The 57,671-nt window shown below is 68.0% G+C and carries 46 protein-coding genes and 1 pseudogene (1 of these 47 running past the window's edge); 21 read left to right on the forward strand and 26 right to left on the reverse strand.

Annotation, left to right across the window (positions count from 1 at the left end; genetic code table 11):
• Positions 1-267: 267 nt before the first annotated feature.
• The gene (ggt, locus tag Amac_RS39425) at positions 268-2,076 is read right to left on the reverse strand and encodes a gamma-glutamyltransferase (RefSeq protein WP_155359532.1); all 1,809 of its coding nucleotides are present in this window, start codon (positions 2,074-2,076) and stop codon (positions 268-270) included.
• Positions 2,077-2,190: 114 nt separating this feature from the next.
• On the opposite strand from ggt, the gene Amac_RS39430 reads away from it, so the two are divergent.
• Both Amac_RS39430 and Amac_RS39435 read left to right on the forward strand, forming a co-directional pair.
• The gene (locus tag Amac_RS39430) at positions 2,191-3,051 is read left to right on the forward strand and encodes a sulfite exporter TauE/SafE family protein (protein ID WP_155359533.1); all 861 of its coding nucleotides are present in this window, start codon (positions 2,191-2,193) and stop codon (positions 3,049-3,051) included.
• Between the two features lie 67 nt (positions 3,052-3,118).
• Positions 3,119-4,519: a tetratricopeptide repeat protein gene (locus tag Amac_RS39435; protein WP_155359534.1), complete on the forward strand. Its 1,401-nt coding sequence runs from the start codon at positions 3,119-3,121 to the stop codon at positions 4,517-4,519.
• Here Amac_RS39435 and ald read toward each other — a convergent pair.
• A complete protein-coding gene (gene ald, locus Amac_RS39440) occupies positions 4,516-5,631 on the reverse strand; it encodes an alanine dehydrogenase (RefSeq protein ID WP_155359535.1) in 1,116 nt (371 codons plus the stop codon). The genes Amac_RS39435 and ald overlap by 4 nt on opposite strands.
• A gap of 59 nt (positions 5,632-5,690) precedes the next feature.
• Complete coding sequence (locus tag Amac_RS39445; protein WP_155359536.1) at positions 5,691-7,070, reverse strand: aspartate aminotransferase family protein; 1,380 nt, start codon at positions 7,068-7,070, stop codon at positions 5,691-5,693.
• A 221-nt stretch (positions 7,071-7,291) separates the two neighbouring features.
• Here Amac_RS39445 and Amac_RS39450 point away from each other — a divergent pair, with 221 nt between their 5' ends.
• Together Amac_RS39450 and Amac_RS39455 are read left to right on the forward strand one after the other, a co-directional pair.
• Positions 7,292-8,632, forward strand: coding sequence for a M20/M25/M40 family metallo-hydrolase (locus tag Amac_RS39450; RefSeq protein WP_155359537.1), 1,341 nt, complete (start codon positions 7,292-7,294; stop codon positions 8,630-8,632).
• Between the two features lie 69 nt (positions 8,633-8,701).
• Positions 8,702-10,432: a substrate-binding and VWA domain-containing protein gene (locus tag Amac_RS39455; protein WP_246269008.1), complete on the forward strand. Its 1,731-nt coding sequence runs from the start codon at positions 8,702-8,704 to the stop codon at positions 10,430-10,432.
• Here the strand turns inward: Amac_RS39455 and Amac_RS39460 are convergent.
• Positions 10,429-11,373 (reverse strand): threonine ammonia-lyase, encoded by a 945-nt coding sequence (locus tag Amac_RS39460; protein ID WP_155359539.1) that lies wholly within the window; start codon positions 11,371-11,373, stop codon positions 10,429-10,431. The two genes, Amac_RS39455 and Amac_RS39460, sit on opposite strands and share 4 nt — an antisense overlap.
• Positions 11,374-11,447: 74 nt before the next feature.
• Complete coding sequence (locus Amac_RS39465; RefSeq protein ID WP_170322891.1) at positions 11,448-14,435, reverse strand: CHAT domain-containing tetratricopeptide repeat protein; 2,988 nt, start codon at positions 14,433-14,435, stop codon at positions 11,448-11,450.
• Positions 14,436-14,514: 79 nt separating this feature from the next.
• Between Amac_RS39465 and Amac_RS39470 the strand changes: the two genes are divergently transcribed.
• On the forward strand, positions 14,515-15,147 hold the full coding sequence (locus Amac_RS39470; RefSeq protein WP_155359541.1) for a LysE family translocator: 633 nt from the start codon (positions 14,515-14,517) through the stop codon (positions 15,145-15,147).
• A 3-nt stretch (positions 15,148-15,150) separates the two neighbouring features.
• Here the strand turns inward: Amac_RS39470 and Amac_RS39475 are convergent, their stop codons facing one another.
• From Amac_RS39475 to Amac_RS39495, 5 genes are all read right to left on the reverse strand, one after another.
• A complete protein-coding gene (locus tag Amac_RS39475) occupies positions 15,151-16,734 on the reverse strand; it encodes an acyl-CoA synthetase (RefSeq protein ID WP_155359542.1) in 1,584 nt (527 codons plus the stop codon).
• A 9-nt stretch (positions 16,735-16,743) separates the two neighbouring features.
• Positions 16,744-17,892, reverse strand: coding sequence for a thiolase family protein (locus Amac_RS39480; protein WP_155348015.1), 1,149 nt, complete (start codon positions 17,890-17,892; stop codon positions 16,744-16,746).
• Positions 17,892-18,893 (reverse strand): thiolase family protein, encoded by a 1,002-nt coding sequence (locus Amac_RS39485; protein WP_155359543.1) that lies wholly within the window; start codon positions 18,891-18,893, stop codon positions 17,892-17,894. The genes Amac_RS39480 and Amac_RS39485 overlap by 1 nt, the downstream gene beginning before the upstream one ends.
• The gene (locus Amac_RS39490) at positions 18,893-19,798 is read right to left on the reverse strand and encodes a Zn-ribbon domain-containing OB-fold protein (RefSeq protein WP_155359544.1); all 906 of its coding nucleotides are present in this window, start codon (positions 19,796-19,798) and stop codon (positions 18,893-18,895) included. Before Amac_RS39490 ends, Amac_RS39485 begins: the two co-directional genes overlap by 1 nt.
• 116 nt (positions 19,799-19,914) lie before the next feature.
• Positions 19,915-21,459, reverse strand: a complete 1,545-nt coding sequence (locus Amac_RS39495) for an acyl-CoA synthetase (RefSeq protein ID WP_155359545.1) — start codon at positions 21,457-21,459, stop codon at positions 19,915-19,917.
• 310 nt (positions 21,460-21,769) lie between these two features.
• Between Amac_RS39495 and Amac_RS39500 the strand changes: the two genes are divergently transcribed.
• Positions 21,770-22,579, forward strand: coding sequence for a crotonase/enoyl-CoA hydratase family protein (locus Amac_RS39500; RefSeq protein ID WP_155359546.1), 810 nt, complete (start codon positions 21,770-21,772; stop codon positions 22,577-22,579).
• Here Amac_RS39500 and Amac_RS39505 read toward each other — a convergent pair.
• From Amac_RS39505 to Amac_RS39520, 5 genes are all read right to left on the reverse strand, one after another.
• Positions 22,576-23,781 carry a type II toxin-antitoxin system HipA family toxin gene (locus Amac_RS39505; protein WP_155359547.1) on the reverse strand — a complete coding sequence of 402 codons (1,206 nt, stop codon included), beginning with the start codon at positions 23,779-23,781 and terminating at the stop codon, positions 22,576-22,578. The genes Amac_RS39500 and Amac_RS39505 overlap by 4 nt on opposite strands.
• A 49-nt stretch (positions 23,782-23,830) precedes the next feature.
• Complete coding sequence (locus Amac_RS55565; RefSeq protein WP_218041569.1) at positions 23,831-24,001, reverse strand: hypothetical protein; 171 nt, start codon at positions 23,999-24,001, stop codon at positions 23,831-23,833.
• A 78-nt stretch (positions 24,002-24,079) separates the two neighbouring features.
• The gene (locus Amac_RS39510) at positions 24,080-25,192 is read right to left on the reverse strand and encodes an NAD(P)H-dependent flavin oxidoreductase (protein WP_155359548.1); all 1,113 of its coding nucleotides are present in this window, start codon (positions 25,190-25,192) and stop codon (positions 24,080-24,082) included.
• Between the two features lie 61 nt (positions 25,193-25,253).
• Complete coding sequence (locus Amac_RS39515) at positions 25,254-27,449, reverse strand: acyl-CoA dehydrogenase family protein (RefSeq protein WP_155359549.1); 2,196 nt, start codon at positions 27,447-27,449, stop codon at positions 25,254-25,256.
• 180 nt (positions 27,450-27,629) lie between these two features.
• The gene (locus tag Amac_RS39520; RefSeq protein WP_155359550.1) at positions 27,630-28,484 is read right to left on the reverse strand and encodes a hypothetical protein; all 855 of its coding nucleotides are present in this window, start codon (positions 28,482-28,484) and stop codon (positions 27,630-27,632) included.
• Positions 28,485-28,588: 104 nt separating this feature from the next.
• On the opposite strand from Amac_RS39520, the gene Amac_RS39525 reads away from it, so the two are divergent.
• Positions 28,589-29,698, forward strand: coding sequence for a S1C family serine protease (locus Amac_RS39525; RefSeq protein ID WP_155359551.1), 1,110 nt, complete (start codon positions 28,589-28,591; stop codon positions 29,696-29,698).
• A 54-nt stretch (positions 29,699-29,752) separates the two neighbouring features.
• Positions 29,753-30,793, forward strand: coding sequence for an adenosine deaminase (locus tag Amac_RS39530; RefSeq protein WP_155359552.1), 1,041 nt, complete (start codon positions 29,753-29,755; stop codon positions 30,791-30,793).
• A 348-nt stretch (positions 30,794-31,141) separates the two neighbouring features.
• Here Amac_RS39530 and Amac_RS39535 read toward each other — a convergent pair whose 3' ends face one another.
• On the reverse strand, positions 31,142-32,245 hold the full coding sequence (locus Amac_RS39535; RefSeq protein WP_155359553.1) for a DNA glycosylase AlkZ-like family protein: 1,104 nt from the start codon (positions 32,243-32,245) through the stop codon (positions 31,142-31,144).
• 227 nt (positions 32,246-32,472) lie between these two features.
• Here Amac_RS39535 and Amac_RS39540 point away from each other — a divergent pair, with 227 nt between their 5' ends.
• Both Amac_RS39540 and Amac_RS39545 read left to right on the forward strand, forming a co-directional pair.
• Entirely contained in the window at positions 32,473-32,898 is a 426-nt protein-coding gene (locus Amac_RS39540) for a Clp protease N-terminal domain-containing protein (protein WP_170322892.1), read from the forward strand.
• Between the two features lie 81 nt (positions 32,899-32,979).
• Positions 32,980-33,852 carry a pentapeptide repeat-containing protein gene (locus tag Amac_RS39545; protein ID WP_155359555.1) on the forward strand — a complete coding sequence of 291 codons (873 nt, stop codon included), beginning with the start codon at positions 32,980-32,982 and terminating at the stop codon, positions 33,850-33,852.
• Positions 33,853-33,864: 12 nt separating this feature from the next.
• On the opposite strand, the gene Amac_RS39550 is transcribed toward Amac_RS39545, so the two are convergent.
• Positions 33,865-34,164, reverse strand: coding sequence for a hypothetical protein (locus tag Amac_RS39550; RefSeq protein WP_174900280.1), 300 nt, complete (start codon positions 34,162-34,164; stop codon positions 33,865-33,867).
• 317 nt (positions 34,165-34,481) lie between these two features.
• On the opposite strand from Amac_RS39550, the pseudogene Amac_RS56755 reads away from it, so the two are divergent.
• The 3 genes and pseudogenes from Amac_RS56755 to Amac_RS39565 form a co-directional block, all read left to right on the forward strand.
• Positions 34,482-34,913, forward strand: a pseudogene (locus Amac_RS56755) (response regulator transcription factor); the annotation flags it as partial.
• The gene (locus Amac_RS56760) at positions 34,902-35,939 is read left to right on the forward strand and encodes a TetR family transcriptional regulator (protein ID WP_246269013.1); all 1,038 of its coding nucleotides are present in this window, start codon (positions 34,902-34,904) and stop codon (positions 35,937-35,939) included. The pseudogene Amac_RS56755 and the gene Amac_RS56760, both read left to right, overlap by 12 nt.
• A gap of 93 nt (positions 35,940-36,032) precedes the next feature.
• Complete coding sequence (locus Amac_RS39565) at positions 36,033-37,055, forward strand: medium chain dehydrogenase/reductase family protein (RefSeq protein WP_155359556.1); 1,023 nt, start codon at positions 36,033-36,035, stop codon at positions 37,053-37,055.
• Positions 37,056-37,061: 6 nt separating this feature from the next.
• Here Amac_RS39565 and Amac_RS39570 read toward each other — a convergent pair whose 3' ends face one another.
• Positions 37,062-38,975 (reverse strand): amino acid transporter, encoded by a 1,914-nt coding sequence (locus Amac_RS39570; protein ID WP_246269010.1) that lies wholly within the window; start codon positions 38,973-38,975, stop codon positions 37,062-37,064.
• A gap of 205 nt (positions 38,976-39,180) precedes the next feature.
• Complete coding sequence (locus Amac_RS39575; RefSeq protein ID WP_155359558.1) at positions 39,181-39,966, reverse strand: AAC(3) family N-acetyltransferase; 786 nt, start codon at positions 39,964-39,966, stop codon at positions 39,181-39,183.
• Positions 39,967-40,110: 144 nt separating this feature from the next.
• Here Amac_RS39575 and Amac_RS39580 point away from each other — a divergent pair, with 144 nt between their 5' ends.
• The 4 genes from Amac_RS39580 (at position 40,111) to Amac_RS39595 (ending at position 43,569) form a co-directional block, all read left to right on the forward strand.
• Positions 40,111-41,190, forward strand: a complete 1,080-nt coding sequence (locus Amac_RS39580; protein ID WP_155359559.1) for a hypothetical protein — start codon at positions 40,111-40,113, stop codon at positions 41,188-41,190.
• A 10-nt stretch (positions 41,191-41,200) separates the two neighbouring features.
• Positions 41,201-41,494 carry a hypothetical protein gene (locus Amac_RS39585; RefSeq protein ID WP_155359560.1) on the forward strand — a complete coding sequence of 98 codons (294 nt, stop codon included), beginning with the start codon at positions 41,201-41,203 and terminating at the stop codon, positions 41,492-41,494.
• Entirely contained in the window at positions 41,491-41,736 is a 246-nt protein-coding gene (locus Amac_RS39590) for a hypothetical protein (protein ID WP_155359561.1), read from the forward strand. Before Amac_RS39585 ends, Amac_RS39590 begins: the two co-directional genes overlap by 4 nt.
• Positions 41,737-41,844: 108 nt before the next feature.
• Positions 41,845-43,569 (forward strand): S8 family serine peptidase, encoded by a 1,725-nt coding sequence (locus tag Amac_RS39595; RefSeq protein ID WP_170322893.1) that lies wholly within the window; start codon positions 41,845-41,847, stop codon positions 43,567-43,569.
• Positions 43,570-43,572: 3 nt separating this feature from the next.
• Here the strand turns inward: Amac_RS39595 and Amac_RS39600 are convergent, their stop codons facing one another.
• Entirely contained in the window at positions 43,573-44,568 is a 996-nt protein-coding gene (locus Amac_RS39600) for a bile acid:sodium symporter family protein (protein ID WP_344447911.1), read from the reverse strand.
• Positions 44,569-44,606: 38 nt separating this feature from the next.
• On the opposite strand from Amac_RS39600, the gene Amac_RS39605 reads away from it, so the two are divergent.
• From Amac_RS39605 to Amac_RS39615, 3 genes are read left to right on the forward strand one after another with little or no spacing between them, the layout of a single operon-like run.
• A complete protein-coding gene (locus Amac_RS39605) occupies positions 44,607-46,490 on the forward strand; it encodes a serine/threonine protein kinase (RefSeq protein ID WP_155359564.1) in 1,884 nt (627 codons plus the stop codon).
• Positions 46,491-46,496: 6 nt separating this feature from the next.
• Positions 46,497-48,392 (forward strand): protein kinase family protein, encoded by a 1,896-nt coding sequence (locus Amac_RS39610; RefSeq protein ID WP_155359565.1) that lies wholly within the window; start codon positions 46,497-46,499, stop codon positions 48,390-48,392.
• A 5-nt stretch (positions 48,393-48,397) separates the two neighbouring features.
• Positions 48,398-50,206, forward strand: a complete 1,809-nt coding sequence (locus Amac_RS39615) for a serine/threonine protein kinase (protein WP_155359566.1) — start codon at positions 48,398-48,400, stop codon at positions 50,204-50,206.
• Here Amac_RS39615 and Amac_RS39620 read toward each other — a convergent pair.
• The 4 genes from Amac_RS39620 to Amac_RS39635 all read right to left on the reverse strand — a co-directional run bounded on the left by Amac_RS39620 (position 50,203) and on the right by Amac_RS39635 (position 55,253).
• Positions 50,203-51,597 carry a lanthionine synthetase LanC family protein gene (locus tag Amac_RS39620; RefSeq protein WP_155359567.1) on the reverse strand — a complete coding sequence of 465 codons (1,395 nt, stop codon included), beginning with the start codon at positions 51,595-51,597 and terminating at the stop codon, positions 50,203-50,205. The genes Amac_RS39615 and Amac_RS39620 overlap by 4 nt on opposite strands.
• A complete protein-coding gene (locus Amac_RS56765) occupies positions 51,594-52,508 on the reverse strand; it encodes a T3SS effector HopA1 family protein (protein WP_307729819.1) in 915 nt (304 codons plus the stop codon). The genes Amac_RS39620 and Amac_RS56765 overlap by 4 nt, the downstream gene beginning before the upstream one ends.
• Positions 52,509-52,665: 157 nt before the next feature.
• Positions 52,666-53,598, reverse strand: a complete 933-nt coding sequence (locus Amac_RS39630) for an aminoglycoside phosphotransferase/kinase family protein (RefSeq protein WP_155359569.1) — start codon at positions 53,596-53,598, stop codon at positions 52,666-52,668.
• Between the two features lie 5 nt (positions 53,599-53,603).
• Positions 53,604-55,253 (reverse strand): S8 family serine peptidase, encoded by a 1,650-nt coding sequence (locus tag Amac_RS39635; RefSeq protein WP_155359570.1) that lies wholly within the window; start codon positions 55,251-55,253, stop codon positions 53,604-53,606.
• A gap of 311 nt (positions 55,254-55,564) precedes the next feature.
• On the opposite strand from Amac_RS39635, the gene Amac_RS39640 reads away from it, so the two are divergent.
• The gene (locus Amac_RS39640) at positions 55,565-56,404 is read left to right on the forward strand and encodes an aldo/keto reductase (RefSeq protein ID WP_246269011.1); all 840 of its coding nucleotides are present in this window, start codon (positions 55,565-55,567) and stop codon (positions 56,402-56,404) included.
• 72 nt (positions 56,405-56,476) lie between these two features.
• Here Amac_RS39640 and Amac_RS39645 read toward each other — a convergent pair whose 3' ends face one another.
• Positions 56,477-56,956 carry a hypothetical protein gene (locus tag Amac_RS39645; RefSeq protein WP_155359571.1) on the reverse strand — a complete coding sequence of 160 codons (480 nt, stop codon included), beginning with the start codon at positions 56,954-56,956 and terminating at the stop codon, positions 56,477-56,479.
• 572 nt (positions 56,957-57,528) lie between these two features.
• Positions 57,529-57,671 carry the 3' portion of a hypothetical protein gene (locus Amac_RS39650; protein WP_155359572.1) on the reverse strand. Its footprint extends 124 nt past the window's final position, so the window shows 143 of its 267 coding nt (coding positions 125-267); its start codon lies off the right edge, out of view — the gene reads right to left on this strand; it ends in the stop codon at positions 57,529-57,531.

Consider the following 57,671-nt stretch of genomic DNA (forward strand, 5'->3'; position numbering starts at 1 on the left):
CCACCCACCCATCCCGTTGTTTACCCTCGGGCCTCGCCCGCCCCCGCCATCCCCGTGAGCACGGAAACATGGCCATAGGCACCCATGACCATGCAAATCACCACAGGCTCCGCCCACCCCCGCTGCCCCCAAGGGCGCGGGAAGCAACGCCACGAACTCGCGGGCAGTTAAGGTCGTGCCGCCGTCCCCCTAAACGCGGGGAACAACGGCACGAACTCGCGTGGCAATCGAGGATGTGCGGCCATCCTCATGAGCCCCAGGGCCAGATCAACCGTTCCTGATGACCAGGGCGCTCCCACCACCTCTGCGTACTGGCTCGGCGACAGCCTGGACCTTGCCTCGGCTCAGGAATTCCAGGCCGGTTGCCGCTCCGATTTCCGGCGTCGATGCGAACACGTGTCCGCGTGCCTCCAGGTCAGCGCCGTACTGGGCGATGAAGGCCGGTTCCGCCTGGGTGGCGGCGATGTTGCGCTGGGACGCGCGGGGCGCGGCGAGGGCCTCTGGTAGGGGCATGCCGAAGTCGAAGCGGTTGACGAGGATCTGCAGGACCGTGGTGATGATGGTCGCGCCGCCGGGTGAACCCACGGCCAGGAGTGGCTTGCCGTTCTTGAGGACGATCGTTGGCGCCATTGATGAGCGGGGGCGTTTGCCGGGGGCGGGCAGGTTGGGGTCGCCGGGGGCGGGGCCGAAGGTGAAGTCAGTCAGTTCGTTGTTGAGGAGGATGCCTCGGCCGGGGACGACGATCCCGCTGCCGCCGGTCTGCTCGATCGTGATGTTGTACGCGGCGACGTTGCCCCACTGGTCGGACACCACCAGATGGGTGGTTTCCGGGCCTTCCGGCTGCTGTTTGGGGTCGGTGGCGGTGGCCGGCGGCGGGCAGGGGCCGTACGAGCCGTCGGGGGAGCCGGGGGCGGCCGGATGCGGGAGGGCGGTGTCGGTGAGCAGGCAGGCGCGTTCCTTGCCGAACTGGGCGGACAGCAGCTCGTTGAGCGGGACGTTCACGAATGCGGGGTCGCCCACGTAGGCGTTGCGGTCGGCGAAGGCGAGGCGGGAGGCGTCGAGGTACTCGTGCAGGCCGACGTGGCCGGCGGCGGAGAGGATGTTGAGGGCTTCGCCGACCGTGGAGCCGCCGGAGGAGGGTGGGGCCATGCCGTACACGTCGAGGCCGTGGTAGCTGACGTGGGTGGGGGCGGGGGTGAGGGCGCGGTAGGCGCGCAGGTCGGCGAGTTCCATCAGGCCGGGGCGGACGACTCGGGGCGAACCGGGGGTGACGGGAGGGTTCTTGACGGTGGCGACGATGTCCTGGCCGAGCTTGCCGCCGTACAGCCAGGAGGGACCGCGGTCGCCGAGTTCGCGGTAGGTGCGGGCCAGGTCGGGGTTGCGGAAGGTCGAGCCGACGGCGGGCGGCTGGCCGCCGGGCAGGTAGAGGGCGGCGGTGGAGGTGAAATCGGCGAATCTGGCCGCGTTGGCGGCGGTCTGGTCGACGAAGGTCTGGTCGACGACGAAGCCCTTGGTGGCCACGTCGATCGCGGGTTTCAGCGCCTGCCGCAGGGATAACGTGCCGTAGCGGCGCAGGGCGAGGTCCCATTGGGCGACGCTGCCGGGCACGCCCACGGACAGGCCGCTGGTGACGGCGTCCGCGAACGGGATGCCTTCGAAGGTGGCGGCGGTCATCGCGGCGGGTGCGGTCTCGCGGCCGTCGATTGTCACGACCCGCCCGCGTTTGGCCTCGTAGTAGACGAGGAAACCGCCACCGGCGAGCCCGGCGGAATAGGGTTCGGTCACACCGAGGGTGGCCGCGCCCGCGACGGCCGCGTCCATGGCGTTTCCGCCCTGTTTGAGCACGTTGAGCGCGGCCTTGCTGGCGTCCAGGTCTACGGTGGCGACCGCTCCACCGTAGCCCTCCGCCACGGGTTTCTTAGCCTGACCGGCATGCGGAGGGGTCGCGACCAAACCCGCAGCCAGATCGGCATACGCGAGAGTCGCGGGTTTCTTGGTCTGATCGGCGTGCACGGGAGTCGCGACCAAGCCCGCGGTCACGATGGTGCCGAGCAGGGTTCCGGAGATTCGCCCCATTTGCCACCTCCACCACATAGACGATCACCAAGCATGACTCAGCCAGTCAAGCACGTCTAGCCGACAGCAAATTGTTACTGGCAGACGCAGGGTGACCACGTTACGTTACTCACGATGACCGTGGGTGCGCTGTTCCTCAGTGGTCTGGCCGCCGGGCTGGTGGCCGGGACGGCATCGTGCACGGCCGTGCAGGGCGGCTTTCTCACCGGACTTGAGCGGACTTCGGTGGGCATGTTCCTGGTCGGGCGATTGATCTGCCACATCATCGTCGGAGCGGCCCTCGGACTGGTCGGCTCCGCAATCCAGCTCGGACCGCAAGCACGCACGATCCTGCTGATCACCGCCGGTCTCATCCTGGTATTTTTCGGGATCCGCCAGCTGAAACGCGCCCCACCCTGTCACACCACGAAACGCGGCGGCCTGCTCCTCGGCCTGGCGACCGTGCTCGTACCCTGCGGAGTGACCCTGAGCATGGAAGTCCTCGCCGTATCCACCGGATCGGCGATAGGAGGCGCTGCGGTCATGGCGGGCTTCGTAGTGGGTTCCGCACCCGGATTCGTGGTGCTCGGCCTGCTGATACGCAGGTTAGCCACCAAACTGGTAGCCATCATCGCCATAGCCGCAGGCATCTTCACGACCTTCTCCGGGTTACGCCTCGGCGGCTGGCTGCCCGATTTCGGCACCCCCGCCGTCGCCGCCACCCCCGGCCCACACGGCACCCAGACACTGACCGTCTGGGCCACCCCCAACGGCTTCCGCCCCGGCATCGCCACCGCCAAGCCACACCACCCCATCGACATCACATTCCGCACAGAAGCCAACCAAGGCTGCACCCGCACCCTCTCCATCAACGGCCACGACCTGGCCCTACCGGAAACCGGCCAGGTCAGCGTCCACGTCCCGCCCCAGCAAGAAGGAACCCTCCACTACACCTGCGCCACGGGAATGTACGCCGGATTCATCCGCATTCACTGACCCCCTCCGCGTAAGGAACTGGCAATTACGTTCCGTAACAACGCGATCACATGCCACCCTGTCCGGCATGACAATCTGGCCAGAGGTGGCGACCGCACCGCCGCCACCCATCCCCCGGCAGCACCGCGCCGGGGCGGGCGAGGCCGACCTGCTCGCCGACGCGCAAGCGGGGGACGCCCTGGCTGCCCACCGGCTCGGCCGCCTCTACGCGCAGCGCGGCGACCGCGCCGCCGCCCGCCACTGGTGGGAGCGCGCGGCCGGAGCCGGCAACGTGGACAGCGCGTTCAACCTCGGCATGTGGCACGAGAAACACGGCACCCTGGACGAGGCGATCAGCTGGTACGAGCTCGCCGCCGGCACCGGGGACGCCGAAGCCGCGGTCAACCTGGCCACCCTGCTGCTGGAGCAGAAGGGCGACGCGCCGGGCGCCCGGCGGTGGTACGAGACGGCCGCCACCGCCGGCTCCCGCCGCGCCGCCCGCCGCCTGGCGCTGCTCTGCGAGGACGCGGGCGAACTCGGCAAAGCCCGCGACTGGCACCGCCGCGCCGCCCTCGACGGCGACCTCGCCTCCGCCCACGACCTGGGCTTCCTCGGGTACGCGGCGGGCGAGGAAGGCGAGGCCAGGCACTGGTGGGAGTTCGCCGCGCGCGGCGGCCACGCCGAGGCCGCCCACCATCTGGGCCTGCTGATGCACGCGCTCCGCGACCCGCAGAGCGCCGAGGTGCTCTACCGGCTGGCCGCCCAGCACGACCATCCGGGTTCGGCGTCCCAGCTGGGCGGGATCGCGCTGGCCCGCCGCGACCTGCGGACGGCCAGGGCCTGGTTCGAGCGGGCGGCCCGGGCCGGGCGGGTGGACGACCAGCGGATGGCCGGGTTCGTCTGCGTCGAGCTGGAGGATTCGGCCGCGGCCAGCCACTGGTTCGGGCGGGCGGCGGCGAGTGGGGACGCCGAGTCGGCGTACAACTTCGGGCTGCTGCTGATCGCCGAGCACGCCGATCTGAACGGCGGTGAGCACTGGTTCCGGCAGGCCGCGGCGGCCGGGCACTACCGGGCGGCGCTGGAGCTGGGCACGCTGCTGTCGGTCACCGGCAAGCCCGCCGAGGCCGAGCAGTGGCTGTCGGCCCCGCCGAAACCCTGCTGGGACCGGAGCGCGGAACCGGAACTGGCGGCCAGGGCGGAGCTGGCGGTGGCCGCGTCCGGGCGGAGGGGCGGCAGCACGCTCACCGTGCCGGAACTGACCGAGATCCTCGGCACGTGGGACGTGCTTACCCGACGCCTGCGCGAACCGCTCGATCCGGTCACGTGGCTCACCGAGAAAAGCGGGATGCACGCCTCCGCGGTGGAGCACCTGAGCTCGGTGCGGGCCACGCTGATCCGGCCGGGCACGGCCCCCTGGCCGACCCCGACCGAGATCGAACGTGTCCTGGCCACCGCCCGCGACCTGCGCAAACGGCTCGGCCTTAGCTAGGCGGCGAGCAGCTTGGCAACCGGCGTGTACGGCAGTGCGTGCGCCACCGCCACCGGCTCGTAGGTGAGCTTGCCCTCATGCGCGTTGAGCCCGAGCGCGAGCCCGGCGTCCCCGAGCAGGGCGGCCTGCCAGCCGAGGTTGGCCAGCTTGACCACGTACGGCAGGGTGGCGTTGGTCAGCGCGTAGGTGGAGGTGTTGGCCACCGAGCCCGGCATGTTCGCGACGCAGTAGAAGATCGAGTTGTGCACCGGGAAGGTCGGCTCCGCGTGCGTGGTCGGCCGCGAGTCCTCGAAGCAGCCGCCCTGGTCGATGGCGATGTCCACCAGCACGGAACCCGGCTTCATCCGGGAGACGAGCTCGTTGGAGACCAGGGTGGGGGCCTTCGCGCCGGGGATCAGCACCGCGCCGATGACCAGGTCGGCGTCGAGCACGGCCTGCTCGATCGCGTACGCGGTGGAGACCAGCGTCTTCAGCCGCCCCTGGTAGATGGCGTCGATGAACCGCAGCCGGTCGATGTTGACGTCCAGGATCGTCACCTCGGCGCCCATGCCGACCGCGATCTGCGCCGCGTGCAGCCCGGAGACGCCGCCGCCGATCACCACGATCTTCGCGGGCGCCACCCCGGGCACGCCGCCGGGCAGCACCCCGCGCCCGCCGTTGAACCGCATCAGGTTGTACGCCCCGACCTGCGGCGCGAGCCGTCCGGCCACCTCCGACATGGGGGCGAGCAGCGGCAGCGTGTTGCCCACCTGCACGGTCTCGTACGCGATGGCGGTGGTTCCGCTGTCCAGCAGCGCGTCCGTGCACGGCCGGGACGCGGCCAGGTGCAGGTAGGTGAACAGGATCTGGCCCTTGCGGAGCCGGTGGTATTCCTCCGCGATGGGCTCCTTGACCTTGAGCACCATCTCGGATTCGCCCCAGACCTCGTCCGCGGTGTCCAGGATCTTCGCCCCCGCCGCGAGATACTCCTCGTCGCCGATGTGCGAGCCAAGCCCCGCCCCGCGCTGAACGTGCACGTCATGACCATGCTTGACCAGTTCGTGCACACCCGACGGGGTGGCTGCGACGCGGTACTCGTGGTTCTTGACCTCGGCAGGCACGCCGATCTTCATTAGTTGGGTCCTTTGCTGTGATATGGCCGGGCGCCTTCATCCAGCCAGTGTGATTTGGGCTAGAGCCGAGTCCACGCCTCGGTCAGGACGGAACGCAGGATCGACTCGATCTCGTCGAACTCCTTGGGCCCGGCAATCAGCGGGGGGGCGAGCTGGATGACGGGGTCGCCGCGGTCGTCGGCACGGCAGTAGAGACCGGCATCGAACAGGGCCTTGGAGAGGAAGCCGCGGAGCAGCCGCTCGGACTCGTCCGCCGAGAACGTCTCCTTGGTGTTCTTATCCTTGACCAGTTCAATGCCCCAAAAGTACCCGGACCCGCGCACATCTCCAACTATGGGCAGGTCAAGGAGGCGTTCGAGGGTGCCGCGGAAGACCGATTCGTTGCGGGTCACGTGGCCCAGCAGGTCTTCCCGCTCGAACAAATCGAGGTTGGCCAGCGCCACCGCCGACGACACGGGATGCCCGCCGAAGGTAAAACCATGGCCGAACATCTCGGTTCCGGTGGCGAACGGCTCGAACAGCCTGTCGCTGCAGATCATCGCGCCGAGTGGGGAATATCCGCTGGTCAGGCCCTTGGCCGAGGTGATGATGTCGGGCACGTAGCCGAACTTCTGGCCGCCGAACATGGTGCCGAGCCGGCCGTACGCGCAGATGACCTCGTCGGAGACGAGGAGCACGTCGTAGCGGTCGCAGATCTCGCGCAGGCGCTGGAAGTAGCCGGGCGGCGGCGGGAAGCAGCCGCCGGCGTTCTGCACCGGCTCGACGAAGACGGCGGCCACCGTGTCGGGGCCCTCCATCTCGATGGCGGCGGCGACCCGGTCGGCGGCCCACCGGCCGTACTGCTCGGGGGTCAGGCCGGGGAAGCCGCTGATCTCCTCGGCGCGGTAGTAGTTGGTGTTGGGGACCCGGACCGAGCCGGGCACGAGCGGCTCGAAGGCCTGCTTGAACGGCGGGATGCCGGTGATCGAGAGGGCGCCGTGCGGGGTGCCGTGGTAGGCGATCTGGCGGCTGATCACCTTGTGCTTGAGGGGCTTGCCGACCAGCTTGAAGTACTGCTTGGCCAGCTTCCACGCGGTTTCGACGGCCTCGCCGCCGCCGGTGGTGAAGAAGACCCGGTTCAGGTCGCCGGGGGCGGCTTCGGCCAGCCGCGCGGCCAGCTCGACGGCTTTGGGATGCGCGTACGACCAGAGGGGGAAGAACGCGAGCTCCTGCGCCTGCTTCGCGGCGGCTTCGGCCAGCTCGGACCGGCCGTGCCCGACCTGCACCACGAACAGCCCGGCGAGGCCGTCCAGGTAGCGTTTGCCGTGGATGTCGTAGATGTAGGCGCCTTCGCCCCGAACGATCATCGGCACTTCGCCGCCGGCGTAGGAGCCGTGCCGGGTGAAGTGCATCCAGAGGTGGTCCTGGGCGGCCTTCTGCAGGTCTTCGGCGTTGGTCATCTCATACTTCCCTCGGGTGGCCTGAGTTCTCCACAGTGTGCATCGCCCGTTCGGCATTTGCCAAGCGATTGCGTGGCGACAATCTGTCAAGGCTTCGGATTCCGTGACATCGACTTGTAACAGCAACGAAATCCGTCAGGAGATTCTTGGGCATCCCCGACCCCCGGCGCGCGTTGTGATGCAATGGGCGGACCGAATGTTGAGATAGTGAGGGATTTGACGTGGCACCAGAGGAAATCGAGAACGCCGTTCGCGCGGGCATGCCGCAGGCGGTAGAGGACCTCAAACGGCTCGTATCCATCCCGTCCGTGGCGTTTCCCGGACATCCCGAGGAGCCCGTGCGCGCGGCCGCCGCGCTCGCGGAGGAGCTGCTGCGCTCGGCCGGGCTCCCCCACGTGCGGCAGATCCCGGTGGCGGGCAGCTTCCCCGCCGTCTACGCCGAAGCCCCCGCGCCGCCCGGCGCCCCCACCGTCCTGCTGTACGCGCACTACGACGTGCAGCCCCCCGGCGCCCCGGCGCTGTGGCGCACCCCCGCCTTCGAGCCGACCGAGATCGACGGCGCGCTCTACGGGCGCGGCGCCGCCGACGACAAGTCCGGCATCATCCTCCACGTCGCCGCGCTGCGCGCCTTCAACGGCCGCTTCCCGGTGGGCATCCGCGTCATCCTGGAGGGCCAGGAGGAGTACGCGGGCGAGCGCCTCGAAGCGTTCGTCGAGCACAACCCCGACCTGATCAGGGCGGACGCGATCGTGGTCGCCGACGCCGGCAACCCGCGCGTGGGCGACCCCGCGCTGACCACCACGCTGCGCGGCATGGGGGCGTTCACCATCGAGGTGCGCACGCTCCGCGAGGCCGTGCACAGCGGCTCCTTCGGCGGGGCCGCGCCGGACGCGCTGGCCGCGCTGATGCGCATGCTCACCGCGCTGCACGACGACAGCGGCGACCTGCGGGTGCCCGGGATGCCGCGCGGGGCCTTCCGCGGGCAGGCCTCCTCGGAGGAGGAGTTCCGGGTCACCGCCGGGGTGCTGGACGGCGTGTCGCTGGTGGGTTCCGGCTCGCTGGCCGACCGGCTGTGGGCGTCGTACGCGGTGACGGTGACCGGGCTCGACGTGCCGACCGTGTCCGGGGCGATCAACGCGGTGCAGGCGGTGGCGCGGGCCCGGGTGACGATCCGTACCCCTCCGACGGGGGATCCGAAGACGGCGCTCAACGATGTCATGGACTACCTGCGGCAGGTCGCGCCGTGGGGGGCGCAGGTGTCGTTCTCCGATTACGTGATGGGGTCCGGGTATCTGGCCGAATCCGGCGGGCGGGCGCGGGCCGCGCTGAACGGGGCCATGGAGCGCGCCTTCGGGCGGGCGCCCAGGGAGGTCGGGCAGGGCGGGTCGATCCCGCTCGTCTCGACGCTGGCCCGGCAGTTCCCGGCCGCCGAGATCCTGCTGTACGGCGCGGAGGACGACAACGCCTCGATTCACGCGCCGAACGAGCGGGTGGATCTGGAGGAGCTGCGCCGGGCGGCCACAGCCGAGGCGCTGTTCCTGGCCGCGTACGGGGAGCTGTGATCTGCAACTAACGCAGGTCCTTATTCGTCGGAAATCTCAGAGGCAAGGCTGAGATTTCCGGGAGGCCTGTTGAACCAGCAGCGGCGTCGGCGGGGGTTCGCTCCGGTCATCGTGGCGGTCATTCTCGTGGGCGCGGTCGTGGTGGTTGTCCGTACCGTGTTCGGGGCTTGTGACGCGACGAAGCTCGTGGTGGCGGCGTCCAGCGAGAAGGCCGAGTTGCTGCGCCAGATCGCGGCCGGGTATCGCGGGTCCTGTGTCGAGGTCGTGGTGCAGGCCAAGGCGTCCGGGGGTACGATGCAGGCGCTCGCGCGGGGGTGGGACGAGCGGGTGGACGGGCCGCGGCCGGATGTGTGGTCGCCCGCGGGGTCGGGGTGGATCACGCTGCTGGAGCAGCGGGTCAAGGGGCGCGGGCCGGTGGGGAAGGACAATCCTTCGATCGCCAGCACGCCGCTGGTGATCGCCATGCCGGAGCCGATGGCGGCGGCGATGGGGTGGCCGCGGAAGAAGCTGGGCTGGTCGGACATCCTGGAGCTCGGGGCGGATCCGGAGGGATGGGCGAGGTACGGCCATCCGGAGTGGGGCGCGTTCCGGCTCGGCAAGACGAATCCCAATTTTTCCACATCTGGGTTGAATGCGACGATTGGGGCGTATTTCGCGGCTACCGGGTTGTCGGGGGATCTGGTGAAGGCGAATGTGACCGATGGGAAGACGCGGGAGTTCGTGCGGGGGGTGGAGCGGTCGATCGTGCACTACGGGGATACGACTCTGACCTTCCTGTCGAACCTCCAGCGGGCGGATGATGCGGGCGCGGCGATGTCGTATATATCCGCTGTCACGGTCGAGGAGAAGTCGGTCTGGGACTACAACCAGGGCAACCCGACGGGGGACCCGAAGACGCTGGGGCAGCATCGCAAGCCGAAGGTTCCGCTGGTGGCGATCTATCCGAAGGAGGGCACGCTCTTCTCCGACAATCCCTACGCGGTGCTCTCCTGGGCCGACGACACCAAGCGCGCCGCCGCGGCCGATTTCCTGAAATATCTCCATGAGGACGCCCAGCAGGCCGAGTTCGCGTCCTTCGCCTTCCGGTCCTACCAGGGCAAGCCCGGGAAACTGATCACCGCGGCCAACGGCCTGGATCCGAAGCAACCCAAGACCCGGCTGAACGTGCCGCTCCCCGGCGTGCTCGACCAGATCCTGACCAGCTGGGCCACCCTCCGCAAACCCGCCAACGTCCTCCTGGTCATGGACGTCTCCGGCTCGATGTCCGCCGAGGTCAGCGGCACCGGCAAGACCAAACTCGAACTCGCCAAGCAGGCCGCCATCAACGCCCTCCCCCAGTTCGGCCCCAACGACCGCGTCGGCCTCTGGATCTTCTCCACCAAGCAGCGGGGCACCCGCGACTATCGCGAACTCGTCCCCATGGACCGCGGCACCGCACCCGACCTCAAGGCCCGCATCAAATCCCTGATCCCCAACGGCGGCACCGGCCTGTACGACACCGCCCTCGCCTCCTACCGCCACGTCCTCACCCACCACACCGACGACGCGATCAACGCCGTCGTCTTCCTCACCGACGGCAGAAACGAGGACCAGGCCTCCATCGCCCTCGACGACCTCCTCCCCGATCTCCGCAAGGAGCCCGGCCAGGAAACCGTCCGCATGTTCACCATCGCCTACGGCGAGGACGCCGACCTCACCGTCCTCCAGCAAATCTCCCAATCCACCAACGCCGCAGCCTACGACTCCCGCGAATCCAACAGCATCGACCAGATCTTCACCGCGGTCATCTCCAACTTCTAGCCACGCCCCAATTGCGCGATCTCGGCTGGGCCGGCGTTGCCGCCGGTGCAGACTATGGCGACCTTCTTGCCCGCGAAATCGGCGGGGCGGGCGAGCAGCACGGCCAGGGCGGCGGCTCCGGCGCCCTCCGCGAGAGTGTGCACGTCATTGGCCAGTACGCGCTGGGCGGCGCGGCAGGCGTCATCGGAGATCAGGACGAAGTCGGTCAATCCGCCACGCATGATGCGCTGTGGCAATTCGAACGCCGATCCTGTGGCCAGGCCGTCGACGGTAGTCTTCATCGGTCGGCGGACGAGTTCTCCCAGACGCCAGGAATCGTGGGCTGCCGGAGCTTGGGCGGACTGCACCGCGATCACCTGGCAGCGTGGCGCCAACGCTCGCGCGACCACGCAGGCTGCGGCGGCCCCCGTGCCGCTCCCCACGGGGACGACGATGACGTCCAGATCAGGTTGCCGGGTGAGCATCTCGTAGTAGAGCGTCCCCACACCCGCGATGATGTCCGGTTCATCCGCCGGACTCACCAGCCGCCGCCCTTCCTCCTCGGCCAGCGTCCGCGCGTTCTCCCCCGCCTCGACCATCGTGGCACCCGCCACCACGACGCTCGCCCCAAGCGCCTCGACGGCGGCGACTTTGGCCGGATTCGGGTTCTCCGGCATCACGATCGAACACGGCACCCCGAACACCCGCGCCGCATAAGCCACCGACTGCGCATGATTCCCCGTCGAGTACGCCACCACCCCGCGCTCCCGATCGGCCATCCCCGCCAGCAGCGTGATCCCACCCCGGACCTTGAAAGCCCCGGTCGGCTGCACGTTCTCATGCTTGACATGCACCTCGGCACCGACAAGGCCGTTCAGCACCGGGTAGGACCACATGGGCGTCTCAGGCAGATACCCAGCCAGGACTTGCCGAGCCTTGAGCACCTCTCGCATTTCCGTCATATGCACACCCTGGTGCCCACACCGCCCGTCCGACAAGGTGCACGCCAGCGGTGCTGGGGCGAAGGCTCCGTGTCCTATATTCCAGCGTGAATGTGCGCGGCCCACAGGTCAGGACTGTCGGTTGAGTCCTCGCGGAGCTGGCGAGTGGCGTGATGGAGCGCCCGCGCGGCACGTTCGGTGCGGGGTGCGGCCTGTCCCTCCTCGGTGAGGTAAGTGTAGAAGTCGGCGGCGATCCTGACGGCGGCGGCGTCATTGATGGGCCACAGAGTGCCGATGACGTGCTGGTATCCGGCGAGCTGGAATGCGGCGGTGATATGCATGGCTTCGTCGGCCAGACGCTGGTTGCCCGCGGTCGTACTGCACGCGGACAGGTAGGCCAGGACGGCGTGGCTGAGGCGGATCCGGGAGATGGCGGCGACCGTGAACGGGTTCGTGGCGTGGTCGTGCAGCAACAACCGGCTGGCGGCGGGGGTGACCCAGTCGCTGAGCGCGTGACAGGCCAGATGCACGATCGAGTGCTCCGGCAGCATGGCCTCGACAGCATCACGGGTCGCCTGCGCGCCGGTGACGGTGCGCGCGCCGGGGAGCAGCCGAGCCAGGAGTGTCGCTTCAGTGTGAGCGCCGGGAAGCGCAGGAGCAAAGGGGGTGTCGGGCAGCGCGACGATCAGGGCCTGGGTAGGGCTGCTGTCGGATGCGTGGTCCCGCGCGTAACGCAGGGCGCGAATCGTAGGAGTGTAGGAGGAGATGACCCGATCCAGCACCGTCTGCGGCCTGTGGGAGTGGTGGCCAGCGGCGTGCAACGGGAGAAACGTCATCTCCCCTACCGGGCACCACCACAGCCGTGGCCAGCTCTGACCCTGTTCCGGCGGACCGGTGAGTCCGAGATCCTGCAGGATTGGCGCCGCGACTTCATCCCATAGCCAGCCCAGAACGGCGTGAATCTCCTGCTGATTCGCCCGGCGCTGCCGAAGTGGCCCGCTGCCGGCGGCGTTGGTGGCGACGACAAAACGATTCGCCTGCTCGATGACGGAGTCATACGTGATGCCGCGTAACTCGACGACCCGTACGGCGGTGCCGGTCGCGAGAATGAGGGCGTCACACCGGAATCTGCTGACATTCACGACCACCACCGGGCCGTCGGCCGCCTGCCGCCGAAGCTCCTCGATCGGTGGCGGCAGCAAGAACCCGGAGAAGCCGGGGCGAAGGCGTATCTCCCCCAGCAGGCTTTCCCATTCCCGCGCCAACCGCCGGCGATCCTCTGCTATCCGCTGGGCGGCCGGACCCGTACCGACGATCCGCGTTTCCGCTGGCTTACCCCAGACGTTCGAATGATCGGCTGCCTCCATCTCATCGCGCAGGCGGACGAATCTCGCCGCCAGCCCAGGCTCGCGAGTATGGAGTTCGCGCAGATCGCCTCGCGCATCCATCGCCTCGGCCAGGAGCACGCCCCGAACCTGTTCCAACAACTCCACCGCACGTTCCGGCCGCCCCGCCTGAACAGCGGCCGATGCGGCCTTGGCGCCCAGCCCGGCGACCTCCCCGAGGTTGTGTTCACGGTCCGGACGAGACAGGCGGCGCGACGTCGACCTCCCCATCAGCGCGATCGTGTCCTCGAAGGCGGACAGTGCCGCCTCGGCGTCACCCCCGGTCAGAGCCGCCTTTCCGAGCTCCTCGCCGGCGGTGATCCGTACCAGAGTCCGCGCTTCGACCGAGGCCGCCGCCTCGGCGAGGGCCGCTCTCGCCTCGGCCAGGGCGTGCGTGTCGGCGGTCTGCTCGTACAGCGTGGTCAGCGCGATACCCAGGGTGACCAGCGTATTGGCACGTGCGGGATGGCCGGCCGGGATAACCCGGGTCGCGTCCCGACCGGCTCGGACCGCCTCGGCCAGGACATCCAGGTCGTTGTTTCGCCCGAACAACTCCCAGAGGGTGCTGCTGAGGTTCGACAGATACCTCGCGCTGTCGGGGTGGCCGATGGGGACGGTCGTGACCGCCTCGCGGCTGACCTGGACCGCCTCCGCCAGAATGTCCGCGTCGCCGGTCTCCTGGCCCTGCGTCCGCAAAGCCGACGCGAGATCGTGCAGGTGTCCGGCGCGGCGCGGATGGTCGGGGGGAACGGCCATGACAGCGTCCCGGCCGGTATCTATCGCCTTAGCCAGCAGGGTGGGATCTTGGGTGCGCATGAACATCTGAAGGAGAGCCGGGGCGAGGACACCGAGATCGATGTCGCGCTCGGGATGATCGGCCGGAGTGCGGAGGACCGCGTCCTGGGTGACCTGGATCGCCTCCGCCAGGAAGTCCGCGTCCGTGGTCCGCTCGTACAATCGCAGTAAGGCCATGCCGAGATTGGCCAGGTACTTGGCGTGCCAGGGATGACCGGCCGGAGTGACGGCGAGCGCGTCACGGGTGACCTGGACCGCCTCCGCCAGGGTGTCCTCGTCGCCGGTCCTCTCTCCCGAGGCCCGAAGCGCCAGCCCGAGATTGGACAGGTACAGGCCGCGCTCAGGGTGGTCGGCGGGGCTGACCTGGACCGCCTCGCGGCTGACCTGCACGGCCTCCGCCAGGATGTCCTCGCCCGAGCCCGCGATGTGCTCGTACGACATCCGGAGAACCAGGCCAAGGCTGGTCAGACTCGCGCCAAGGTCCGGGTCATCGGGCAGGGTTGCGGCGCACGCCTCCCGGCAAACCTGGACCGCCTCAGCCAGCTGTTCGGGGTCTCCGGTCGTTTCGAACATCGCCAGCAGAGCACCGCCGAGAATGGTCAGCGCGGAAGCGTGGATCTCACCGCCGGCAAGGGCCGCAGCGGCTTCACGACTGACCTGGATGCGTTCGACCAGCAGCGACGGCTCTCCAGAACGGTCGGACAGACGCTTCAGGTTGATACCTGTGAGAAACAGGAAGGCACCGCGATCAGGATGATCGGGCGGAACCGAGGCGATCAGCTCCCGGCCCACCTGGACCGCCTCGATCAGCGCCGTCATATCCCCGGTCTGCTCGAACGACGCCATGCGAGCGACCAGCCGCTTCCGTTTGGCCCTGGCCTTGAACAAGTCCGTGAGCAGCATCTTCCGCAACCTCACACGCTCCTTGCCCATACGGTAAATCAGATGCTCGTGGGGCGTCCTTATTCGTATCGTCTGGGGTATGCCGGATATCACCGCTCTTGCCGTTTTCGCTGGGGCCACCTTGGCCTTGCTTGTCGTTCCGGGGCCCGCTGTGGTCTATATCGTGACGCGAAGCGTGGCGCAAGGTCGTGCCGCGGGGCTGGTGTCTGTGCTTGGGGTGCACGCGGGGTCCGTCGTGCATGTGGTGGCGGCGGCGCTTGGGCTCAGCGCGCTGCTGGCGACGTCGGCCACGGCGTTCATGGTGGTCAAGTACCTCGGCGCGGCCTATCTGATCTGGCTCGGCGTGCGTAAGTTGCTGAGCCGGCCCGGACCCGAGGCGGCAGAGCCCGATGTGGTGTCCTCGTCGCGGTTGTTCGGTGAGGGTTTCGTGGTGAACGTGCTCAATCCGAAGACGGCGATCTTCTTCCTGGCCTTCCTGCCGCAGTTCGCCGATCCGGCGGCCGGGCCGCTCGCGCCCCAGATCGTGCTGCTGGGGGCGATCTGGATCGTGCTCGGAATGGCGAGTGACGGGACGTATGTCCTCATCGCCGCATCGCTGGCCGGGCGGATCCGCCGTTCGGCCACGGCACGCCGCCGCCTCGACATCGGCAGCGGCGTGATCTACCTGGGGCTCGGGGCGGTCGCGGCCCTCACGGGTGAGGGACGTAAGTAGTTCCTACTGGGCGGCTTGGGCGGTTTCCTTTGCCCAGCGGTAGTCGGCCTTGCCGGCGGGAGAGCGCACCATTTCGTCGACGAAGGCGTAGGTGCGGGGGACTTTGTAGCCCGACAGTTTCGCGCGGCAGTGGGCGTCCAGGGTCTCGGCTGTCGGGGTTGTTCCGTCGCGAGGTTCGATCACGGCGGCCACCCTGAAACCCCAGCGGTCGTCGGGGATGCCGGTGACGACGGCGTCGAAGACGTCGGGGTGGCCTTTGAGGACGGCTTCGACCTCTTCGGGGAAGACCTTTTCGCCGCCGGTGTTGATGCACTGGGAGCCGCGGCCGAAGACGCGCATCGTGCCGTCCTCCTCGACCACCGCCAGGTCTCCGGTCAGCAGCCACTTCACGCCGTCGGCGTCGGTGACGAAGGTCTGTTCCGTCTTCTCGGGGTCGTTGTAGTACGCGAAGGCGATCCGGCCGGTTTTCGCCACAGTGCCCATCTCGCCCGTACCAGGCTGAACAGGTTTGAGATCGGCGTCCAGGATGGCCATGGTCGCGTTGGCGTTGGGCTGGTATTTGAGGCCGGTTTCGGGGGACGAGCCGGACACGGCGGAGGCGGTGTAGCCGGATTCGGTGGAGCCGAAACTGTCCATGATCATCTTGTCCGGGAGCAGGGCCTGCAAACGGTCGCGGACCGAGCCGGTCAGGATCGCGCCGGTCGAGCTGACCACGAACAGCGAGGATAAATCGTATTCGCCGGTCGCGATCGCGTCGGCCAGCGGCTGGGCCATCGCGTCGCCGGTGATGTTGATGGTGAAGACCTTCTCGCGTTCGATCGCGGTGAGCACCGCGCGGGCGTCGAACTTCGGGACGTACACCATGGTCCCGCCCATCCACCAGGCGATGAACGTCCCCATCTGAGCGGCTCCGTGCATCAGCGGCGCGGCGGCCATCATGATCATCGGCCCGGAGTTGCGGGCCTGCTCGATCACCGCTTCGGGCGAGGACAGCGGAGCGCCGTAGGGGTTCCCACCCCCGAACGCCATGAACAGATCCTCGACGTGCCACATGACGCCCTTCGGCATCCCCGTCGTGCCGCCGGTATAAATGATGTAAATGTCCTGCCCGGACCGGGTCTCGAACCCGCGCGCGTCCGACGATTCCGCCAGTGCCCGCCGGTACGGCACCGCCCCCGGAACCCGCGACTCCCCACCCACCGCGATCAGGTGACGAAGCAACGGCACCCCCGGCACGACCGCCGCCACCCGCTCGTCGAACTCCACGTCGTAGATGAGCGCCACCATGTCCGAGTCGTTGTACAGATAGAGCAACTCCGCCTCGACATAGCGGTAGTTCACGTTCACCGCCACCGCCCGGATCTTCAGCGCGGCCAGGATCGCGGTGATGTACTCGATCCCGTTGTACAGATGAATCCCGACATGTTGCCCCGCCCGCACCCCCTGCGCGGCCAGATGGTGCGCGAGCCGGTTCGCCAGCGCGTCCAGTTCGGCATACGTCACCCGCTCGTCCCCGCAGATGACGGCGACGCGGTCCCCGATCGTGTCCGCGAGTCCTTCGAACAGGTCGGCATGGTTGAACTCCATGGGACTCCTTCAGGGCTTGTCGGCTCCGACGATCCACATGGCGAAGAACTGCGCGCCTCCGCCGTACGCGTGTCCGAGGGCTTTCCTGGCGCCCTCGACCTGGTGTTCTCCGGCCATCCCGCGCACCTGGAGCGCCGCCTCGGCGAACCGGATCAGCCCGGAGGCCCCGATCGGGTTGCTGCTGAGCACGCCGCCGGAGGCGTTCCAGGGGGTGTCGCCGTCCAGGGCCGTACAGCCGGCTTCGGTCAGCTTCCAGCCTTCGTTCTCGGCGGCGAAGCCCAGGTTCTCCAGCCACATCGGCTCATACCAGGAGAACGGCACATACACCTCGGCGACGTCGATCTCGCGGCGCGGGTCGGTGATCCCGGCCTGCCGGTAGACGTCGGCGGCGCAGTCCTTGCCGCCCTGCGGGTTCACCGTGTCGCGGCCGGCCCGGAATATCGGTTCCGAACGCATGGCCGTACCGTGCACCCAGGCCGGGCGGCCGGTCACCGCGTGTTCGGCGGCGAGCACCATCGCGCAGGCGCCGTCCGAGGACGGGCAGGTCTCCAGGTAGCGGATCGGCTCCCAGAGCATGGGCGTGGACTCGACCATGGCCCGGTCGATGCCGGGGATCTTCAGGTGCGCGTAGGGGTTCTTCAGCGCGTTCTGCCGGTCCTTGACCGCGACCAGCGTGCCGATGTGGCCGGGCGCGCCGGAACGGCGCATGTACTCCCGGATGTGCGGCGCGAAATAGCCGCCCGCGCCGACCACCAGCGAGGCGTTGTACGGCAGATGCGTGGAAAGCGCCCAGGTCGCATTGGACTCCGACTGCTTCTCGTACGCGACGACCAGCACCCGTTCGTGCACCCCGCCCTGGATCAGCGACGCCCCCACCAGAGCGGTCGACCCGCCCACGGAACCGGCGGTGTGCACCCGCGTCATCGGCTTGCCCGCCGCCCCGAGCGCGTCCGCCAGGTACGCCTCCGGCATCATCACGCCCTCGAACAGGTCGGGCGCCTTGCCGATCACGACGGCGTCGATGTCCTTGAAGGTGAGCCCGGCGTCCGCCAGCGCGCGCAGCGCGGCCTCCCGGACCAGACCGGCCATGGAGACGTCGCGGCGTTTGGTCGTGTAGTGGGTCTGGCCGATTCCGATGATCGCGCAGCGGTTGCCCATCAGACCTCGCTCGATAGGACGGCGACCAGGTTGTGCTGGAGGCAGGGACCGCTGGTGGCGTGCGCGACGGCGCGGCGGGCGGTGCCGTCGAGGACGCGCTGGGCGGCTTCGCCGATGCGGATCAGGCCGGTGGCCATGACGGGGTTGGCGGCGAGGGGGCCGCCGGAGGGGTTGATCACGGTGTCCTCGGGGAGTCCGAGGGCTTCGCGGAGGATTGGCTCTTCGTGGCTGAATTGGGTGTGCAGTTCGGCCACGTCGACAGGGCCCTTGCCGACTCCCGCGGCTGTCGCGGCGTCGGCGGTGGAGGTCGATTGGGCGAGGTTTCGCATGCCCAGGTAGTGGGGCTCGATGCGATGGGCGATGCCGGTGATGTAGGCCGGGCGGGGATATTTCGTGATTTCCTCCCCCGCGACGAGGACGATGGCCGCGGCTCCGTCGGTGATCGGGGCGACGTGGCCGTCGTCTTCCTCGGTGGGATCGGGGAGATTGAGCGCGTATGGGTTGGCTCGTCCGTCGGCTCTGCTCCGGCGGACTATCGCGTCCAGCTCAGCGCGATCGGCGCCTCGGGCGCTGGCCTGGAGCCCGGCGAAAGAGATCTGATCCAATCCCAATGGGGCTAAATAGTATGGATCAAGCTGCAATGTCATGATTTCTCGGAGATCGCTCATGGAGGTCTTGCCGAAGCCGTACACGAGGGCGGAGTCGACGTCGCCGTGCTGGAGGCGGACCCATGCCTCGTACAGGGCGAAAGCGCCGTCCATTTCGACGTGACTTTCCGAGATGGGCGGCCAGGCGCCCAGCGAGTCCAGGGCCGACACGAACGAGAACGGGGCTCCGGCCAGGTAGTCGCAGCTGCCCGAGCAGGTGAAACCGAACCTTCTCAGGCCCGACTTGGCCCTTACCTCCTCGATCACCGGCTGCAGGAGCTCCGGTTCGGTCAGGCCGGCGTCGTGGTCGGTGTGCACGGTCTGGGCGAACGCGACGATCGCCACCTCACGCATCAGTTCTCCAGCTCGGCGTCGGGCTCTCCGGTGGGAGCGAACCATTTGATGTTGGTCATCGCGAGGGTGCGTTCCGACTCGGGGAGCCAGACCGCGCGGACGCGCATGCCTTGCCGTACCTCGTGGGCGGGCACGTCGCCGACCAGGGCGATCATCGGGGTGTCGGCGCCGTCCAGCAGGATGTACGCGGAGACGAAGGGCACCTGGGGGGCGCGGGGGTCGGGCAGGTTGTTGATGGCGAATGTGGTGATCGTCCCGGTGTCGGAGACCTGGCGTTCCGCCGCGATCAGGGAGCCGCATTCGGGGCAGGAGATGCGGTAAGGGACGTAGACCTTGTCGCAGGTCGCGCAGTGTCCCGCGAGGAAGACGCCGTCGCGCACGCCTTCCAGGAAGCGGGTGAGCGCCCGGCCGGGTGTGATCGTGTATTCGGCGCGGACCGGGGAGACGATCATCGTGACGTCGGGGACGAAGCATTCGATGTCGGTGATCTGGCCGATTCGTTCGGCGCGCCAGCGGGGGCGCACGCGGAGTCCTGGGCGCATCGCCTTCTTGTGGCCCGCGTCCACCGCGTGCACCAGGGTGGTGTCGGCGCCGTCGAGTTTGATCAATGCCCAGGCGAAGGGGCGGTCGAGGGGGTGGTTCTTGCGCGGCGCCTGCACCCAGACCCATTCGGCGACCGTCCCCGCCGGGCCGACCTGGACGAATTCCTCGGTTACCGGGTCGCCGGTGTGGGGGTCGTATTCCAGCGGGGGGACGAGGGTGCGCTGGTCGGCGGTCCGTACGCCCACGATCCTGGCGTCGCGTAATTCGGTCAGGAAACGGCCGATCACCGGTCCCGTGGTCCTGGTGTAGCCGCCGGGGAACTCCAGGACGTAAGTCGCTGACAGTTCAGATTCCGTGGTCATGTTTGGAGCGCCTTCACGTTAGATGCCGCGTTCACGTCGGGTGCCGCATTCACGCCAGACCTACATTCACGCCAGATGCCGCGTACACGCAAGGACCCGCCGTTGGCGTGGTCACGTCAGATGGCACGGTCACGGCCTTCCCAGTAGGGCGCCCGGAGTTTGCGTTTGAGCAGCTTGCCGTTGGGCTCGCGGGGCATCTCGTCGATGAAGTCGATTGTCTTGGGCCATTTCATCCTGGACAGGCGTCCTTGCAAAGAGCCCAAGATTTCGTCGGCGAGTTCGGGGCCGGGGGTCGCGCCAGGAGCGGCCTCGATGATGGCCTTGATCTGCTCGCCCCATTCGTCATCCGGAATGCCGAAAACGGCGACATCGGCGACTTTGGGGTGGATGAGTAGTTCGTTCTCGATCTCGGCAGGATAGATGTTGGTTCCGCCGGAGATGATCATGTCGGCTTTGCGGTCGCAGAGGAACAGGAAGCCGTCCTGGTCCAGGTAGCCGATGTCGCCGACGGTGAAGTAGTCGCGCAGGCGGTTCGCCTCGGTTTTGGCGGGGTCGCCTTTGTACTCGAAGCGGAGGCCCATCATCTTCATGTAGATCGTGCCGGGTGTGCCGGTGGAGACCTCTTCGAGCTCTTCGTCCACGATGAGGAGTTCGCTGATCGGCCAGGCCTTGCCGACGGTTCCCGGGTGTTTCTTCCAGTCCTGCGGGCTGGCGATGGTTCCGCCGCCTTCGGTGGCCGCGTAGTACTCGTACACGACATCGCCCCACCAATCGAGCATCTGCTGCTTGACCGGGACAGGGCACGGCGCGGCGGCGTGGATCATCCAGCGCAGCGAGGAGAGGTCGTAGTGGTGCCTGACCTCCTCGGGGAGGGATAACAGCCGTTTGAAGTGGGTGGGGACCATGTGGGAGTTGGTGACCCGGTAACGCTCGCACAGGCGGAGGGTCTCTTCGGCGTCCCACTTGTCCATGTAGACGAGGGTGTGGCCCATGTGCAGGGCGGTGCCGCCGAACTGGGTGACGGCGGTGTGGTAGTTCGGGGAGGTGACCAGGTGGGCGTTGGGCCTGCCGGGGGTCATGCCGAACAGGGTGAGCAGGAAGGTCATCAGCTCCGCGCCCTCATCCGGATCCAGACCGCTGAGCGGGCGGCGTACGCCCTTCGGTTTGCCGGTTGTGCCGGATGTGTAGTGCATGCTCGCGCCTGCCGTACGATCCGGCGGCAGCGTGTCCGGGCGGCCCTCGGTCAGGTCCGCGACCGGGCGGAAACCGTCAACCGCGCCGAAAGCGAATCGTCGTTCCGGGGCCAGATCCCCCGCGCCGCGCGTGCCCTCCTCGGCGTAACGTTCATGCACGAAGTACGCCTTCGCCTCGCTGTCGGCCACGATGTAGGCGATCTCCGGACCGGTGAGATGCCAGTTGATCGGCGTGTAATACCAGCCCGCCTGCAGGGCCGCCAGATACAGGACGAGACCGTCCACCCCGTTCGGCACCAGCCCGCAGATGCCATCCCCCGGCCGCAGCCCGAACTCGCGCAGCCCGTGCACGAGACGATTGGCCCGGGACAGCAGCTCACCCGCCGAATGCTCCGTCCCATCCGGATCGACGGCCGCGATCCATTCGGGATCGGCCTGTGCGAGCCTCCAGAATCCGAGCGAACCCATCCGGAACTCCCTTGTCCGCGCGGGAAACACAAACGAGAATCTGTTCTACCTTGCGGCAGATTAACCCGGTCGAGCATCGTCGAACAAGCGCTTGGGTCATGCGCATGGCCACGTGCACGGACGGCGGCGACTGCCGCGAAGATGGACGTCTCGCGGCGGATGTCGCCGCCGCGAGACAGAACGGGTTCTACTAACAGGAGCGTCGTGAGCTGGACAGCCGCAACGGCGGGTCGCCTGGTCGGCGGCCAGGACGCGATGCCAGGTCGTCTGGTCGGCGGCTGTCTACGCTTGGTTGCCTGAGGAGGCATTCGTGGAACTTCTGCCCATCAGCACCCCCCACTGCCGGGTGGAACGCGACGGCCGTCTCGTCATCGTCACCATGGATCGCCCAGAAGCCAGGAACGCCCTCTCCACCGACATGCTCATCGGCATGGCCGAAGCCTGGGCCTACATCTCCGCCGAACCCGGCGTCCGCGTCGGCATCCTCACCGGCGCGAACAACACCTTCTGCGCGGGCGCCGACCTCAAAGCCATGGGCGCCCCCTCCACCGACGACCGCGTCCGCCAGCGCGCCGCCGAAATCCCCAACTTCCACTGGAAGGGCCTCCTCCGCGAGGACATGCCCACCAAACCCATCATCAGCGCCATCGAAGGCTACGCCGTGGCCGGCGGCACCGAACTCCTCGTCGGCACCGACCTCCGCGTCGTCGCCGAATCCGCCACCCTCGGCCTCTTCGAGGCCAAACGCGCCCTCTTCCCCATGGGCGGCAGCGCCGTCCGCCTCCCCCGCCAGATCCCGTACGCCTTCGCCATGGACCTCCTCCTCACCGGCCGCGCCATCACGGCCCCCGAGGCGTACCGCATGGGCCTGATCAACCAGATCGTCCCCGACGGCCAAGCCCTCCCCAAAGCCATCGAACTAGCCGAAGACATAGCCTCCTCCGGCCCTCTCGCCGTCCAAGCCATCCTCCGCACCTACCGCGAAACCCTCGCCCTCCCCGAAGAGGAAGCCCTAAAAATCTCCGACAACCTCGGCTGGCCAGTAATCGCCTCAGAAGACGCCAAAGAGGGCTCCCGCGCCTTCCGCGAAAAGCGCCCCCCACGCTACGAAGGCGCCTAACGCCGGGTGATCAGCGGCAATGACTTGAGGCGGTGATCGATGTGGTCGCGCACGAACGCGGGAACCGGAGTATCGCGCTTGACCTGCGGCCAGGTGTCCAGAAGAGCCGTGACAGTTTGGGTCACAACGCCACTGACCCGTTCCACGTCAAGTTCGGCACGGTTGGCGAGATGACGGAAATTGTCCAGGCTCACGAGCTTGGCGATCTTCCCGCCGTTCACCGGAAAGGCTAGTTCCTCGGTCCTGAACTCGCTGTAGGCGGAAACGGAGACGAAGTCGTACGCGGGCGAGAGACGTGCGGTCCGACCGTCGGGGTAGCGCAATGTCCAGTTCTTCAGGTGCGCGTCAAGGTTGCCGATCACGACGATGGTGGTCAGCCTGCGAATGTACTCGTCGATGTCCTGCGGGCATACCGCTCGGATGACTCGAGCCAATCCCACATAAGTGGCATTGTCATATTTGGCCTCCACGGAAACTTCGCGGACCTGAGCGAAGTCTTCCTGATGGACGCGGCCCTCGGAGGTTCTGTCGAAACGGCGCACGGCGAACGCCATCTCCTCCGCGGAGATCAGCTCGTCGGGCAGGCCGGAAAGTTCCGCTCCCACGAGAAGCTTGATATCGGGCACGTCCACACCGGCGAGTTTGGCCCAGCTGAGCATGGCATATTCGTTGGCGGGCACCTCGGGAAAGCGCCGATCGGGAAGCTTCACGATCCAATCACCGCCCTGGCCCGACATTGGCAGAACCAGACCTTTGCCCTCCCATCTCATGGAGAACTTCACCTGCGCACCGGCCAACGAGAATCGCACCCTCCCGAGCCGGTCGCGGTCAGTCCCCTCGGTCAGTTCAGGGAGCGTGAACGTGTCGGACTCAGGAACGACGCGGACCGCTCCGGGCAGGTCCTCGCCAGGGAAAGTGAGGATTTGAAAGTCATGGGGATTGGTCCGCCCAAGTTCCTGGGCAATGAGGTTCCGCAACCCGCTCCCCGGCTCGGGTAGCAGGTTGGCGAACCACTTGGGAACCGTCCCGCTCGCCCTCCTCCGCCGCACAGGATTCGTCTCGAACCCTTGCCCCAGAACGGGATGTGTCGGCTCGATGTCCTCGTAGTCGAACCAAGTGTTCCCGTCAAGATAGCCCAGCGTTCCCACGCGGCGATCACCCAGAAAGACTCCAGCGGTCGCGCGGCTAACCAAGTTCTTCATCCTCGTCGAATAGCGCTGCCATCCAGCCCGTCGCGGAATCTCCGCAAGATTAGAAGGCCGTTGTCGGACCGAACGTCCAGGTCAGGATGCGGCCGTGTTCGATGCCCACCACCACGCGGCTTGCGTCGCGTGGTTGCTCAGTTCGTACAAGGAGAGGCTGCGGATGCTCACCGCGAGCACCCGGCGGCAGGCCGAGGCGGACCAGATCGGATGTAGTCATCAGTGCATTGTCTGCGTCATCCTGCCCTCATGATCACGGAATGTTCAGATCCACAGATACACAGCCGTGCTTATGTGACTAATCCTCTGTTATCCGACCGAGCCGGTCCATTGCCTCTACATAGCCTTCGACCATCTCGAACACGACCTGGCGGGCGGACTTGACCTGGTTCATCGTGCCGATGATCTGGCCGGCCGGGAAGGTTGCCAGTTCGGCTGCGTCGGAGCGGCCGATGCGGCGCAGAGCGTCGGAGACGAGCATGAATTGCAGGGGCATGGGGAGGGTGCCTGGGGAGTCGGTTGCCTCCCAGGCGTCGGTCCATTCGTTTTTGAGGAGGCGGGCGGGTTTGCCGGTCCAGGAGCGGGAGCGGACGGTGTCGCGGGAGGTGGCGGCGAGGATGCGTTGTCTGGCCATTTCGGGGGTGTCGGCTTCCTCGACGGTGAGCCAGATCGAGCCGGTCCAGACGCCCTCGGCGCCGAGGGCCATGCCCGCTGCCATCTGGCGGCCGTCGCCGATTCCGCCGGCGGCCAGCACCGGCACGTCCACCGCGTCGACGACCTGCGGGATCAGCACCATGGTGGAGATCTCGCCGGTGTGGCCGCCCGCCTCGGTTCCTTGGGCGACGACCACATCCACCCCGACTTCGACCTGCTTGATCGCGTGTCTAGGCGTGGACGCGAGCGCGGCCACCTTGACCCCTTTGGCATGCGCCTGCTCGACCACATCAGCCGGAGGCGGGCCGAGCGCGTTGGCCAGCAGGGCGATCGGATGCCGCAAAGCCACCTCAACCTGGGGGCGCGCGGTCGCGTCGGTCCACCCGAGTAGTGCCCGTCCGGCGTCGTCCCCGCTCAAAGCAGGTACGCCGTGCTTCTCCAGCAGGTCATCCACGAACGCCCGATGCCCGGCGGGAATCATCCCCTGCAGCCGCCCCAGCAGATCCTCAGGCGAGTCCACCCCGAGATCTGCCCCTTCGTACGACGCGGGCATGACGACATCCACCCCGTACGGCATGCCCCCCACATGTTCGTCGATCCACTTCAGCTCGGTCTCCAGTTCCTCCGGCGTGAAGTAGAGCGCCCCGAGCACCCCCATTCCCCCGGCCCGGCTGACCGCCGCGACCACGTCCCGGCAATGGCTGAAGGCGAAAATCGGAAACTCGATCCCGAACATGTCCGTGACCCGCGTTCGCATGCCCTAACCGTACGAGGCAAACAATGAAAACTGCAACGCGTTCTACTCTAGAACCTTTGCTCTACTTGCCCGGCTCCGGATCGCGGGGAAGGCCGAGCATACGTTCGGCGATGATGTTGAGCTGTACTTCCGTGGTGCCTCCGTAGATCGTCATCGCGCGAGTGGCGAGGATGGCGCGGTTCCAGTACCCGGCGTCGCCCAGCTTCCAGTCGGCGGCCGTCACGGCGGCGGAGCCGACCAGATCCACCGCGCATTCCGCGACATGCTGCGCATGCGAGGTGGACAGCCACTTGCGCACCGAGGCGTCCGCGCCAGGTTCGGTGCCCGCCAACTGCTTGAGCGTCACCCGCAGCGACAGAGCGTTGATGGAATGACCTTCGGCGACCACGTGCGCCAGAGCCTGCCGTTCCACCGGGTTCAGGTCGCGGCCGAGCCGACCGGCGAGCCCGAGCAGATCGGGCACAGAAGAACCGGTTCCACCCGCGCCGGAGGACAGGGACACGCGCTCATTGGAGAGGGTGTTCCTGGCCACCTTCCACCCCTGGTTGACCTCCCCGACCACGAGATCGTCCCCGATGAAGACATCGTCCAGGAAAACCTCGTTGAACAGGTTCTCCCCGGTCATCTCCGTCAGCGGCCGCACGCTCACCCCGGGCGCTTTCATGTCGACGAGAAAATAGGTGATGCCATCGTGCTTGGGCCCTTCATTGGACGACCGCGCGATACAGATCCCCCACTCGGCGACATGCGCCACCGACGTCCAGGTCTTCTGTCCGTTGAGCCGCCAGCCCCCTTCAACACGTTCCGCTTTCATCTGTACGGACGCGAGATCGGACCCCGCCCCCGGCTCCGAGAACAGCTGGCACCACATGATCTCCCCGCTGAGCGTCTTGGGGAGGAATCGTTCCTGCTGCTCCGCAGTGCCGTACGTGGCGATGGACGGCACCACCCACGCACCGATGATCATCACAGGCAGTTTGATGCCCGCCGCCTTGAGCTCCTGCTGGATGATGATCTGCTCCAGCGGCTTGGCGTCGCGCCCCCACGGCCGGCCCAGATGCGGCATCACGAACCCGGCGGCGGCCAGCGCACGCTTCTGCTCGACGCCCTCAAGCGCCCCGATCTCCGCGAGTTCGCCCCGAATGCGCTCCCGCAGCGGTTCGGCGTCCTCGGGCAACTCCAGCCGCATCTCCCGCGAAACACCGGACAAAGCCAGCGAAGCCACCCGCTCAGCCCATTCCGCGGAGACACCGAGCAGTGCCCGGATTGTCAGCGCCCGGCGGAAGTAGAGATGCGCGTCATGCTCGAACGTGTACCCGATACCGCCAAAAGTCTGGATCGCGTCCTTGGCGCACTGAACGGCCGCGTCCGGGGCGACCTGCCCGGCGATCGCCGCCGCGAAGGCACGCTCCTCCCCTTCGGCCCGGGTCGCGTCCCACACGGTCGCCCGCGCCTGCTCCAACGCGACCAGCATCCGGGACAACTTATGCTTGATCCCCTGGAACTGCCCGATCGGCCGCCCGAACTGCACGCGCACCTTCGCGTACTCCGCCGCCGCCCGCACGCACCACTGCGCGACCCCGGCCGCGTCCGCCCCGAGCAGCACCGCGGCCAACTCCCGCACGGCCGCCAGGTCCAGCCCGTCCAGCACCCTTTCGCCCGGTACGGCTACCGCCGCCAGCTCCACCCGAGCCACCCCGCGGGTCAGGTCGAGCGCCTTGATCGGCGTGACCGTGGCGAGCGTGGCGTCGATCACCACCCACTCCTGCCCCCGCTCCGTGACCACCGGCAACACCAGCACGTCGGCCAGCGTCCCGCCCAGCACGGGCTCGGCCGACCCGGACACGGTCAGCACGCCATCGGCCCACACACCGCTGAGCTCCCCGTCGAGGGCGACCGCGCCGGTCAGGGTGCCGTCCGCGAGGCCGGGCAGCAGCTCCGCCTGTGCTTTCCCGTCCGCAGCCAAGATCGACGCGCTGGCCAGAACGGTCGGGACGATGGGCCCGGGCACGATCCGCTCGGACAGGGCTTCGATGGCGACGGCGGCCTCCAGCAGGCCGTACCCGGAACCGCCGTGTTCCTCCGGCACGTGCAGGCCGAGCAGTCCCTGGTCGGCGAGGGCCAGCCAGAACGCGGGACGCTCCTCCGCTTCGGCGCCGACGGCGTGACGGACGACGTCAGCGGGGACGAACCGATCCGCCCAGCCGGCCACCGACTCCCGGAGTGCCTCGTGCTCCTCGCTCAGCCCGATCGCCATCTGACCCTCCACATTCATACGATGCGCAGAATCATATTCTAGAAGAAGCTTCGTGAATGGCTAGGTCTCGGCCGCGCCTGTGTCTGGACTGAGGAACGCAGGTCGCGGAGCGGCCGGAGAGACGAGGGAAGACACAGGCTCAGGAGCGGCCGAGCCCGCCGCGCCGGAGGCGCGGCCATGTCACAGCGGACGGAGGGTCCAGACGAGCATGTTCAGGTCGTGGTGGAGTTCGGGCTTGGTGCCGGGGACCGAGGCGAACAGCATCGCGGGCTTGTTTCCGCCGGTCTCCACCAGCGCGACGATCGCCTCCGACGTACGCTTCTCGCCTTCGACCTGGTAGGTCACGCGGTAGCCGAGCAGCCAGCCGTTGCCGTACCGGACGGGTTGGGAGGCGGTCCAGCGGAGTGTGCTGCCTTCTGGCTGGTAGCGCAGGGTCCAGCGGGCGGCGCGGGTGGCGACCTTGCGGTAGTCGGCCTGGTCGCGGAGGGGGCCGGGGTCGGCGCCGGGGAGCGGGCCCGAGGCGATGATGGCGTCGCCCGATTTCTGCCGGAACTGGAACGGGTCGGGCTTCACCGACCGCCAAGGCGCGCCGAACTTGGCGTAGGAGATGCCGGACTTCTCGTCGGTGATGAGCGAGGCGATCGTGGTGCCGGAGCCGGGGAACACGGTCATGCTGCGGGACGCCGGAACCCGGGGCAGCGTGATCGGGGTGGCGCTCGGCGACGGGCTGATCGTGGCGGACGCGGGCGCGGACGGGGTGGCCTGGGCGGCGCGCTGGACCTCGACCGTGCCGGGGGGCTGGTCGTCGGCGCCCAGGGCGTGCACGAACACGACCACGGCGAGGCCGATGCTGACCGCGCAGACGACATACACGATTCGCATGGGAATGTCGCCGAAGCTGCGGCGCGGGGGCGGCTGCCGCTCCGGGAACGCGAGCCGCCGCAACTCCTCCGGACTGACCTTCGGAAGTGGCGTCGTCGGCGCGTCGTAGGAACGGATGAACGGCCGCCGCGGGCTGCCCTGTTCGTCCGTCATGTCCGCAGATTACGCCAGAAGTCATGATCGTGCCCTCACGTTGTCACGCTCCATCACGACGTGGTTCCTGGCATCCCAGGACGCACCTGGATAGACAGTCCGACATGAGAATCTCACCGGTGATCACCCAGGTGACGGCCAGGTCGACGGGGCCCCTGGCGCTGGTCCTGGTGGTCGCCACGGCAGCCTGTACCGCGCCGTCGCACACCACCGGGGCGACCCCCGCGAGCCCTGCCGTCAGTGCCCCGAGTCAGAACCACAGTCAGGGCGTGCGCCCGCCCGCCGCCGCGGTGGCGATGGAATCCGCCTACGAACAGGTCATCAAGCGGGTCCTCCCGTCCATTGTCCAGATCACCACCGGAACCGGTCTCGGCTCCGGCGTGGTCTTCGACACCCACGGTCATATCGTGACAAATGCCCATGTAGTGGGCCAGGCCCGCGAGTTTCAGGTGACGCTTGCCACCGGCGGGCAGGCCAGGTCCGCGACGCTGGTCGGCACGTTCTCGGCCGGGGATCTCGCGGTGATCAAGGTCGCCGACGATCACGGGCTGGCGCCGGCCGCGTTCGGTGACTCGGCGAATCTGCGGGTCGGGCAGATGGTGCTGGCCATGGGCAACCCGCTGGGCTTCTCCGGCACGGTGACGCAGGGCATCGTGTCCGCCCTGGGCCGTACCGTATCGGGGCAGGACGACGACGGCGCGCCGGGCGCGACGATCGCGGACGCGATCCAGACCTCGGCGGCGATCAACCGGGGCAACAGCGGCGGCGCGCTGGTGGACCTGTCCGGCCGGGTGGTCGGCATCCCGACCCTGGCCGCCACCGACCCGAAGCTCGGCGCGGCCAACGGGATCGGCTTCGCCATCCCGAGCGCCACCGCGAGCGACATCGCCAACCAGCTCATCAGGCAGGGCAAGGTGGTCAACACCCACCGCGCCGCCCTCGGCGTCCGGGTCGGTACGGCAATCGGCGAAGACGGTGAACCCATCGGCGTCGCGGTCGGCGCGATCACCCCCGGCGGCGGCGCGGCGAAGGCCGGAATCAGGCCCGGTGACGTGATACTCAGCGTCAACGGCTCCCCGACTCCCACCACGACCGCGCTCGCCCAGGTGCTCGCCACCCTCAGCCCGGGCAAGCAGGTCAAGGTGGAATACCTGGGCGAGACCGGCGAGAGAACGGTGACGGTGACCCTCAGCGAGCTCCCCGGCGGAAGCTAACATCTTCATGTCAGAAATTAGCCGGTACGCCGTGCTGATTGTTACCGTCGGGCGATGACCACCGATCTCACGGAGTTCATCGCCGGACTCCCGAAAGCCGAGCTGCACGTGCATCACGTCGGCTCGGCTTCCCCCCGCATCGTCGCCGAACTGGCCGCCCGCCACGAGGGCTCCACCGTCGTCCCGGCCGACCCGGAGCAGCTCGCCGCCTTCTTCGACTTCCGCGACTTCGCGCACTTCATCGAGGTGTATACCTCGGTGGTGCATCTGGTCAGGGATCCCGAGGACCTCTGGACGCTGATCCACGGGGTGGGCGTCGACCTGGCCGCCCAGAATGTGCGCTACGCCGAGCTCACCGTCACGCCTTACATCCACCTGCTCAACGGCATCCCCGACGCGCAGTTCTGCGAGGTCATCGAGGACGCCCGACGGCGCGTCGAAGCCGATCACGGCACGGTTCTGCGCTGGTGTTTCGACATTCCCGGCGAGATCGGGGTCTCCGGGGAGCGCACCCTGCGCATCGCCCTCGACCAGCGTCCCGACGGCCTGGTCAGCTTCGGCCTGGGCGGCCCGGAAGCGGGCGTCTCCCGAGCCCAGTTCGCCCCGTTCTTCGACCAGGCCCGCGCCGCCGGACTTCACTCCGTCCCGCACGCCGGCGAGACCACCGGCCCGGACACGATCTGGGACGCCATCAACCACCTCGGCGCGGAACGCATCGGCCACGGCATCTCCAGCGCCCAGGACCCGAAACTCCTCACCTACCTCGCGGAACACGCCATCCCCCTGGAGATCTGCCCAACCTCCAACGTCTGCACGAAGGCCGTCCCCTCCCTCGCCGAACACCCACTCCCAACCATCGTCGCGGCCGGGGTCCCGGTGACGATCAACTCCGACGACCCACCCATGTTCGGCACCACCCTCAACCAGGAGTACGCCGTCGCCGCCCAACTCCTCCACCTCGACCCCAACGGCATCGCAGACCTGGCCAAAAACGCAGTCCACGCCTCCTTCCTCGACCCCCAAGGCAAATCAACCCTGCTCCACGAAATCGACACTTACACCAGTAAGTGGCTCTCCCACCCACCCTCCCTTTAGAACGCTGGCGCTGGGCCTACCGCGTCGCTGGCGCTCGGCTCCACACAGTCGCACGTCGCTGGCGCTCGGCTCCACGCAGTCGCACGTCGCTCGGCTCCACGCAGTCACGCGTCGCTGGCGCTCGGCCCCACCAACGACAGCGCTGGTGCTCGGACCCATCAGCCACGCGTCGCTGCTCACGGCTCCAACCGACCACACGTCGCTGGCGCTCGGCGCTTCCCAGCCGCGCGTGCACCAGTCACACGAAAGATCCCTAAGTAGTTCGAGCGGGTGACGGAGCGGGGACTACGTGGCCGAGTTGAATGCCTGGCGCTTCGCTGGGGCTGGCCGGACAGGTGTGGTGCGCGCTCAGCGGGGCGGCGTGAGGTCGAGTTCGAGCCAGTGAGACAGATCCTTGATCTCGCGATCGATTGCAGCGGTCATGGTCTTGGTGAAGGGGATGTCCTGGTGGATCGCGTCGATCCGCAGTACTCCGGCCTTTCGGTCGGCGGTGGCGTCGAGTTTGCCCACCAGTTGGTCGGCGTACAGGATCGGTAGGGCGAAGTAGCCCCAGCGGCGCTTGGCAGCGGGCTTGTACATCTCCAGTTGGTAGTCGAAGCCGAAGAGTTCAAGGGTGCGCTTGCGGTCGTGGATGAGCCGGTCGAAAGGTGACAACAATGCCGCGCGCCCGGAGAACGGCTGGCTCAGCAGGGTTGGGTCGACTCGCCATGTGCCCTTGACCCCCGCGACCACGGCGGGCTCGCCGGCCTCGCTCACGTCCATGGGTTCAACCGGACATTCCGGCCCTCGGGCGCGGGCGATGCCCAGCGCGCGCAGCCGCCGTTGGTCGCGAATGCGGACCGCCTCCTCGGCGGGGACTACCGGCTCATCGGGGTAGACCCGCGTCGCCAGGTCCCACAGCCGGTCGCGACCGCTGCGTCCGGCGATGGCGACCTCGCCTCGCAGCACCATGAACTCCAGCAGCTGCGTGACGTTGCGGTTGTTGGTCCACCCGGTCGATTTCCACGGCACCTTGCACGTGTCCGGAAGATCGCGCGACGGCAGCGGCCCCGAGGAACCGAGCCGATCGAGAATGTCCAGACGGCACGCGTCGTTGGCGCGCACCCAGTCGCGACGGAACTCCTGCCAAGGAAGCAGTTGTCCGGGTCCGAGCCACTCGGCCATCTCGGCGCGATACAGGGCGAGATCCTCACTGGGCCGGATCATCGCTCGTAGCTCCAGCAACGTCCGGTTCTCCAGCGCCGCGCTTAAGTCAGCCGGTGCGTACGACGACCCGAGGCGACTCCACGCCACAAGGTCCGCACTCGGCGCGATGGCGGCGATCGGGTCGATCTGCAACAGCGTCAGACGGCGCACCACATCAAGCAGCTCAACCGGCCGCGAACTGTCCAAGAGCTGCGCGCGCACAGCAATGCGACGCGCGTCGACAGGAGAAAGCTCGTGAACGACCACGACACGAGGCTAGGGGAGCAATCCAGCCGGTATCCACCCACCTGAGGACAATCTCCTCCGGAATTCGGCGCGCAACGTCACCAGATCGGCCGCCAACGTCCGCGCCGCGAAGAGCTCCTGCAGCGGATATGGTTACGCCCCCGCATGATGGACACTGGCCGACGACGAGGGCAACGAGGCTGACGTGGCCACCTGAATGGGCCGCGACTGAGGGCAACGGAGGCGCCATGCTGAGGAAGCTGAGGAAGCTGAGGAAAACGACTCTTCATCAACCCCTGGAGCGCCTTCTGACGACTCGTGCTCGGCGGGCGCTGTACCTGGCCGAGCAGGAGGCAAGGGCTCTAGGCCATGACCGTGTTACCGCCGATCACCTGCTGATGGGCCTTACCCGCCTGGATGAGGGCGTGGCCGTAATGACACTCAACAGCCTTGGCGTCGACCTCGGCAGCACGCGCACCCGAGCGATAAACGCAGACCTCGTCCACCTCACGGAGCTGGCCCGCCGTGAGGCGGCCGGGCTCGGACACCGGTATGTCGGCACCGAGCATCTCCTGCTCGGCCTCCTACATATGGATGGAACAGAGGCTCTGGGTGTCGGCCTGCAACAGGTCCGCGATCAGGTCATCAAGGTCCTCCACGGCGACGTCCTCTGAACTTGCTCCAGGTGAGAAGCCGCCTTCTCACTTCCTACGCGTGAGGAGGAACGTCTGTGCGTCACGCAGCGATGATCGGTCATGCGTCTTCCTGTGCTCGTCACCGTGACAGTCATAGCGATCATCGCGGTGTTCCTCGGATCTCTTGCATTCCTGCCAACCTGGCTTGTCCAGCACTCCCTCGGTGATCACACCGCGTCGGCGCTCGCCGCGGCCGATCGGCTCCGGGCGGAGAACGATGTGCGCTCGACCCTGCTCCAGGGGCTCGGCGGCCTTCTGGCCCTCGGGGGCATCGCGCTCGGCGCGGTGGTGACGATGCGGCAGGTCAGCACCAGCAGGGAGGGTCAGTTCATCGACTTGTTCACCAAGGCCATCGAGCACTTGGCCAGCGAAAAGACCAGCGTCCGGCATGGCGGGGTATATGCGATGGAGCAGATCGCCGAGACCGCGCCGCACTACCGCGGACACGTCGCGGCGCTCCTGGCCTCCTTCATCCGGCAGCAGGCGCCATGGCCGCCATCCGAGCCCGCGCATACCGACGCTGAGCGGGCCTCTCGCCATGGCGAGCTTCGTGACGATGTGGCCGGGGCGATCGCGGTCTTGGCCCGTCGCACCATGGTGGAGCCCGGATACAGCATCGCATTGGAGCAGGTAGACCTACGCGGCGCGGACCTGACCGGCTTCGACCTGAGCCGATTCTGCTTCGTCGGCGCCAATCTCGACAACGCACTACTCGCCGGATGCGACTTGACCCATACGACGTTCTCCAACGCCAGTCTGAGGGGAGCCGACCTGACCGGGGCCCGGCTCACCGAAGCCGACCTGCGCGGCGCGGACCTGACCGGCGCCGACCTCGCCGACGTCGTCGACCTGGAAACCGCCATGACCGATGGCACCACCAAGGGCTTACCTGTCACCGAGAGCGATCCGCCCCCGGCGGCGCGGGCCAAGTAGTCGTGCTCGTAATCAAAGGTTGCCGCCCCCCGAGTTAACGGTCACCATGACACGCTCATCGTCCGGAACCCCGGATGGGCTCGTCCGGGTTTGGCGCAGGCGCGCGGCCAGGCTCGGGACGGCCAGCGCGGCGGCGAGGCAGGCCATCGGGATCGCGGGCAGCACGTAGCGGTGGTCGAAGTCCAGTGCGGCGACGGGTGCGACCAGCAGGAACGCGGCCGTCGTCCACGGCAGCAGCGCCGCCCGCCGCCGCCCGATCGAGCCGAGGCCGCCCAGCAGCAGCATGACGCCGAGTAGCGGGCCGTGCAGCACGGCGGACGGCGGTGTCCAGGTAGGTGAAGGAGTCGTACCAGTAGAGCTGGGCGGTGTCGTACCCCAGCATGACGAGGCAGCGAAGCGCGGCCGCGAGGACGAGCACGATGGCGAAGATCCCGTGGGTGAAGGGCGGTCTGCCCTGGTCCACGGTGGAGACAAGCATGGTGGAGCCCCCGATCAGGGCGCCGGGCGGGTCCCGTCGCCGTGAGGGGCAGTCCAGCGATCGCTGGATAACCTTGGCGTGACCGAATCCGGTTATGTCCGCGTTATGCCGCCTCTGGCAGGCTGGCGCGATCCAAGATCAGGGGGCTGTCGTGCGGGTGCTGGTCGCCGAGGACGAGCGCATGCTCGCCGACTCCATCGGTGAGGGCTTACGTGGCGAGGCACTCGCCGTCGACATCGCCTACGACGGCGAGTCGGCGCTGGAGCGGCTGCGCGTGCACGACTACGACGTGCTCATCCTGGACCGCGATCTGCCGGGCATGCACGGGGACGACGTGTGCCGGGCCCTGGTCGCCGACGGCACCCTGGTGCGCGTCATCATGCTCACCGCGTCAGGCGACGTACGCTCCCGGGTAGCGGGCCTGTCCCTCGGCGCCGACGACTACCTGCCGAAGCCTTTCGCCTTCGAGGAGCTGGTCGCCCGCGTCCACGCCCTGGGCCGCAGGGTACGGCCCGCCGATCCGCCCATGCTGGAGCGAGCCGGCATCCGCCTGGACTGGGCGCACCGGCAGGTGTTCCGGGACCGCTCGTACGACGGCCAGCGGCGCTTCATCGCCAACGCCTCGCACGAGCTGCGCACCCCGCTCACCATCAACCGCACCCTCGTGGACGTGGCGGTCCGCCGGCCGGACGCGACCGAGGACGTCAGGCGCCTCGGCGAGTCGCTGCTGGTGGTCAACGCCAGGCACGAGCGCCTGATCGACGCGCTGCTCGCCTTGTCGGAAGGCGAGCGCACCATCCTTGACCGGCGTCCCTTCGACCTGGCCGACGTGGTCGAGCACGTGCTGGACCAGGCCGCCAAGGAGGCCGGCGACAGCGAGGTCACCGTCCACCGGCTCCTGGATCCCGCGCCGACCGCCGGTGAGGCGGTGCTGATCGAGCGGCTCGCGCAGAACCTCGTGGAGAACGGCATCCGGCACAACCACCCCGGCGGCGAGATATGGGTGACCACCCGTAGCTTGACGGTTCGGGATTGTGAGTGTCTAATCAGTCACATGACACCTGGTGCGCCCCGATCCACCGCCGAGGACCAGCGCGCGAAGATCGTGTCCCGTGCCGTGGCGGCGTTCGCTCATGCCGGTTACCACGCCACTCCCGTCTCCGAGGTCGCCGAGGCGGCGGAGGTGTCGCCCGCCTACGTGTTCCGCCTGTTCCCCGGCAAGCTTGGACTTTTCGTCGCGACGGTCGATCACTGCTATGAGCAGGTCGCCGCCACGCTCGTCAAGGGCGGCGAGGCCGCGGGGTTCTCCGCCCCCGACGATGTGCTGGCCGCGATGTCAGCCGCATACGTGGAGTTGATTCGCGATCGAAATCTGATCATGTTGCAGGTGCACGCCCAGAGCGCCTGCGACGTCCCGGAGATCCGGGACGCCGTTCGCCGCGGCGTCGCGAAAATCGTCAACGCCGTCTCGCGGGTGTCCGGTGCGGACCCGACCGCGGTGCAACGCTTCCTCGCGTACGGCCAGCTCTGCCACCTCATCGTCCAAGCCGACCTCGGTGCCGTCGACGAGAGCTGGGCGCGCACGGTAAGCGCCGGAATCAGCCACTGACGCCCCCTGACTAACGCGCCGTCGGCTCGCGACGGCGATATTTTTGCCATCAAAGTGACTGATCAGTCAGTAACTTCCAGAACGGAGAGTGCGATGAACACCAAGAGGGTCGTTCTACCCGGTCTCGTCGAACCCGAGGGCTTAGTGATCGAAAGCGGTCCGCTGGACGCCCCCGGGCCGGGTCAACTCGTCGTCGCCGTCGAGGCGACCGGCATCTCGTACGCCGAGCAGGCGATGCGCCGGGGCCGTTACTTCGGGCAACCGAAGTTCCCCTTCGTCCCGGGATACGACCTGGTCGGCACCGTCCTTCAGGTCGGCCCTCAGGGGGACGCCGCACTCGTCGGCAAGAGGGTCGCGACGTTGACGAAGACCGGCGGCTGGGCCAGCCATGCGGTGGTCGAGGCGCGCGACAGCGTCATCGTGCCGGACGGCATCGATCCGGCCGACGCGGAGACCGTCGTGGTCAACGGCGTGACCGCATGGCAGATGCTGCACCGGGCCGCGCGCGTCAAGCCCGGTCAGACCATCCTCGTGCACGGTGCCAACGGCGGCGTGGGCGGAATCCTCATCCAGCTGGCACACCACGCCGGACTCCGCGTCATCGGGGCAGCGTCCCCTCGACACCACGACGCGCTCAGAGCGGCCGGCGTCGACCCCGTCGACTACAACGATCCGGAACTCGCCGACCGTGTCAGGGAGCTGTCCCCCCGGGGCGTGGACGCGGTGTTCGACAACATCGGCGGGCCGATGATGCGCGTCTCCTACGGGTTGCTGGCACCGCGCGGGGCTCTTGTCTGTTACGCCATCATCGCCGGGGTCAGCGACACCGGCGGCTTGGTGCTGCCGTTCGTGAAAGCCCTCAGCCGGGTGCTGCTGTGGAACGCGCTGCCGAACGGGCACCGGGCGACGTTCTACAACATCTGGTCAGGGCGCAAGAGCCGGCCGGTCCGGTTTCGCGAGCACCTCGAGGAAGACCTCGGACACGTGTTCGCGCTGCTCGCCGAGGGCAGCCTGAAGGCCAACATCGCCGCGCGCTTCCCCCTCGACGAGGTGGCCGCGGCGCTGACCCTCGCCGAATCCCGCACGGTCAACGGCAAAGTGATCCTGCTGCCATGAAGGGTGTCAGCCGACATGCACGAGGGGGCGGCGGGCCGCGTCGGGTTCGGCCTGGCGGAGGACCTCGCGGGTGAGTGGGGGAATGTCGCCGCCGCCGAAAACGAGGTAGCGGAGGAGCGCGCCGATCGGGTTGCCCTCGGCGGCCCAGTGGAAGTAGACGTGCGGGATCATGCCGGTCTCGTCGCGCAGATGCAGGAGCAGGGCGGCGATGGAGTTGGCGACCGTGGGGCTTTCCATGCGCAGGATGCGGAACCCGTGGCGTTCCTCGCCTGTGACGTGCAACTCACCCGCGAACTCGGAGGCGTCCGGGACGGTCACTTCCAGGAAGAGCAGGCTTTCTGCGCTGCGCAGGCGGTGTAATTCCCAGGCCTCGCGCGCCTTGTCGACATATTCCTTCTGGTCGCGCGCGTGGGGTTCGTTGGCTATCAGGCGGATCTCGCCGCCGTGCTGGACGAACCGCAGGGCCTGGTCGTCGAGCGTGATGCGGGTGACCCTCAGCTCGGTGGAGCGAGTGGCGCGGGAGATCAGCGAGGTGACCACGATGGCCAGGACGAACAGCAGGGCGATGACCAGGCCGTCGGGGCGTTCGATGATGTTGGCGACAGTGGCGTACCCGAGAATCAACGACACCGTCCCGAAGAAACCGGCGGCTCGGGTGCGACGGCTGATCCAGGCGGAGAGGGTGACCGCGACCGCCGCTGAAAGAATCAGCGCGAGAACTCCCGTGGCGTACGCGCCGCCCTGAGACTCCACGTCAGCGCCGAAGACGATGGTGATGAGAAAGGAGACCCCGGTGAAGACGAGGACCATCGGGCGGGCCGCGCGGGTCCAATCCGGGGCCATGCCATATCGGGGCAGGTAGCGCGGCACGATGTTGAGCAGCCCCGCCAGCGCCGACGCGCCCGCGAACCACAGAATGGCGATCGTGCTCACGTCGTAGGCGGTGCCGAACCAGTCGCCCAGATGCTCGTGCGCCAGATAAGCCAGCGCGCGCCCGTTGGCGGACCCGCCTTCGGCGAATTCCCCGGCGGGAATGAGCACGGTCGTGACGAAACTCGACGCGATCAGGAAGACGCTCATAATGAGCGCGGCGGTCGTCAAGAGCTTACGAGCGCCCTTGATCCGTTCCGCCAGATCACCCTTGACCAGCGACATCACCGCGACACCCGTCTCGAACCCGGACAGGCCGAGGGCGAGTTTGGGCATGACATACAGCGAGACCGCGATCATCGCGATCGGACTGGAGTAATCGCTCGCCAGCAGATCCTGCCAGTCGCCGACCTTGACCGGCTCAGCCAGCACATGCTGTACGCCGGTCACCAGCACCACCACATTCAGCAGCAGATAAACCGCGACCAGCACCACCGCGATCGAGATCGCCTCGCTGAACCCCGCCAGGAACACCCCGCCCAGCGCGGCGACCAGCACGAGCGTGACCGGGACCTGCCACCCCTCCAGGAACGCCGGAACAAAGGGATTGTGCAGGATGTGCGCGGTGGCGTCGGCCGCCGACAAGGTGATGGTCACGATGAAAGCGGTGGCCACGAACCCGAGCAGGAACAGCACCAGCAGCTTGCCGCTCCACCCCGGCATCAGCCGCTCCAGCATGGCCAGCGACCCGAGCCCATGCGGGCTCTCCCCCGCCACCGCCCGATAGGTCGGCAACGCCCCGAACAGCGTCAACGCCACGAGCAGCAACGTGGCCACCGGACTGAGCGCCCCCGCGGCCAGAGCCGCGATCCCCGGCTGATACCCCAACGTGGAGAAGTAGTCCACGCCTGTCAGGCACATCACCTGCCACCAGGAATGCTGATGCTCAGGCGCCTCCTCATGGTACGGAGAGTCGCCCCCGCCCTCACTCCGCTTCAGCCCTTTGAGCAGCCACTCCCGCACCCGCTCCGGCGCCGATGCACCACCCACAACGTCACCCCACCGAAGCCGGTTCTTCCGGCTGCTCATGCTGCCCCAAGATCCGCCGAACCACCAACGGCCGTTGGCTGACAAATCGGGTGGGACTGGCAGGTGCCGGGCTCCTGGAGTTGGAGCTGCAGCCTGGCGGCGGCGCCAGCGCGATGGCGACCTCGATCCTGTCCTGAGCACTTGCCTGACAGCAAAGAGTCGAGGGTTATCGGTTCTTAGCGATCCATGTGGTGGCGAAGTCCACGAGTGGGCGCTGGGGCATCAGGCGGGCGGTGGCATTGCCGACGTGTCCGATCGATACGGGAGACGATTCTTCGAAGGCTGCGCCGAGTTGTTCGAAGTCGCTTTCGTCTTCGAGGACGTCGGTCCAGGTGACCCAACGACTGGTTCCGTCGGGTTGGCGGATGGAGGCGCCATGCGGGCCGCGCGGCGGTGAGTCCTGGCGCCATTCGCCCAGATGTAGGGACGTGTTGGAGTCGTGGCCGACACCCAGGAGCAGGACTTTTCCGTCGAGCCGGTAGATGGCCCCGAGTGGGGATTTGTCGCCCAGCGCGTCGTCCAGTTGGTGCTCAGCGGTGATCACGTCGGCGTTCTTCCCAAGGGCCGCGAACGACAGCCAAGGATGGGCGCTGCGTTTGGCTCCTGGCCAGGTTCTCACCGTCTCCGGAATGATTCCCATCCACTGGCTCGGCGTACGGGACGGGTCGTAGCCCGGCGATTCCTCCCGAATGACCGGCCACCAGTCCGCGGGCACCGGCGGATTGCGCCAACCGGACGGATCGCTGTTGTCGCCGGTCTGGGTCGGCACCACGAGTGTCCCCTCGGGACCCAGGGCGTCGAGCAATGCCTGGACGACCGCCTGCACACCGCCGACCACATACCCAAGGCTCTTCAACGACGAGTGCACGATCACCACGTCTCCAGGCTCAACCCCGAGCCCACGAAGATCCGAACTCAACGACCGCACAGTATGCGGTGCCAATTGATCCATCGACGCCCGCCACCTCGGTGATCAATCCCATTACACCCGGAATCTTAGGCTAATCATTGCTTTGGTGACAATTAGTCCACCTTCGATAGCGGTATGTAACTATTCGGAGTCGTGCCGCGACGGAGCCTTCCAGGGAGAGACGCAATGACGTTCACCACGCCGCAGATGAACGCGCAGATGGCGCAAGGACAGATGCCACCGCAATACGGCCAGGCCCAGTACGGCCAGCCTCTCCAGCAGGGCGTGTCTCCGATGGGAATCGGCGGCGGCATGGCCGGCGCCTTCGCCGGTCACGAGATCGGCAAGGCGGTCGGCGGCGACGAAGGCGGGGCGATCGGAACCGTCCTCGGCACCATCCTCGGCGCCATTCTCCCGTTGCAAGCGCAGCAGCAGATGCCACAACAGCAGCAGCGCTACCCGTGGGACCAGATGATGCCGCCCGCCATGACCGGCTACTACGGCAACCCGCTGCAGACATTCCAAACACAGCAGCAGCCCATGCCGATGGGCGGAATCCTCGGGCCGACACTGGGCGGCCCGTTCTCCGGGATCGACCCCGAACTGCTCCGCAAATGGCAAGCCTTCCTGACCCAGATGGGCATCCCCGCGCAGCAAGGCCAGCAGGGCGTGGCACCGATGGGCTTCGTCGGCAGCCAGCTCGGCCGCGCCGCCGGTCGCGAGGTCGGCCAGGCGTTCGGCGGCAGCTCGGGCGCATCCATCGGAGCGGCGCTCGGCGACCTCCTGGGCAAGCTGATCCCCCTCGGCATGCAAACCCCAAGCCCCCAGGACATCGCCGCCGCGTACTTCGCTCAACGGGGCATCCCCTTCGACCCGGTCCAGCCGATGCAGTACGGCCAGCAGAGCGTTTCCCCCGCGAGCTTCGGCGCGATGTTCCCCACGATGCCCCCCAATGTCCAGGAGATCCTCGCGAAGATCGCGCAGACAACGGGGCAGCCGATGCTGTCCACCTTCCAAGCTGGGCAGGGCGGGCAAATCTCTCCGATGGAGCACATGGTCAGTCCAATGAGCTTCTGGAGCAAGGTGGCCCAGCACGGCATGCAGTACGGCCTTCCCATGGTCCGCCAGATCCTCGCCAACATCCCGGACCAACCGATGCCGATGCCGCAGCCCATGCCACAGCCGATGCCGATGCCGATGCCCATGCCGCAGCCGATGCAGCCCATGCCCATGCAGCCTGGTCAGGCGCCCGGCGGGATCAGGTAGGAGCGACGACATGGGACCGACAGTCGGCCAGGGACAGTGGCCGGACATGAGAACCGCCGTACCAGGCATGGGCGCGCCGCCGGCGGGACCGGCGCAGATGCAGTGCGCGGCGGCACTGCAACGGCTGTACGGATGGCTGCAAGCGGTCCTCCCGCAAGCGCCCCAGTACACCGGCGCCGTACCCCTGGCAGTCGAGGCCGTGCGCCTGTACCGGAACGGCCACTTCGACGCGTGCCTGGCACAGATCCAGCAGGTGGCCGACTTCATCGGCAGAGGCGGCCAGCCCTACCTGCCGACACAGTGACCGGGCCATACGACCCCGGCCGGGTGCCGTACATGATCGGCGGTCCGGACCCGTCGTTGCTCGCGGAGCTGGCGGGGCAGCTCCGCGACGATCCCGAGGTGACGATCCGGCGGATCGTGGGCCCACCGGACCGGCCGAGCCTCCTCGCCGTGGACATGCCCCCCGCCCGCGCCGGCGCCCTCCAGGCGCAATACGGGACGCGCCTGACGATCGAGCCGGACGCCCCCATCGAGCTGTTCTGACCCACCGACAGGAATCGAGACGCCATGAGCGGCAACGGTAATGCCAGGAACGCGGACAAGCCGCCACGACCCCGTCCGACCTCCCGTGCCAGGGCGAAGCAGGAGCCGGTGCAACAGCGGGCTCGGCGTTATATGGCGGCGGTGCTGCCCCAGCCGTACCTGCAGGCGAAAGGCATCACGGCCCCGGATCTGGACGCCGCGGCCCTGCACGATCTGCTGGAACGTGACCCCAAGGTGGAGGTACGCAGGCGGGTGGAGGCACCGGAGCGGATGGGCACGCTGGCCGTGGGCGGCGTGTCGCTGGGCGGTGTGACGGTCGCCGACATGACCCAGGAGCACGCGGCGGCGCTGAGCCGGCAGCTGCCCCAGGTGCACATCGAGCGCGACCGCCTGCTCACCTACACCGCCGTGTCCCAGACGCCGCGCCGGGAGGCCCGCCACCAGCTGGTCCTGCCGGTCGGCGTGGACGCGAGTTTCACCTTCCTGGTCATGGACACCGACGGCAAGCCCATTCCCGACGCCTCCATCCTGGTCAACGGCTACCTGTGGCCCGCCCAGGTGGTCACGGGACCGGATGGCCGGGGCACGGTCACGATGACCGGGGAGACGCCCGAGTCCATCGCCAGCGTGCAGGTGAAACCGGCGGGCGGGCACTGGAGCCAGCTGGCCGTCCGGCCCGCCCTGAAGAAGAACGGCGACAATCTCATCGTCCTGAAGAAACTCTCGGACACCCTGCCCGACTTCCCCGACAAGCAGGTGTTCGGCTGGGGCCAGCAGGCCATGCAGCTGCACCGGCTGCCCCCGAACTTCCGCGGGGCGGGCGCCAAGATCGCCATCGTCGACTCGGGCGCCGACGTCGATCACCCGGACCTGGCCGGCCGGGTGAACGCCGGAGTCGACCTGTCCGATCGCAAGCAAACCGGGTGGAAGGTCGACACCGTCCATCACGGCTCCCACTGCGCCGGGATCGTCACCGGCGCCGACACGGGCCGGGGCATCGTCGGCTTCGCCGTCGAGGCGGAGGTGCACGCCTGCAAGATCTTCCCCGGCGGCCGGCTCAGCGATCTCATCGAGGCGCTGGACTACTGCATCGACAAGGAGATCGATGTCATCAACCTGAGCCTGGGCACCAAGGAGTTCTCCCCGCTCGTCGCGGCCAAGCTCGAAGAAGCCCGCAACGCGGGCGTCGCGTGCATCGTCGCGGCCGGAAACGACGGCGGGCCGGTCAACTTTCCCGGCAACATGCCCACGGTGCTCGCGGTGGCGGCGATCGGCAGGACCGACACGTTTCCTTCCGACAGCGCGCACGCCGACGTGATCCGCCCACCGCAAACCGCCGAGGGATACTTCTCCCCCGCGTTCACCTGTTTCGGGCCCGAGATCGACCTGTGCGCCCCAGGCGTGGCGATCCTGTCGGCGATCCCCCCGGACGAGTACGCGGCCTGGGACGGCACCTCCATGGCCGCTCCGCACGTCACCGGCCTGGCCGCGCTGATCGTGGCCCATCACGGCGACTTCCAGGGCCAGTACAGAACCAGGGACGCCCGGCGGGTCGAGCGCCTGTTCGACATCCTCAAATCCAGCTGTACGCCCCTGAACCTCGGCGACCCGTACCGAACAGGAGCGGGGCTGCCCGACGCGATGCGCGCGCTCGCGCCCGCGCTCAACGGTGTCGCGGCGCAGTCGCCACTGGACCAGCTCACCCAGGAGATGCTGGCCGCCGGTCTGCTCACCACCTTCACGCAGGACACCACCGCCGTGGCCGCGCTGGCCCGGCTCTACGCGGAGATGGTCGCGGCAGGCCTCATCGGCGCCGGCATGCCCGTCCGGTGAGCGCTACGACACCGCCACCTCGCTGCCGCGGCGGACCGCATAGCCGAACACCAGCGTGGTGAGGAACATCAGGACGCCGTAGACGGCGGCGGGGATGGCGATGGTGGAGTTGTTCAGCAGGGTGGGGCTGAGGGCGATGGTGATGGCCAGCGTGCTGTTGTGGATGCCGATCTCCATGCCGGAGGCGATGGCCTGGCGGCGTTCGACCTGGAACAGGCGCGGGAGCCAGTAGCCGATGGTGAGGCTGATGGCGCTGAACAGGAGGGCGACCAGGCCGACGGAGGCGAGGTAGTCGAGGATGCGGTCGCGTTCCTGGATGATGGCGCCGACGATGACGGCGGCCAGCACGACGGCGGAGAGGATGCGGACGGGCTTCTCCATGCGGTCGGCGAACTCGAGTCGCCAGCGGCGGATGAGCATGCCGACGGCGACGGGGATGAGCACGATCGCGAAGACCTGCAGGACCTTCCCGGCTTGCAGGCCGATGTCCTGGGTGCCGCCGACGAAGTGGTCCAGGGACAGGTTGACCACGACCGGCAGGGTGAACGCCGCCAGCACCGAGTTGACGGCGGTGAGGCTGATGTTGAGCGCCACATCACCGCCGAAGAGGTGGCTGTAGAGGTTGGCGGTGGTGCCGCCGGGGGAGGCCGCCAGCAGCATCATGCCGACGGCCAGCAGGGGGTCCAGGCCGAGCACGCTGACCAGCCCGAAGCAGATCGCGGGCAGCAGGATCACCTGGGCGAACAAGGCGATCGCCACGGCTTTCGGGCGGGTCAGGACGTTGCTGAAGTCGGCCACGGCGAGGGATAAACCCAGGCCGAGCATGATGAGGCCGAGCGCGGCAGGAAGCAGAATGGTGGTGAGGACCGACTCTTGCATGGGGGAACCCTTCAGGAGCAGGGTAAGCAACCGCTGACTTTGTCTAACAGGTGAGACAACGCCGATCAAGGACGAAGGCCGGAAGGATACTGTCCTGAAATACCGGCATTCTTCCGACATACTTATCCGCCTACCGTGTGATCGGAGGACGGTCGGTAATGCCGGAACGTATAGGGGATTACTCGCTGACCAGCGTGCTCGCGGAGGATGACCACAGCACGGTGTACGCGGCGACCTCACCGGCCGGGGCACGGGTCGCCATCACCCTGTTCAAGACCAGGTTGCGCGACCCGGACGAGTTTCTCACCAGGATCGAGAACCTCCAGTCGGGCCCGGCCTACCATTCCGCCTCGATCGTCGACGCGGGTACGTCGGGCGGCATGCCGTACGTGGTGAGCGAGTTCGTCGAAGGCCCTTCGCTGGCCGCGCACGTCGCCGAGCACGGGCCGCTGACCGGGGCCGCGCTGCACCGGCTGGCCATCGCCACGATGACCGCGCTGGTTCCCGTGCATCAGGCGGGTGACGCGCACGGCGCGCTGCGACCGGCGGCGGTGCTGCTGGGGCCTGACGGTCCCCGGGTCACCGGAGCCGGGCTGGCCAGGGCGGTGGACGAGTCCGCCAAGGACGAGGAGTGGGTGCGGGCCTACACCACGCAGAAAGTGCGCTCGCCCGCGTTCGAGGCGCCCGAGCAGTTCCGCGGCGAACCGGCGGGCCAGGCGGCCGACATGTTCTCGTGGGCGGCCATGATGGCGTTCGCCGCGACGGGCAGATCCCCGTTCGAGGGCGGATCCCCATCCGCGACGATGAACCAGGTCCTGCACGGCGAACCGGATTTATCCGGATTACCCGAGCCGCCTAGGGAGGTGGTCGCCGACTGCCTGGCCAAGGAGCCCGGCGCCCGCCCGACCGCGAGCCAGGCGTTGATGCGCCTGGTCGGGCACGCGCCGCTCACCATCGAACGCGACGACATCCCGACGCCCCCACCGGCGCCGGCGCCCCCACCGCCGAAGCAGCCGCGCAGGTTCGGGCTGCTGATCGGCGCGGCGGCGGTCGCGATCGTGGTGCTGGCGGGCGGCGGCGGGCACGTGATCGCCCGCTCCACCACCCCCGTGACGACGCGCGTGGCGAGCGCGGCCACCGCCCCCGGGGTGAGCACGGTCTCCGCCTCCGCGGAACCCACCCCGCCGCCCGAGCCGACCTCCCGCGTCAAGGTTCCCGGCGTGGACATGACGCTGCTGGAGCACCCGTCCGACGTGACCACGCTCACCGCCTACCGGAAAGGCGAGGACACCTACGTCAGGAACGGCCCTCTCGGCGAGTTCACCAAACTTCCCAGCAAGAACGGCGAACCGGTGCTCTCCCCCGACGGCCGCACGCTGGCCGTCTTCACTCCCGCCGCGGTCGCGTTCACCGGCGACCGGCCGTTCACCGTCTCGCTCGAACCCTACGGAACGACCGAACGCCCGACCTGGTCGAGGGACGGCAAGCAGCTCCTGCTGACCGCCCTGAGCGACGGGAAGCCGTCCGGTTTCGTGCTGATCGACATGGCCACCCAGCGGGCCACCCTGGTGGACACCGACGACGAGACCACCGGCGGCGAGGTCGGCTACGCCTGGCTGCCCGACGGCGCCGGCGTGGCGGTCGGCTACCAGCCGGAACGCGACGGCAAGACCGGCCACGGGGTCCGGTTCCGTGGCCTGGACGGCGCCGAACGAAAGAGCATGCACTGGGTCGGCGAGATGTACGGGCGCCGCATGTACTCCCCCTCCGGCCGGCATTTCGTGACGTACTGCCCCAGCGGCGGCACCTTCTGCGTGTGGGACAGCGCGACCGGCGTGCGCCTGGCCTCCATCGGCATCTTCTACGAAGACAGTTTCCTGAGCGGCTGGTACGACGACGCCCACCTGATCGTGGCCGACCCGCGCGAGAAGACACACAAGATCGTGGCCATGGACCTGCGTGGCCGTTCCCCCCGTGTCCTGGCCGAGATCTCCGCCAAGGACGACACCGATGATCTGCTGCTGTACTACACCAGGAGCTGACCCACGATGTCCCCCGTTCTCCCGTTGGAACCGCAGGAGCGGCTCGGGCCTTACAACCTGGTCGCCCGGCTGGCCGACGACCGCGTCTTCCTGGCCGAGTCCCCGACCGGCGAGCAGGTCGTGCTGCGGCGGCTGACCAGGCCCATGGACAGCAGGGCCAGGGACGCGGTGGCCCGGATCTGGGAAACCGCCGCCGTCGGCACCGCGCACATCCTGGACGTCGGCCGCGACTACGTGGTCACCGAATACGTCCAGGGCCCGACCCTGGAGGAGGAGATCGCCAATCGCGGCCCGCTGACCGGCACCGCCCTGCACCGCCTGGCCATCGCCACCGCGACCGCGCTCGCCTCCCTGCACCGCGCCTCCCTCCACCACGGCCGGGTACGGCCCAGCAAGGTCGTGCTCGGCTCCGACGGCCCCCGCCTGCTCAACCCCGACCGGACCCGGCCGGTCACCGCGTTCGACGAGGACCGGTGGCGCCGCCCGGAAGAGGAGGAAGGCCCCGCCGCGGACGTCTTCGCCTGGGCGGCCGTAGTCGTGTTCGCCGCCACCGGCAGGCCGCCCTTCGACGCGGACGCCGACCGCCGCCGCTCGTACGGCGCGGCCGACCTCGGCCCGATGACCGGCCCGCTGCGCGACCTGGTGGCCGACTGCCTGGCCGAGGAACCAGAAGACCGGCCGACCGCCGAGGAAGCGCTGCTCCGCCTGCTCGGCCACTCCGGCACCCTGGACACGGCCATCCCGGACGGCACCGCGCCCCGGACCGCCCCGTCCCCCATCCGGCGGACCCGCTCCCGGCTGCCGCTGCTGATCGGCGGCGCGGTGGCGCTCGCGCTGGTGGCCGGGGCGACCGGCTACTTCGCCACCCCGCGCACCCCCCGGACGGTCACGGTCGCCGCCCCCACCCCCACTACGCCGGTGGCGTCGGCTCCCTCGGTCCGTCCCCCCACCCCGATCCCGACGACCGGCCTGTCGGCGATCAGCCTGCCCGACGACGTGGGCACCGTCTTCGAGCACCCCGACGACCCCATCCAGCTCTCGTCGTTCCAGATCACCACGGCGGACGACCAACGCATTCCGTACGCGAGAACCGGCCAGGGATACACCAAGACGGGCGACCACTACGACCTGTCGGTGCTCTCCCCCGACGGCCGCTGGCTGGCCACGATGAACGAGTTCTACCTGGCGCGGCAGAACCAGATGGACATCACGTTCACCGACCGGAAGAGCAACGCCACCTTCACGCTGCCCACGGTGAACTCCCCGATCACCGCCCACTACCCCGTCTGGTCCCCCGACAGTCGCACCCTGCTGCTGAGCCTCTGGTACACCGAAGACTCCGACAAGACCTACCCGAACGGCTTCATGAAGATCGACCCCGTGGCCCGCACGACCACGGTGGTCGAGACGTTCAACCGCGACGACATCGCCCAGTTCCTCACGCTGCCCGCGAACCTCCGCACCGAGTCCATGGCCGCCTACACGTGGACCCCCGACGGGCAGGGCGTCGCCTCCGCCTACCTCACCCCCCTGGAGACGTTCGGCCTGCGGCTGTTCGACACCGATGGACGGGTGCTGCGGAGCCTGCACTGGGTGGGCAGGGTCTCGGGGCAGGACTGGTTCTCGCCGTCCGGCGACCTGCTGGTGACCACCGGCTGCGAGACGAAATTCGCCGCCTGCGTGTGGGACGCGGGCACCGGCGAGCGGCGCGGCAGCGTGCCCGCGCGCGAGGGCCAGAACCTGCTCGGCTGGTTCGACGAGACGCATCTGATCACCGCACGGAAGGACGGTGACACCTACGTGGCCGAGGTGGTGGACATGACCGGGAAGGCGGTCCGGGTGCTGGCCGAGCTGCACAGCAAAAAGGGCGGGGTCAGCCAGCTGTTCTTCACGCCGAAGTAGGCCGCGTGGAGCCGAGGGAGATCGGCGGCTACCCGATCGTGCGCACGCTCGGGGCCGGCGGCCAGGGGGTGGTCTACCTGGCGGACGCGCCGACCGGGCGGCAGGTCGCGATCAAGGTGCTGCACGCGGTGTCCGACACGACAGCGGTGAGCCGGTTCCTGCGTGAGGCCGAGGTGCTGCCGGAGGTGGCGTCGTTCTGCACCGCGCAGGTGCTGGAGACGGGTACGGCGGACGGGGTGCCGTACATCGTCAGCGAGTATGTGGACGGGCCGACCCTGCACCAGGCGGTGCGGGAGCGAGGGCCGCTGCGCGGGGGCGAGTTGCGGCGGCTGGCGACAGGGACGATGACGGCGCTGGTCGCGATCCACAAGGCCGGGGTGGTGCATCGGGACTTCAAGCCGGGCAACGTGCTGCTGAGCCGGGACGGGCCGCGGGTGATCGATTTCGGTATCGCGTTCACGGTGGGGGCGGAGGCGACGTCGGCGGGGCCGCTGGGGACTCCCTCGTACATGTCGCCCGAGCAGCTCGCCGATGAGCGTCCTGGGCCGGCGGCGGACATGTTCGCGTGGGCGTCGACGATGGTGTTCGCGGCGTCGGGGTATCCGGCGTTCGGGGCGGATACCCTGCCTGCCGTACTCAATCGGATCATGCACGCGGAGCCGGATCTGGGTGGTCTTGAGGGTGATCTGCGGGAGCTGGTCGCCGAGTGTCTGGCCAAGGATCCTGGTGCGCGGCCCAAGGCGGAAGAGGTGTTGCTGCGGCTGCTTGGGGCCGGTCCGGCGGCGCGGCCGCGGGTGCGGTGGTGGCGGGTGGCGGTGGCCGGGGGGATCGCGCTGGCGGCGGTGGCGACGACGGTGGCGGTGCTGCGGCTGAACGCGGCCCCGGCGCAGGTTCCGCCCGCCGTGGCGCCGCCAACGGTCGCGTTGCGGCTGTCGGGGGCGCCCGCGCGGGACACCAGGGAGATTCGGGTGCCGGAATTGAAGGCGGTCTTTCACGAGCATCCGTCGGATCCCGTCAAGCTGGCGTCGTTCCTGGTCAGGGAGGGGATGTTGCGGGAGCCCGCGTATGTGCGGACGCCGGGGAAGGAGACGTTCGAGCGGCTGGAGGAGTTTCGCGATCCGGTGGTTTCGCCGGACGGGCGGTTCGTGGCATCCATCTACCGGTTCAACAGCACCGTGGGGGCTGCGGCCAACGACGTGCAGTTCACTGATCGAGAGACGGGCGCGAGTTTCTCGGTGCCCACCGTCGCGAAGCCGATGCTGATTCGGCAGCCCGTCTGGGCGGACGATAATCGGCGGCTGCTGCTGACCTTGCACCAGGAGGACAAGGTGCGCGGATTCGCGATCGTGGACATGCTGGCCAGAACGTCGACGACCGTCACCCTCGATCTGGACGGCTATCAGAACTTCAGCTGGGCACCCGATGACACCGTGATGGCCGCCACTGCCGACGGCCTGCACTTCCACCGCCTCGACGGCAGCGAATTACGCACCCTAGACATGCTCCGGGTGGTCAATCCATCAGCGGCCGGTTTCTCCCCATCTGGACGTCTCACCGCAGCACTGTGCGCCAAACCCACCCGCTCGGTATGCGTGGTGGACACCACCACGGGCGAGGAACGCTCACGCTTCCCCCTGCCCACAGGCGCACATCTCTGGACCTGGTTCAACGAGGACCACCTCATCATCTTCAACAACACCCCAGACCCATGGACCGTCACCATCGTCAACCTCACCGGCCAAACCATCCGCCCATTCGCCGAAATATCCGGCACAGACGACACCTTCTGGCTCCTCCACTGGAGCCAGCGTTAGTCCTGGGCGGTGTCGATGACGTCGCGTTCGGCGTATTCGACGTCTTCGATTTGGTTCAGGGTGGTCAGGGCTGAATCGACGTCGACGTCTGGAGGGATGCGGAGGAGGGCGCGGCCGTGTGGGGATACTCGTTCTACCTGGCAGCCGGGGACGGCGGCGCGGAGGCGGTCTACGCGGAGGCGTAGGTCCTCGGGGTCCGGGGAACGGCTGAGTTGCACGATCACACGGGTTGTCATGGTTCTTCCAGCATAGGCGAGTGCGGTGGAAGGGATCTGGGGGTGCTGGGCTCGGAGTAAGGCGGTGCCGATTCCGGCCAGGCCCAGGAACAGGCTCGGGTTCTCGTCGCCGCCGGGGATTCCGCATGGCCATGAGCCGTCGCCTACAAGATCGATAGCGATGGCGGCGGCGTCGCGGGCCGCCTCGCGGAGCACTGGCTGGCCGAAGGTGGTCGCGGCGTCGAGGAGGAGTTCGATCGCGCCGGACAGGCCGTGGCAGAGGGACAGATCTGGCTTTCCGTTGGCCATGGCGGCGATCAGGCGGAGTGCCGCGTCCACCGCGACCCCGGCCTCGGCGGCGTAGATCTGGTGTCCGGTCACGTCGTACTGCCGGAGCCTGGCCTGGCCGATTCCGAGCGCACCATGACACCAGTAGATCGGCCAGGAGCGCTTTTCTCGCAGGTCAGGCCAGTTGCCCTGGTCGGCGGAGAACCAGGCACGTTCGAAGTCCGCCGCTTCTGCGGCCAGGCGTAGGCCGTCTGGTTTGCCCCATTCGGTGAGGGCGAGGGCAACGCCGGAGGCGCCGTGCGCGAGACCGCAGAGTGGGGGTGTGTCGATGTCGGATGGCCAGCAGGTGCCGCGTACCGGGCCCGGGCGGGCGTCGTCGATCAAGCTCTGGGCGAGAGTGTCGGCGGTTGTCGCCGCGAGTTCGGCTTCGGGGCCGCTTCGGGACAGATGGAGCAGGGCGAGCAGGGTTCCGGCCCGGCCGCAGATCAGGTCGACCGCCTGAGGGATCCGCTGGCACGTCAGGCGGGTGAGGCGGGTTGCGGTTTCCATCAGGCGGTCGTCGGCCAGGAGTTCGGCGGCTTCGAGGGTGGCGGTGGCGACGCCTGCCGTACCAGAGAGGAGTGCGCCGTCCGGGCGGGTGCGTCTGACCCAGTTGGCGGCGTGGGCCAGGGCGCCGCGGGCCGTGCGGGCCGCTTCGGTGTCGCCGCTGATCGCCGCATATCGGGCCAGGTAGAGACCGATGCCCGCCGTGCCGCCATAAAGATCGCCGTCGACCGCGCGGTAGACGACCGTGCCCTCGCCGGAAGGTGACGGCACACATTCGTCGCCGAACCAGGTGGCATGCTCGCCATCCCACAGCGCCTCTTTGACCAGTTTCTCCGCGATCACGGGGAGGCCTCCAGCAGGTGAGGACGAATCGGATCGATTCCCGCGGCCTTGAACCCGTTCACGATCGCCTGAGTGACAACCGTGGGATCACGACGCGCCTGAGGCGCCATTTCCCGCCATATCCGCTCAAGCACCTGACACCTCGCCGCGCCAAAACTGTCCCCGTCGAGCGACCCTTCCGCCTGCCCAACCCCCGGCGCGATCGCCGCACAGAATCGCGGCCGCGCAGGTCGCAACACATCACACAATTCCCGGACAGCCGCCCGCAGCTCCCCATCCAGCGCCACCGCATCAGGCGCACCCAAATACAACACGATCGCATCAGCCCGCCCCTCATGCTCCAGCGGCGTCTTGAGCTGGTACGAAACCCCACGATGCTTACCCAACAACCCCGTGAGAACCTCAACCGCCCGAGGCACATCATCCGGGGCCACATTCAGATATGTCCGCATCAACCGATCCGCCCCCGGCGGCGGCCACACCCCCTGCCGCGTGTACCAAAACCCATGCTCAGCGTCACACCAGGTCCAAGCCGCCCGCGCCAACAACGCATCTCCCTCCCGCGCCGCCAACCCAGGCCGAGCCGGTACGACATACGCCCCTCGCCCCAAATACCTCCTGAACTCCCCCTTACACGCGACGACTCCCCCCATACCAACCACCGACTCCACCCGCCACCCACCCACGAACCGGGTGGCGTCAGCATGCGCGGCATCGAGAACCCCAGCCAGGTTGACATCCACAGGCGTAGGCCCACCTACCCTCACGGGAAGCGGCGTCATCGCCAGATACCAGGAGTAAAGCGCCTCCTCCACATCCGGCTTATCGGCAGGGAAGCCCGCCAGCAGCGCCCCCGCGCGGGGAATGTCGGGATGAATCATCCTTCGACCTCCCGAGACCAGATCTTCCATTCACGAATGCCGAGAGAATTCACCCAGCCACTGCCTACATCCACCGAAGCCTCCGACCAGCTCCCCCGTGGGGAAATATCGGGATAAACCACACGGCCACCTCCAGCGTCCGCCGAGGCGCACGACCGCCCGCCCCACACGGAAATATCCGGATAAATCACGCAGCCACCTCCTGCGTCAGGACCTCTCGTGCCAGTGCCCGGTGGCGGGCGACTTCGGTTGTGGCGTCGTCCAGCCAGGTGGTGAGTTGGAGCGCCCGTACCAGCAAGCGGCAGGCCACGAAGGCGGCCAGGTGCGGAAGATCAACTGGTCGGCTGGTGGCGTACCCGTCGAGGAAAGCGCGGACCGTGGTCGAAGGGGGGTGGAAGCTGGCGCCGGAGCTGAGGTACTCCTGGATTCCTCCGGCCACGTCCCAGCGGGAATCGCCCGCCCCGGCGGATTCCCAGTCGATCAGGACGGCGTCGCCGCCGGGGCGGATGAGGACGTTGCTGAATCGGACGTCGCCGTGGACGGTGGTGTCGCAGGCCCAGGCCGTACCGACGGTGGAGAGGGCGGTGCGGTGGGCGGGGTCGGCGAGGATGTCGGCGGTGAGGGAGCTGAGGCGTTCGTGGCGGTTCAGGACCGGGAGGCGGGACGGGCCGTCGAGGTCGAGCAGCCAGGGGCGGGCGGGTTTCAGGGGCAGGCCGGCCGCCAGGTGGTGCCAGGCGCCGAGCGTGCGGCCGAACACCGCGGCCCAGCGCGGGTCGAGCGGATCGTGCGGCGCGGCGAGCCGATCCAGCCGCCGCGCCGCGATCACACCTTCCAGGACGAGCAGCCCCGCGTCGGGATCGTGCAGCTCCAGCCGGGGCAGCATGGCAGTGCCACCCGCGACCTGATAGAGCGCGATCTCCCGTTCCGGCTCGCCCTGGCCGCCCTCCCGCGGCGTGCCCACGTCCTTGACGGCGAAGCCCTGGCCGTTGCCGAGTTCGACCAGGATGACACCGTTGGACTCGGAGACGTCACGCGCGCTGAGGCCGTAGCGGTGCACGTCGGCGGCGTGCACCAGGCCGCTGTCGAGCAGCAGCCTTACGGCCCGGCGGGAGAGGCTCATCGGGGTCAGACCTCGTGGACTTCGCCGTCGTCGTCCACGTAGAACCAATCGCCTTGACTCGCGGACGATTCGCCCGACATGCGGCGCTCCAGTTCCTCCAGTCGTCCCACGATCTCGTGCAGGACGGGATCGACCGGCGGACGAACGGGGATGTTCGGGTCGCACAGCTCCGACCTGCAGCCCAGGCTCGACTGGCAGCCGTCGACCACCGAGGGACAGCGCAGGCCGCTGACGCAGCCCGTGCCGAGCCGCGTCGTCTGGCACAGGATCGGCAGCCTCGACGGGCAGTTGACCTGCAAGAAGGTACGGCAGATGGTGAGCGTGGACGGCTCGCACAGCACGATCCGGCTCCGGCACGGCCCGATCCTGGTGACCGGAATGATGAGATCACCGCAGGTCAGCGCCGCCCGCGCGGCCACCCGCCCGTGACCCCAGCTGTTGTCGAACGCCGCCGCCCCCAGCTTGACCGCGCTGTCCTGCAAGCACTGCTTGATCTTGGCGTTGGTGTGGCCGGGATGCCTGCTCCACATCAGCGCCGCCAGCCCTGTCACCAGCGGCGTCGCCATGGACGTGCCGCTCAGCGAGCCGTAGTTGAGCGGCAGCGTCGGGCTGACACTATAGGTCGGCAGCGTGGACAGAATGTTCCGGCCCGGCGCGACGACCGTCACCTCGGGTCCGATGTTGGAGAAGCTGGAGATCACGTCACCCGGATCGGTCGACCCGACCGCGACCACGCCCGGAATGCTCGTCGAGTACGCGGCCGGCCAGATCACCGGCCCTCCGTTGTCGTTCCCGGCGGCGGCGATCACGAGCATGCCGCGGTCGGAGGCGTACTGGCAGGCCTGCTGCTTGGTGTTGTTCGCCGGGCCGCCGCCGGAATAGTTGATGACCGCCTTCAGCCCGCGCGCCACCGCGTAGTCGGTGATCTCCTCGACCGCGTCCGCGAAGTCCGCCGACCCGCCGTTCCCGCTCGCGTCCAGGGTCCGACAGATGTAGACCGGCGACCCCCAGTTCATCCCCGCGATCCCCGTCGCGTTGTTGCCCGCCGCCGTGGCGATCCCCGCCACATGCGTGCCGTGCCCGTTCAGATCCCGCGGCGTCCCCCCGTCCACGAAGTCCGTCCCGAGCGTGGTCCTGGCCGCGTCCCGGAGATCGTCGTGATCGAGCACGTCCGCGCTCATCGAGATCCCCGAGTCGATGATCCCGATCAGCACGTTGCCCGCGCCCGTCTCGAGATCCCAGGCCGCCTCCGCGCCCACCGCGGTCGGCCCCCACTGCTGCGCGAACCTCGGATCATTCGGCACGATCTGCGCCCGATCAACGACGTCCGGCTCCACATACTCGATAGCGGACGTCGTCTCCGCGACCCCCACATTCGCCAGCACCGTGTCCGCCGCCGAACCCACCTCCGGCAACAAGACCACGAGCCGACCGGTCGCGCTGGGCCCCCGTACGACGGTGGTCCCCTCCGGCAGCGCCGCCAGCGCCGCACTCACCCGCGCCGCGACCCCCTCCTCGCCGGCGACCTCCTCGCCAGCGGCCCCTTCCGCCAGCTGCACAATGAGCCGCCGCGCCACAAACCGCACCGCCTCATCCCGGAACTCCCCCGCCACCACCTCAAGCCCCGTGTTCTCCGCGGGATTCTCCTCCAGCATCGCTACCCCTCCTCCACCGCCAGGTCCGCTTTCGACCGTAAGCAGAGCAATGCGAAGCGTCACCCCGGGAATGTCCCTAGTCCCACCTGTCCCCCAACCCAGGGTCGCCAGCCTCTTATCGGGGCCAGAGCCACGTCCAGGTCTCGCGCCTGGGCCAGCCGCTGGTCAAGTCGGCACCCTCTTATCGAGGTCAGAGCCAGCCGCATCAGGGATACGCGTGAATCGAACTGAAGTAGATTGCCGGGTTAGGGTGCGGACCCCTCGATTCCGGGTCGGCATCCATCCCGCCAGCCAGACGCAGGAGATCACCCGTGACCATCGCCGCAGCGCCCACCGTCCGCCTGCTCCATGGCGCCGACATGCCGCAGCTCGGGCTGGGCACCTCCCCCATGGGCAACACCCAAACCGAACGCGCCGTCGCCACCGCGATCGAGGCCGGCTACCGCCTGATCGACACCGCCGAGGCGTACGGCAACGAACTCGGCGTCGGCCGCGGCATCAAAGCCTCCGGAATCGCCCGCGAGGAGCTGTTCATCACCACCAAGTTCGACCGCCACTGGCACGGCCGCGACCTCGCCGCCCAGGGCTACCAAGCCAGCCTGGACCGCCTCGGCCTGGACTACGCCGACCTGCTCCTCATCCACTGGCCCAACCCGCAGCTGGACCGCTACGTCCAAGCCTTCCAGGGCCTGGCCGACCTGCTGGACGCCGGACGCCTCAAAGCCATCGGCACCTCCAACTTCAAACCCACCCACCTGGACCGGATCATCTCCGAAACCGGCGTAGTCCCCGACGTCAACCAGATCCAGCTCAGCCCCGCCGTCACCCGCGACCAGTCCCGCGCCTACCACCACGAACACGGCATCGTGACCGAGTCATGGTCCCCCCTCGGCGGCCAGGGCACCGCCGTCCTAAACCAGCCCGTCATCCTCAACATCGCCAAAGAAACCAACCGCACCCCCGCCCAAGTCATCCTTCGCTGGAACATCGAACTCGGCCTCGTCACGATCCCAAAGTCCTCCAACCCCCAACGAATCCACGAAAACATCAACATCTTCGACTTCACCCTCACCCCCCAACAAATCACCGCCATCTCCGCCCTCGACCAAGGCGAATCAACCGCCGTAGACTCCGACAAGTTCGGCCACTGACCTACCCGAACCGAACTCACCCCGACGACAGGCGGGATTCATGCCTTCGTTCCGCTGAGCGCGCGAAAGCCTCTAGTTCTCCAACTCCCGATGCACGGCCGATTCGACATCCGCACCATGTGCCATGGCGCCCAGGACGGCACGAAACAACCGGCCCGTCGTCTGGAAGCTTCGCGGCGAAGACGAGAGCTCGCTGTAGACGCCGCGGTCTACCCGGAGCGAACCTGCCGGCACATCGAATCCGGACGGCTGCTCCAGCAAGCCGCAGAGAAGCGGCCTGGCGAATTCCATCGGCAGGCCAGCCCTTGTCACTGGGGCCTGCAAATCGGTCTCGACATCCGTGGAGACGTGTAGGTCGATAACAAGAGAGCCGCCGCGATCTGGTGTGAATTCGCCACCGACCACTGCGTATGGCACCGTGCCAAAGAACCTCGTCAACTCCACCAGAGCCCTGATCGGTGCGACCGAATCACGCGACTCCCGCGGCCGAGTAGAAGTAAGAAAGTCAATCACATCGAATCTGGCAGACGGACGATCGCGTTCGACGACCACACGATAACGCCGATTCTCTATCGTCATCCTCACGGGAGCCCCCAAGCATCACGCCAAGGTCCGCTGAACCATTCAGAATGCTCTTGAATCACTTCGGGATCATAGTTCTTGAACATGGGATGTAGTTTCAGTGCCTCCTCGTGCGCCTCATCGTAGGCCGAGGCACCATTCGCCCTGGTCTCGTGGGACCGGGGCAGGATCTCCTCGATCGGGCCGAGGGGCTCGGGGTTGGTGGTGCAGACGACAGCGTCGGGATCGGTGTCCCAGGTGCTTTCGGGACGGATGTCGTCGGGAATTGGGTCCGGGTCCCATCGCACGTGTAAGCGAAAGTTGCCCGCGTGGTCCGGAAGAGGGGAACACAGATGAGGCCCATATGGGACCTCGCCGTGCTCCCTATCCTGTGCCATCATCACTAACGACGATTTCGACCATTATTGGCGGTTCCACACCCTCATGGAATACGAACGCGTCCACCAAACCCGCTATCGGCACAACCCCGACACACTTGCTCTTGCCGCATGATCAACTCACTGCACGAGAGCCACACCCAATCCCATAGGGCCACCCCCGAATCATTCGTAGCCTTGCGTTTCGTCGAGAAATATTCGCCAAGCCGTTTTATCCCGATCGACCAGGGCGTCATGATGACCTATATCACGGATCAACGTGGGATACCCCCAGAGAGCCCTAACGCTACTGCCCTCGATGCCGACCG

Origin of the sequence: Acrocarpospora macrocephala (genome assembly GCF_009687865.1) — a bacterium.
Taxonomy (GTDB): Bacteria; Actinomycetota; Actinomycetes; order Streptosporangiales; family Streptosporangiaceae; genus Acrocarpospora; species Acrocarpospora macrocephala.

Bases quoted from the DNA above. Each gene is read 5' to 3' on its own strand.
- Amac_RS39460 (WP_155359539.1), bottom strand. From the start codon at position 11,373: ATGACGGAAATGCGAGAGGTGCTCAAGGCTCGGCAAGTCCTGGCTGGG.
- Amac_RS39445 (WP_155359536.1), bottom strand. From the start codon at position 7,070: ATGACCAACGCCGAAGACCTGCAGAAGGCCGCCCAGGACCACCTCTGG.
- Amac_RS39600 (WP_344447911.1), bottom strand. From the start codon at position 44,568: ATGTCGGAAGAATGCCGGTATTTCAGGACAGTATCCTTCCGGCCTTCG.
- Amac_RS39505 (WP_155359547.1), bottom strand. From the start codon at position 23,781: ATGAAGAACTTGGTTAGCCGCGCGACCGCTGGAGTCTTTCTGGGTGAT.
- Amac_RS39435 (WP_155359534.1), top strand. From the start codon at position 3,119: ATGACAATCTGGCCAGAGGTGGCGACCGCACCGCCGCCACCCATCCCC.
- Amac_RS39475 (WP_155359542.1), bottom strand. From the start codon at position 16,734: ATGGAGTTCAACCATGCCGACCTGTTCGAAGGACTCGCGGACACGATC.
- Amac_RS39470 (WP_155359541.1), top strand. From the start codon at position 14,515: ATGCCGGATATCACCGCTCTTGCCGTTTTCGCTGGGGCCACCTTGGCC.
- Amac_RS39430 (WP_155359533.1), top strand. From the start codon at position 2,191: ATGACCGTGGGTGCGCTGTTCCTCAGTGGTCTGGCCGCCGGGCTGGTG.
- Amac_RS39635 (WP_155359570.1), bottom strand. From the start codon at position 55,253: ATGCTGGAGGAGAATCCCGCGGAGAACACGGGGCTTGAGGTGGTGGCG.
- Amac_RS39510 (WP_155359548.1), bottom strand. From the start codon at position 25,192: ATGCGAACGCGGGTCACGGACATGTTCGGGATCGAGTTTCCGATTTTC.
- Amac_RS39545 (WP_155359555.1), top strand. From the start codon at position 32,980: ATGCGTCTTCCTGTGCTCGTCACCGTGACAGTCATAGCGATCATCGCG.
- Amac_RS39565 (WP_155359556.1), top strand. From the start codon at position 36,033: ATGAACACCAAGAGGGTCGTTCTACCCGGTCTCGTCGAACCCGAGGGC.
- Amac_RS39515 (WP_155359549.1), bottom strand. From the start codon at position 27,449: ATGGCGATCGGGCTGAGCGAGGAGCACGAGGCACTCCGGGAGTCGGTG.
- ggt (WP_155359532.1), bottom strand. From the start codon at position 2,076: ATGGGGCGAATCTCCGGAACCCTGCTCGGCACCATCGTGACCGCGGGC.
- Amac_RS39610 (WP_155359565.1), top strand. From the start codon at position 46,497: ATGTCCCCCGTTCTCCCGTTGGAACCGCAGGAGCGGCTCGGGCCTTAC.
- Amac_RS39495 (WP_155359545.1), bottom strand. From the start codon at position 21,459: ATGGGTTCGCTCGGATTCTGGAGGCTCGCACAGGCCGATCCCGAATGG.
- ald (WP_155359535.1), bottom strand. From the start codon at position 5,631: ATGAAGATCGGCGTGCCTGCCGAGGTCAAGAACCACGAGTACCGCGTC.
- Amac_RS39575 (WP_155359558.1), bottom strand. From the start codon at position 39,966: ATGGATCAATTGGCACCGCATACTGTGCGGTCGTTGAGTTCGGATCTT.
- Amac_RS39585 (WP_155359560.1), top strand. From the start codon at position 41,201: ATGGGACCGACAGTCGGCCAGGGACAGTGGCCGGACATGAGAACCGCC.
- Amac_RS39520 (WP_155359550.1), bottom strand. From the start codon at position 28,484: ATGACGGACGAACAGGGCAGCCCGCGGCGGCCGTTCATCCGTTCCTAC.
- Amac_RS39530 (WP_155359552.1), top strand. From the start codon at position 29,753: ATGACCACCGATCTCACGGAGTTCATCGCCGGACTCCCGAAAGCCGAG.
- Amac_RS39465 (WP_170322891.1), bottom strand. From the start codon at position 14,435: ATGCTGCTCACGGACTTGTTCAAGGCCAGGGCCAAACGGAAGCGGCTG.
- Amac_RS39490 (WP_155359544.1), bottom strand. From the start codon at position 19,798: ATGACCACGGAATCTGAACTGTCAGCGACTTACGTCCTGGAGTTCCCC.
- Amac_RS39580 (WP_155359559.1), top strand. From the start codon at position 40,111: ATGACGTTCACCACGCCGCAGATGAACGCGCAGATGGCGCAAGGACAG.
- Amac_RS39605 (WP_155359564.1), top strand. From the start codon at position 44,607: ATGCCGGAACGTATAGGGGATTACTCGCTGACCAGCGTGCTCGCGGAG.
- Amac_RS39525 (WP_155359551.1), top strand. From the start codon at position 28,589: ATGAGAATCTCACCGGTGATCACCCAGGTGACGGCCAGGTCGACGGGG.
- Amac_RS39485 (WP_155359543.1), bottom strand. From the start codon at position 18,893: ATGCGTGAGGTGGCGATCGTCGCGTTCGCCCAGACCGTGCACACCGAC.
- Amac_RS56765 (WP_307729819.1), bottom strand. From the start codon at position 52,508: ATGGAAGATCTGGTCTCGGGAGGTCGAAGGATGATTCATCCCGACATT.
- Amac_RS39630 (WP_155359569.1), bottom strand. From the start codon at position 53,598: ATGAGCCTCTCCCGCCGGGCCGTAAGGCTGCTGCTCGACAGCGGCCTG.
- Amac_RS55565 (WP_218041569.1), bottom strand. From the start codon at position 24,001: ATGACTACATCCGATCTGGTCCGCCTCGGCCTGCCGCCGGGTGCTCGC.
- Amac_RS39480 (WP_155348015.1), bottom strand. From the start codon at position 17,892: ATGGGCAACCGCTGCGCGATCATCGGAATCGGCCAGACCCACTACACG.
- Amac_RS39540 (WP_170322892.1), top strand. From the start codon at position 32,473: ATGCTGAGGAAGCTGAGGAAGCTGAGGAAAACGACTCTTCATCAACCC.